The organism is Deltaproteobacteria bacterium (assembly GCA_029210625.1).
Taxonomy (GTDB): Bacteria; Myxococcota; Myxococcia; order SLRQ01; family SLRQ01; genus JARGFU01.
Window position 1 is genome coordinate 1 of the sequence record JARGFU010000027.1, and the last position, 57,671, is coordinate 57,671.

The following is a 57,671-nucleotide window of genomic DNA, read 5'->3' on the forward strand; positions in this document are numbered from 1 at the left end:
GGACGACGACGAGGACTCCGACGACGACGAGGACTCCGACGCCGACGAGGACTCCGACGACGACGAGGACTCCGACGACGACGAGGGCTCGGACGACGACGAGGGCTCGGACGACGACCGGGAGACCGCCGGCGAGGCCAGCGCCACCGAGGACGCTCGAGAGGGCTCCGCGGAAGAGGGTGAGGACCGTGCGGCCGCGTCCGCCGACTCGGAGCCCCGCCGGGGCCGCTCGCGGGGTCGACGGGGTCGTCGCTCCCGGGGCCGGGACCGGTCCCCGGAGTCCGGTGAGGGCGAGCCCGCCGAGGCGAAGGCCGAGGCCGGCAAGGACGGGGCCGGCGCCCGGGACAAGAAGAACGAGCGCGAGGACCGGGAGGAGGACGACGGCAACGACGACCGCGGTCGCCGGGGCCGGGGCCGCCGCCGGGGCCGCACCTCCGAGCGCCGCGCCCGCAGCGGCGAGGCTCGCCGGGACCGCCGGGACCGTCGCCGGGTGAAGCGAGCCAAGATCGAGGAGCTGATCAAGGAAGGCGACGAGCTCATCGTTCAGGTCTCCAAGGCCCCCATCGGCTCGAAGGGCGCCCGGATCACGACCCACGTCTCCCTCCCCGGACGCCACCTGGTCTTCATGCCCACGGTGGATCACGTCGGCATCTCGCGCCGCATCGCCTCCGACAAGGAGCGCCGCCGGCTGCGAGAGACCATCGAGGAGCTGCGTCCGCCCGGGACGGGCTTCATCGTGCGCACCGTCGCGGACGGTGTGGATCGGGACAAGGCGCGGACCGACGCCCGCTTCCTGCTCGACCTCTGGGCCGACATCAACAAGCGCAAGGAGCGGATCAGCGCCCCGGCGCTCCTCCACCCGGACCTCGACCTCATCCTGCGCTCGACGCGCGACCTCTTCAGCGGAGAGGTCGACAAGCTGATCATCGACGACCGGACGGCCTACGAGCGCGTGCGGTCCTTCGTCGAGAAGCACATCCCGGCGCTCCTCGATCGCCTCGAGTTCTACGAGGGCAAGGAGCCGATCTTCGATGCCTACGGGATCGAAGACGAGCTGAAGCGGGCTCAGCAGCGGAAGGTGTGGCTGAAGAGCGGCGGCTACCTGATCATCGATCAGGCCGAGGCGCTCACCGCCATCGACGTCAACTCGGGCCGCTACATCGGCAAGAAGGACCTCGAGGAGACGATCACCAAGATCAACATCGAGGCGGCGGACGAGGTCGTCTATCAGCTCCGCCTGCGCAACCTCGGTGGCATCATCATCATCGACTTCATCGACATGGAGAAGTCGTCCAACCGGGAGAAGGTCTACCGGGCCCTCGACAAGGCGCTGCGCTCCGACAAGGCGAAGACCAACATCCTGAAGATCTCCGATCTCGGCCTGGTCGAGATGACCCGCAAGCGGGTCCGCGAGTCCCTCACCCGGATGATGCACGAGGCCTGCCCCTACTGCGACGGCCGAGGCATGGTGCGGACCACCACGACGGTGGCCTACGAGGTCCTGCGCGACGTCATGCGTGAGGCCGCCCATCGCAAGGGCAACTCGGTCTTCGTGAACTGCAGCAAGGACGTCGCCGCGCTCCTCACCACCGTCGAGCGCGACGCGCTCGGTCACACGATGGAGCGCTGCGGCAAGAAGGTCATCATCCGGCCCCAGGAGGGCTACCACCGCGAGCAGTACGATCTGGTCTCGCGCAACACCGGCACCGGCGCCGCCGTGGTGAGCACCCCGGAGGAGCCCGTCGCGGCGCGCGCCTCCGGCACCTCCGAGGCCCGGGAGCGCAACAGCCGCCGTCGCCGCCGCCGCCGTGGGCGCGGGCAGAAGGGCGGGGGCGAGGCCCGGGAGAACGGGGCCGGCGGGGGCGAGGACCAGGGTGGCGAGGCCAAGTCTGGTGAGGGTGGCGGGAACAAAGCCTCGCCGCCGGCCTCGAGCGAGGCGTGAGCATGGACGAACAGGCCCGCGAGGAGCTCGAGGCGCTGCGCAAGGAGGTCCGCTTGCAGGTGAACCACGAGTTCGCCTCCATGGAAGCCTTCATCACCGAGTACGTCGCCGACCTCTCCCGCTCCGGGGTCTTCGTCCGCAGCGACGACCCCCTGCCGGTGGGGACCCGGGTCGCCCTCAAGTTCTCGGTCGTCGCCGACGAGATCGAGACCCTCGAGGGGATCGGCGAGGTCGTGCGCGTCGTCCTGCCCGGGGGGGATCGCCCCGCCGGGATGGGCGTCGTCTTCCGCGAGCTCTCCGACTACAGCCAGGATCTGATCGAGCGCCTGGTCACCGGAGGCTGATCGACGCTGGCCGGGGGTGAGGGCACCTTCCTTGGGGGGAGGCAGGCCTTCACCTACAATCGAGCGGTGAGCCGGTCTTCCCAACTCGCCTCCATCGTCGAGGTCCTGGCGGCGATCCGTCACTTCTTCGACGTCGATGTCTGGGAGCGGGACCACTCCCAGCACAAGGGGATGGTCTGGTTCCTCCTGCGGCAGCTGCAGGTGGTCCTCCTGGTCGTGAAGGGCCTGCGGGAGGACAAGATCTTCGTGCGGGCCAACGCGCTGGCCTTCGTGACCCTCCTCTCGATCGTCCCCTTCCTGGCGGTGATCTTCTCGATCTTCCAGGCCCTGGGTGGCCTCACCTCGCTGCGGGAGAGCGTGCAGAAGTTCATCTACGACAACCTCGCGGTCGGCTCCGACTCGCAGCTGGTGAGCTGGCTCGACGGCCTGATCGCGAAGTTCCACGGGGGGGCGGTGGGGGGCATCGGCGTCGCGCTGCTGCTCTACGGCTCCATCCGCCTGATGATCGCGACCGAGGCTGCCTTCGACGGCATCTGGGGGGTGCGCCGCAAGCGCTCCCTGCTCTACCGGGTGGTCGTCTACTGGAGCCTGATGACCCTCGGCCCGATCCTGCTGGCCCTGAGCCTCGCGACCACCGCGGCCCTGCGGGGCTGGCTGGGCAGCGGCACCTTCGCCGGGCTCGCCGGGCTCTTCGGGCTGGTGCCGGCGCTGCTCTCGGTGCTGGGCTTCGCGCTGCTCTACCTGATCGTCCCCAACACCCGGGTGAAGGTGAGGCACGCCCTGATCGGCGGGCTCATCGCCGGCGCGCTCTTCGAGGGCGCGAAGTGGGGCTACGCCTGGGTGGCCGCGCACCTCTTCTCCTACAACGCGCTCTACGGGTCGCTGGGGGCGATCCCGGTCTTCATCATCTGGGTGAACATCTGCTGGATCCTCCTGCTCTTCGGCTGCGAGCTGACCTTCGCGAACCAGAACGTGAACACCCTGCGCCTGGAGCAGCGCGCCCGGGACGCCTCCACCCGCACCCGAGAGATCCTGGCCGCTCGCCTCATGCTGGAGGTGGCCTCCGCCTTCCACGACGGCGGCGATCCCCCCCAGGCCGCCTCCTGCAGCGAGCGCCTCGGCGCGCCCGTCCGCCTGGTCCGGGAGGTCCTCGATCAGCTCCGGGACGCCGGGCTGGTGCGCGAGGCCCTGGCGGGGGCCACGGATTCCGGGTGGTTACCAGCCCGGGTGCTCGAGCAGATCAGCGTCGGAGACGTGGTCGGAGCGGTGCGGGGGAGCGAGCAGGACGTGTTCAAACTGACGGAAGGGCCCGGAAGTATTGAGCTAGAGGCCCTGCAGGTGCAGGCCGAGGCCCTCGCCGCGGAGAGCCTGGACAAGATCACCTATCAGGCACTGGCCAGGGACCTCCGGGAAGGCTGACCTCGGGGGCCCGGGCCGGTGGCGGGTCCCCGCTGGCCCCCGAAGAAGATTCGCTTGCAATTACATATGGTTCAAAGCTAACGTCTCTTCATTGACCCTGGCCTCCACGTGCGTATCGGGGGTCGTTTTTCGCAAGAGGGGAGCCCGAAATGCTCGGTCGGCAAGAGGAGTCGGGAGAGTAGGGCATGTTGAAGTCCGATCTCGTACACGTTCTCGTGGAAAAACGAGGGATTACCCAGAAGCAGGCCGAGCAGGCTGTCGAGGTGATCTTCGAGACCATGCGGGACGCCCTCTGTGGTGGCGAAAACATTGAAATCAGGGGCTTTGGTGCCTTCCACGTGAAGCACTACAAGGGCTACCAGGGGCGTAACCCCAAGACCGGTGAGGTGATTCCGGTCGCCCCCAAACGCGGCATCCTCTTCCGCACCGGCAAGGAGCTGCGCGAGCGGATCAACCTCCTCCTCGAGGAGGAGCTCCGGGCCGCGCGCGGTGAGCAGGCTCAGGCCGCAGGCGCCGGCGCGATGAGCGACGAGCCGGGCCACCCCGGCGACTGATCGATCCGGCCTCCCGGATCGAGCAAGGCCACACCCTCAAAGGGGTCGAGCTGCGCCCGGGATCCGGAGGGGAGCTCGAGGCGGCCGAGGGGTCGCAGGGGGAGCTCGGCCGGGAGCTCGCCGTAGGCGAGCACCTCGATCCGGGGTCCGCCCGCCGGGCGAGCCCGCAGGAGGCGCGAGAGGGCCGAGCGCAGCTCCTCCGGGGCGAGCAGGGCGACGGGGCGGGCGCCGGCGAGGCGCTCCACGCCCTCCCGGAGTGCGGTCTGCTCCTCGGGATCGAGGGCCAGGACCGGGGCGTCCTCCAGCCGGGCGAGGGCGCCCCGCAGCCGGGCGTCGGTGAGCGGATCGAGGAGGAGGCAGGGGAGCGCCCCCGCCTCGAGGAGGGGCTGCACCAGCTGTCGCCCCAGGGCTCGCCGGGCGACCTCGATGCCCTCGCCGAGCAGGCGCTCGGGCTCGACCAGGAGGAGCGCCTCGAGCAGGCGATCGAGGGGACGCAGGGGGACGCCCTCCTCGAGGAGGAGCTGCAGGACGCGGTGGAGGAGCGAGGGGCCCAGCCGCGCGCGCACCTCCTCGACGAGGGAGGGGGCCTCGCCCTCCAGGTGATCGATGAGGGCAGCGGTGTGCTGCAGGGTCAGCCACTCGCCGGCGCTGTCCGCGAGCGCGCTCTGGAGCGCGCTGACCAGGAGCCGATCGGGGGTGAGGGGGTGCAGGCCGCAGCGTCGCGCCAGCGCCTCGGCGCCGGCCTCGAGCTCGAGCGCAGCCTGGCCCCGGTGCTCGATCTCGCGTCCGTCGATGCCCAGCAGCCGGGCCTCGTCCCGCCGCAGCGGGAGGACCGCGCGCTCGGGGAGGACTCCCTCGGCGAGGAGCGCGCCGTGGAGCAGCAGCCGGTAGCGGCCCGCCGCTCCCTCGCGCAGCAGGAGGGGCGGGGGCGCCAGGCCGAGGCGGGCCTGGAGGGCGCGGCGCAGCTCTCCCGGGAGCGCCTCGTGGTCCCCGGCCGCGGTGTCCCCCAGCTCGAGCACCAGCGCCCGGGAGGCGGCCGCGCGTGGGCTCGCCGGGAGGACGGCGCCGGGAGGGGGCGCGGATCCCGGCGCGGCGGCGCGGGGCTCGGGTAGCTCGCCGTCCGGATCGAGCTCGCGGTCGCGGTCCTTGCGCCGGTAGGCGAAGCGCGCGGCGGCGCCGAGGGTGAGGGACGAGAGGAGGAAGGGGAGGAGCGGGAGCCCCGGGACGAGGCCCAGGACGACGAGGACGGTGGCGGCCAGGGCGAGGGCCCGCGGGTCGTCGACGAGCTGCCGCACGAGCTCACCGGCCGAGCCCCCCTCGCCCCCCTGGCGGGCCACGCGGGTGACGACGACGCCCGCCGCGACGGAAGCCAGGAGGGCCGGGAGCTGGGAGACCAGGCCGTCCCCGATGGAGAGGAGCGTGAAGTGCGCGGCCGCCTCACCGGGGGAGAGGCCGTGGATCCCCACGCCCACCGCGAGGCCGCCCACGACGTTGATGAGCGTGATCAGGAGCCCGGCGATCGCGTCGCCCTTCACGAACTTCATGGCGCCGTCCAGGGCACCGTAGAAGCGGCTCTCCTCCTCCAGCTGCGCCCGGCGGCGGGCACCCTCGGCCTGGCTGCAACCACCGCTGCGCAGGTCGGCGTCGATGGAGAGCTGCTTGCCGGGCAGCCCGTCGAGGGTGAAGCGCGCGCCCACCTCGGCGACCCGCTCGGCGCCGCGCGCCACCACCACCAGCTGCACCACCGTGAGGATGGCGAAGACCACCGCGCCGACGATGTGCGAGCCCCCGACGACGAAGGCCCCGAAGGCCTCGATGATCTGTCCGGCCTCGCCGCGGCCGAGGATCTGCCGGGTCGAGGAGACGTTCAGGGCGAGGCGGAAGAGGGTGGAGATCAACAGGAGCGTGGGGAAGGACGAGAGGCGGAGGGGATCATGGAGGAGGAGGGCGGTCGCGAGGAGGAGGAGCGCCAGGCCGAGGTTGAGGGTGAGCAGGAGATCGAGGAGCAGGAGCGGGAGCGGAATCAGGAGGCTGCCGACGACGAAGAGCACGCCCAGGGCAGCGAGGAGATCGAGGAGCGGCGAGGGGTTCTTCATCGAGGGGCTCCGGGAGGCGAGGGGGCGGGGGCTTTCCGTTCGCCGCCGCCAGGGGGCGGCGCGAGGCCGGCGCGGTAGACGCTGGAGAGGAGCGCGGCGACCGGGGCGAAGAGCTCGGCGGGGATCTCCTCCCCGGGATCGAGGCGCATGAGCGCGCGGGCGAGGTGCCGGTCGCGGAGCATCGGGACGCGGGCCCGGCGCGCCTCGGCCCGCACGCGGGCGGCGGCCAGGCCGGTGGCCCGGCGTCCGAGGTAGGGGAGGGCGTCCAGGTGATCGTGGTGGATCGCGACGGCGAGGTGGGTCGGGTTCAGGACGACGACCTTGGCCTCGCCCAGGGGCGGCGCGGGGGCGAGCGTCATCTGCCGGTGCCGGCCCCGGCGCTCCTGCCGGGCCCGGGGGTCGCCGGTGTCCTGGCGCGCCTCCTCGCGCAGCTCTCGATCGCTCATGCGCAGCGAGACCTGGTGGCGATGCCGGCGCCAGAGGGTGTCGCCGAGCGCCGAGAGGGCCGCGAGCCCGAGGCCCGTCCACAGGAGGGGCCGGGCGAGCCCGGGCAGGAGGCCGAGGGCCGGGACCTCGCCGCCGAGGCGCGGCAGGGCTGCGAGGGTGGGGAGCTGCGCGGCGAAGACGCGCCCGAAGAGGGGAAGGGCGAGGAGGACGAGGAGCAGCCCCCGCAGCGGCCCCGCCAGGCGATCGAGGCCGAAGAGGCGCCGCCAGCCGGCGGCCGGGGAGAGGCGCTCGAGGCGGGGGCGCAGGGCGTGGAGGCCGAGGTGGCCGCCGCTCTGAGCGAGCCCCGCGAGCCACCCACCGAGCCCGAGGAGCGCGAGCCAGGGGAGGAGCAGCGCGAGGAGGGTCGAGGCCGCCTGCGCCAGCGCCGCCGCGGGGTCGCACTCCTCGGAGAGGAGGAGGGGCCAGAGCGCGGCGATCCGGCGGCCGGCCGGCGCCAACCCCGGGCCGAGGATCATGAGGAGGGCGGCGACGCCGAGGAGGCCCGCGGGCTCGGGAGAGACGGGGACGCGGCCCTCCCGCCGGGCCTGGCGGAGGCGGCGCGCGCTGGGAGGGTGGCGGCGGGCCTCGCTCACCGGCCGCTCCCGAGGAGGAGGGGCTCGAGGCGCTCGAGCACCTCGGCGACGGCCGGGAGCAGCTCACCCACGCTCAGCGCCGCGACCAGGGCGACGCCCAGCGACTTGAGCGGCTGACCGAGGAAGAAGAGCGGGAGGGCGGGGAGGAAGCGGCCGACGAGGCCGAGGGCGAGATCGAGGAGGAGGCTGGCGAGGAGGAAGGGCAGGGCCAGGGCCACCAGCGCTCCGAAGAAGAGGAGGCCCAGCTGCTGGAGGTCCGCGAGATCCAGGATCGGGAGATGCCGCATCGATCCGCCGCTGGCGAGGAGCCGGGCCGCCACCCGCAGGACGCGGTGGTCCAGCCCGGCGCTGCCGGCGCCGACGAGCAGGGCGAGCTCCAGGGCCAGCGCCAGCGGCGGCGCCCGCTCCCCGCCGGTCGAGGTGCCCGACCACTGCGAGGGCGTGCCGCGGCTCTGGGCGGCCACGCCGCCCACGCCCCGCAGCAGCGCGAAGGGGAGGTGGAGGGTCAGCCCGGCGGTGAGCCCCGCGGCGAAGGCCAGGCCGAGCTCGAGCGGCGCGGGCGGCGGGAGGGCGGGGTCGGCCAGGAGCGCCAGCCCGAGGGCCAGCGCGAGCCTCGCCGGCGCCGGGAGGTGGCGGCCACCGAAGAGCGGGACGATCCAGAGGAGGGGCGCCCAGAAGAGGAGGTCGCGCAGGACGGCCGGGCTCATCGGAGGGTGGGCTCCGCGGCGAGGAGGAGGAGGTCGGTGGTCAGCCGGGCCAGCTCGTCGAAGGCCCAGGGGCCGGTGAGCCCGAGGGTGAGGCCGACCGCCAGCAGGCGCAGGGCGAGGGCGAGGGCCTGGTCCTGGATCTGGGTGATGGCCTGGGCGACGCCCACCAGCAGGCCCATGAGCGCGGCGGCCAGCACCGGCGGCGCGGCCAGCGCGAGGGCGGCGTGCAGGGCCTGGGCGAGGAGCTCGGCGGGCAACGCGCTCATGGCCCGAGCCCTCCGCCGGGGAGGTAGCCGCGCACGAGGGCCTCGGCCAGGAGCTGCCAGCCGTCCGTCGCCACGAAGAGGAGGAGCTTCAAGGGGAGGGAGACCGTGGTGGGCGAGAGCATGTGCATCCCGAGCGAGAGCGTCACCGCGCTGACCACGAGGTCGACCACGAGGAAGGGGAGGAAGAGGAGGAAGCCGATCCGGAAGGCCTCCCGCAGCTCGCCGAGGAGGAAGGCGGGGACGAGGATCCGCAGCGCGGGTGCCTCCCCGGGCGGGGTCGAGGTGCCCTCCGCGACGCCCTCGCCGCCGGCGGCGAGCTCGAGGAAGAGAAGTCGATCCTCGGGGCGGCTGTGGCGCAGGAGGAAGTCTCGCAGCGGTCCGGCCGCCGCATCGAGCCGCGCCTCGAAGGACGCGCCCGCGCGCGCGGCCTCGGCCTGGGCGGCGTGCGCTCGCTGGGCGACCGGGGCCATGACGAAGCAGGAGAGGAGCAAGGCCAGGGAGGTCAGGACCGTGGTCGGTGGGACCGTGGCGCTGCCGAGGGCCGAGCGCAGGATGCCCAGCACGACCGCCATCTTGGCGAAGGAGGTCACCATGACCGCCAGGAAGGGCAGGAGGGAGAGGAGGGCGAGGAGGATGACGGTCTGGGGGATGTCGGCGGCGAGGCCGAACTCCGCCAGCTGCGTGGGATCGGGGAGGGTCGGGGTCATGCCTCGCCTCCCGCTTCCCCGGAGGCTTCGGCCAGGCGGGTGAGGAGGCGAGGGGCCGGCTCACCCCAGCCGACGACCAGGTGCTCGCCCCGGAACTCCACCACGGCCAGCCCGACCCGGGGGGCGAGCTCGAGGCGCGCCCTGAGGGTGAGGTCGGGGCCCGCGGGGGCCTGGCGGCGGCGCTGCCAGTGGAGCAGGGCCGCCGCGGCGAGCACCAGGAGCCCGAGGGAGAGGAGCAGGCTCATCTCCGCCTCGCGGTGAGGCGCACGGCCAGCCGATCGTCGAGCTCGACGAGCTCGCCCCGGCCCAGGATCTCCTCGTCGACCACCAGCTCGACCTCGGGCGAGCGCAGGTCGAGGGGCAGGACGACGCCGGGGGCGAGCGCGGCGAGGGACTCGAGGTCGAGCGAGAGTCGACCGAGCCGCAGGTGCAGGTCGATGCGGAGGTCGTCGAGAGGGGTACCGGTCATGGAGGGGGTCTCCGGGTGCAGGTGGACAGGGGGGGCGAGGGCCTCGATCGCGAGGTGGTCCGGGCCGAGGCTCCCGCTCGCCGTCAGCCCGGGGGCGAGGCAGAGCTGGGCCGGACCGAGGAGCCGGCCCTCCACCCGACGGTGCTCGGCGTGGAGCAGGAGGTGGTCCCCGGGGCGCAGCCGGGCGAGCTCGGCGTAGGGCAGCGCGGTGCGGCCCAGCTCCAGGGCGACCCTGACCTGGCGAGGGCAGCCGGGGCGGGCGGCGAGCTCCACCGGCGGCGGGGGCAGCCCGCGGCAGAGCTCGAGCAGCGAGGGGTCGAGGCCCACCTCGACGGCGCCGGCGCGCTCGCCCCAGTGGAGGTCGAAGGAGAGGGTGTGGCGGGCGCACGCGGCGGGCCGGGCCGCGAGGGAGAGGTGGGGGCCCTCCTCCTCGGCCACGGCGGCGAGGAGGCCGAGGAGCCGGTGGAGGAAGAGCGCGCGCTCGAGCCGCCCCGGAGGGGAGCCGGGATCCGGGCGAGGCGTCCGGGCCACGCCCTCGTCCGCGCGCAGGAGGCCGGGCCCCACCACCAGGGAGGCGAGGGCGCCGGTCGCGCGGTGCTGGAGCGCCAGCTCCAGGCCGACGGTCCGGCCCGCCGGTCCGGGACGCGGCTCACGCAGGGCGAGGGGCTCGCCGAGCACCGCACCGGCCCGCGAGAGCTGCACCGCCAGCCACCCCGCCAGCCGGTTGGCGAGGAGCGCGTGCTCGAGGAGCAGCGAGTTCTCGTCCTCGACGCGGCGCAGCCGCAGGGGAGCGAGGCCGGGTTCGTGGCGAAGATCGCGGGTGATCGTGGCGTCCATCGGCGGAGCCTCTCTCCAAGGGGCGTGCCACCTGCAGGAAGGCGCCCTCGAGGGTCTCCCGGGCAGCTGGAGCCTCTCGTGGTGGTCCGATCGCCGGCCATGCGTCCGCGAACCGGACCGACCGGCGGCGCTCAGCGAGGGGCGGCGCGCAGGAGCAGGGCGAGGTGGGGCGGCCGCCAGAGCAGGACGCGCTGATCGCTCCGGGAGAGGACCACCTCCGATCCGGGGGCACCCGAGGCCGACCCCTCCTCCCGGGAGGCCCGGACCAGCTGCGCCAGGGCGGCCAGCCGGCTGGCGCGATCGGCGCCGCCGGCGGGCGCCCGGGTGGGCGCGGGCGCGGGGGGCAGGTGAGCCTCCAGCCGGACCCAGGTGTCCGGTGCCAGGGCGAGCCCGACCGTCTCGAGGTCGGTCCGCCAGCGGGGCCTCGCGGCCGCGTCAGGCATCGGGGCCGGGCCTGCCGGAGGGGAGGGTCACCACCACGACCTCGACGTGCTCGGGCTCGAGGCCGGCGACGGCGCCGGCGACCAGCGACCTCACCGCGCGGGTGTCCGCCTCGGTGGGGCTGGCGTCGGGGAGCACCCTCAGGAGGATCGATGCCTTCTCGATGGTGGGCTCCCGCTCGCGCCCCCCGCCGCCGAGGCCGGTCGCCGCGAGGTGGACCCGGGCGTCGATCACGCCGGGGAGGGTGAGCAGGGTCCGGGTGACCTCACCGGCGGCGCCGCGAACGAGGCGCACCTGCTCCTCGACCCGGGAGGGGACGAGCCCGCCGCCCTCGAGGGTGTCGTCCCAGCCCTCGGGCCGACGCCGGGGGAGCCCCGCGCGATCGAGGGCCGTCACTGCCTCCCGGAGCTTCGAGGCGGAGACCCGGATGTCGAAGCCCTCCCGGCTGCTCTCCTTCGTCGGCTCGAGGCCAGCGGCGTAGAGCACGGTCAGCGCGCGGTTGGCCTGCGCCTCGTCGGCGACCTGCAGCGCGCTGGCGTCGCAGCCGGTGAGCCCGAGGAGGACGAGGAGGGAGGCGGCGAGGTTCCGGGCGTGGCTCATAGCTGGGTCCCCAGGAGCTGACGTGCCCCGCTGGAGGTGGACTCGACGACCTTCGAGAAGGTCTCGAGGATCAGGGTGCTGCGGTAGATGCGGGCCTGGAGCCCGATGAGCTCCTGGCTGGTGAAGGTGCGGCCGGCCCGCGCCTCGGAGATCAGGGCGTCGAGCGCCCGGCTTCCCTCGCGGGCTCCCCGGTAGAGGCGGGAGACGCTCTCGGTGGCGCCCGCATCCCCGACGGCCGCGAGGGGCGCGGAGCCTCCCGGGGCCACCGGGCCTGGCTCGACGGGCGGAGCGGGGATCCCGCCGGCCCGCTCCAGGTGGACCCGGAAGCGCTCCCCCGGGGGACCGTCGGTGGCCGGAGCGGCGGGGAGCCGGGGGGCCGCCCCGGTGAGGGGTGCGGACGAGGAGACGGCGCTGGTGACGATGGGCACGCGCTCCCCCTAGCGGATGTTGGCGATGGCGTTCTGAGCGGCCTCGTGCCGGGCCCGCATGATGTTGGAGAGCGCGGTGTAGGCCCGGGCCTCTCTGGCCATGCTCTCCTGCAGGGCCAGGTAGCGCAGGTTGAGCCCGCGGGAGCCGGACAGGAGCGACTCGAGCCCCGGGCTCTCGGCGGCCAGGCCACCGGCGGCCCCGGCGGTCCCGGCGCCGCGCGCACCGAGGAGGCGGGACATGCCGCCGAGGGCGAGGGAGATCAGCCCCGCGCCGGGCACGAGGGCGCCGGCGGCGCCGGCGACCTGCGAGGCGACGTCGAGGCCCCGCGAGATCCGGCCCCGGAAGGTGCTGCCGGGGAGGGCCGCCGAGGGCGCGGCGGGGGAGGGCGAGGAGAGGGCGGTGGGGAAGTCGAGGGACATGTCCGGGCTCCGGGGTTCGGGGTCGCCGGCCGCCAGCTACAAGGCGCGTGCCACCCCTCCGGATCCGCTTCCAGTGCGGCTCTCGTGCCGGTGACGGGGTGCGCGCAGCGTGGCGCACGTCCGAAGGCGCGACCTCGGTCCGTCGCCCGGACCGGAGCCTCTACTTCCTCCGGGTGAGCGGGACCTCGGCGGCCCGGTTGCCGCCGGCGTCCTGGGCGATGGCGACTGCGTCGGTGGCCTCCCGGATCATCTGGGCGAAGGAGACGTCACCCTTCCCCCGGTAGACCGCGATGCCGATGCTGGCGGTGGTGCCGGCGCTGCCCTCGATGAGGGTGAGGCGGGTCTTGGCGACTCGCCGCCGGATGCGCTCGGCCGCGGAGCGGGCGCCCCGGTGGCCGGTGTGAGGCAGGACCGCCAGGATGTGTCCGGGCCCGAGATCGACGGCGATGTCCTGATCGCGGAGCGCCCGGGAGACCGCCAGCCGCAGGCCGCCCTCCAGGGTCTCGACCATCTCGGCACCGTGGGCCAGCTCCACCTCGGCCAGGGAGTCGAAGGCGACGCGCAGGAGGGTGAAGGGGATCCCGTAGCGTCGGGCGCGCTTGAGCTCGGCCGCCAGCAGCGGCTTGAAGTGCTCGAAGCGGTAGAGGTGGGTGCGCGGATCGACCGGCGCGGCGGCCTCCTCCAGGCTGGCGGCGGCCTTGCCGGCGGCCTGCCGCTCCCGGTGGGCCGCCACCATCTGCGCCAGCGCCCAGGCGGTCAGCCCGAGGGCGCGCAGGGGCACCGGCCGGGCGAGGGCCCCCTGGGCGCCGAGGCGCTCGGCCTCGCTCTCCATCTCGACCACGTCCGAGCCCTTCGGGAAGATCGTGAGGAGGGCCGGGCGGGGCTCGGGCAGGGTCTCGAGGGCGAGGGAGACCTGCTCGGCCTCGAAGCCCTCGGTGACGGAGAGGACCACGACCTCGATCGCGTCCTCGCCGTGCGCCTCGAGGAGGGCGACGGCCTCCTCGATCTCGGCGCAGCCCCTCGCCGTCAGCCCCGCCTCCTCGAGGGCCTCGATGCTCCGGCCCAGCGCCCCCCGGTTGGGCTCGACGATCAATGACACCGGTGCGGCGGCCGGCGGCTCCTTCTCCTGGCGGTCGTTGCTCATGCTCTAGTAGACGATCCTGTTCCCGCCCCGCTCGAGGGCGAAGCGCAGCGCCGCGCTCGAGGCCTTGATCAGGCCCGCGAAGCTCATGCGCTCGGAGGGACGGCTGGCGGAGAGCCCCACCGAGAGGGTGGGGGTGAAGGTGGTGCCGCCGGCCTGGATCCGGCTGCGCTTGATCACGGAGCGGATGCGCTTGCCCACGGCGACGGCTCCCTCGAGGGAGGTGTGGGGCATGAGGATCAGGATGTTCTGGCGGCCGTAGGAGACCGGGAGGTCGGTGTCTCGCAGGGAGCGCCGGACGGCGAGGGCGAGACCGCCGTAGAGCTCGTCGAGGATGGCGTCCTGATCCGGCGCCGCGGCCTTGATCTCCTCGAGGCGCGGCGGGTCGTAGCTCATCAGGAGCACGGCGAGGGGGTAGTCGTAGCGGCGCGCCCGCTTCACCTCCACGTAGAGCGCCTCCTTGAAGTAGGCGAAGGTGTAGAAGCCGGTGCGCGCCTCGCGGACGCTGCTCTCCTCCCGCAGCTCGGCGGGGGCGCGGCCCGGGCGGCCCGCGATGGCCGCCATCTCGCCCTTGAGCTGACGGATGAGCGCCATCGAGCGGACGCAGGTGAGGAGCTCTCGCCGCTTGAGCGGCCGGACGAGGTAGTTCTCGGCGCCCACCTTCCGGCAGTGGGTCACCGCCGCGCGATCCTCACGGGAGAAGAGCAGGACGCAGGGGATGGTCGGATCGAAGACCTCCTTGACGTGCTGCACCAGGCTGTACCCATCCCCGCCGGGCAGGCGGGCGCCGGTGAGGACGATGTCCGGCTCGAAGGTCTTCAGCTCCCGCCGGGCGGCGGCCAGCGAGCGGGCGAGCTGGACCCGGTAGCCGTCCCGGGCGAGCAGATCACGGGTGCTTTCCAGAAAGCGCGGGTTCCGGTCCGCCACTAGGATCTTCTCCCGCCTCCGCATCGCGCAGACCGAAGTCTACCCCCTGGGGCCCTGCCATCGCCAGATCGCTTCCAGGACGCCGGAACCGGCCCTCCGCGGGCTCCGACCCTGGCGCGTCGGTCGTCCAGTCGTTCAGGTTCTGGACGGCCCGGGACGGGCATTGACAAAGGCCACCCCTGGATCGTTTGCTACGAGCCCACCAGAAAAGGGGCTTTGCGGTCTCTACGGGCTCTCGGGCTCCTTCCTTCCGTTTTCGGATCCGGGCTTGCACGTACCTTCACCCTCGAATTCCCGGCGTCCGTCGAACGACTCCCGCGCCGGGCCCGCACCCGACAACCTCCCGGTTCACAGAGGTACCTCATGCGATCGACCACCCTGCTCACCACTCCGATCGTCCTCTTCGGGCTGGCGCTCTCCCTCTCGGTCTCGGCTTGCAGCTGTGACAACGGGGGCGGCGTCACCAGCACGAACGCGATTCCCACCGTCGACCAGGAGCACCTCGACTTCGGCGACGTAGAGGTCGGCGGAGCCCGGATCATCGAGCTCGAGCTCTCCAACACCGGGCAGGGCACCCTGAAGGTCGAGAACACCCTCATCACCGGCACGGGCAAGGACTGGTTCCAGGTCTCGCCCCGCAAGGTGACCCTCGCCACCGGCGGCATCGCCCGGATCGAGGTCACCTTCCAGCCCATCGACGTCGGGGTGGCGGACGCGACGATCACCTTCTTCAGCAACTCCCGGGACGTGCCCGAGAAGGTCGTGACCGTGACCGGGCGGGGCTTCATCCCGGCGGTCGCGGTGACGCCCCAGGCCCTCGACTTCGGGAACGTCATCGTCGAGACGCTCAAGACCCTGAGCATCACCGTCTCCAACACCGGCACCGACGCCGCCGGCGTGCGCCTGCGGCCCCTGACCGGGCAGTCCGCGGCGCAGTTCGAGATGACGGCGCCGGCGGGCACCTCGGGTGAGGTCTTCCTGCTGGAGGCCGGTAACGAGGCGACCATCGACGTCACCTACTCCCCCGCGCTCACCGGGAGGCACCTCGCGGCCTTCACCATCGAGCCCTGCGACGCCTGCCAGCCGGTGAACGTGAACCTCTCCGGCGTGGGCATCGAGTCGGGCCTGGTGGTCGAGCCCGCCTCCATCGACTTCGGCGCGGTGAACCCGGGCTCCACCCTGACCCGGCCCATCACCTTCCGGAACATCGGCAACCGCCAGGTGCAGATCACCGGCGTGGACCCGGTCAGCCTCACCCAGGGCTCGGCGCCGGACCCCGCCTTCTCGGTCGAGTCCCTCACCCTGCCGATCGTCCTGGACGAGGGCGACGTCGTGCCGGTGGGCATCACCTTCTCCCCGGGCGACCTCAACAGCCACACCGGCGCCATCGGCTGGTACTCCACCGACCCCAAGAACCCCGAGGGTCAGGTGGTCGTGGTGGGCCGCGGCGGCGGCCCGGACATCGAGCTGCTGCCTCCCTCGGTGGAGTTCGGGCCGGTCGCCATGGGCGCCCCCCTCACCCGCCGGGTGATCATCACCAACGTGGGCTTCGAGAACCTGGTCATCTCCGACATCGCGATCCGCGGCTCCACCGACTTCACCATCGTCTCCTCGCCCACCGACCTCGTCCTCCCGGTCGGTGACGTGCGCGAGGTGGTGGTGGCCTTCGATCCGACCACCGAGGCCTCGATCGAAGGTGAGCTGGTCGTGTCCTCCAACGACGCGGACGAGCTCGAGGCCATCGCCGAGCTCCACGGCACCGGCATCGACCTGCCGCCCTGCAGCCCGCTGGTGACGCCGCCGGCCCTCAACTTCGGCAACGTCGAGCGCAACAAGCGGCGCACCCTGGAGTTCGGGGTGACCAACCCGGCCGGCGCCTCCGACCAGTGCCTGGTCTCGGTGCTCGATCTCACCGGCGACTCGGATCCCGAGTTCAGCCTGCCCGCCGGCCCCCTCAACGGCATCCTCCTGGATCCGGGCCAGACCCAGCGGGTGGCGGTGGAGTTCATGGCCGCCGACAACGGCAGCTACCACGGGACGGTCCGCTTCTACGTCTCCGATCCGAGCAACCCCGAGATCGACGTGGCGCTCACCGCCACCGCCCGGGCCGCCGAGATCCTCATCGCGCCGGACGACCTCGACTTCGGCGTGATCAAGGTCGGCTGCTCGACCCGCGACCGGCAGTTCTGCGTCTACAACACCGGCTCCACCAACGTGACCCTGATGGACCTCACCCTGGTCGAGTCGAGCCCCAACACCGAGTTCTTCTTCATGAGCTTCCCGCCGGGGGTGGGGACGCCCAGCGGCCAGACCATCACGCCGGGAGGCCAGGCCTGCTTCACGATGAGCTACAAGCCCGTCGATCTGGGTGACGACAGCGCCGCCGTCTACCTCGACATCGCCCAGTTCCCGGATCCCTTCGTGATCACGGTGACCGGCACCGGCGCCACCGACGCCATCCAGACCGACACCTTCGTGCAGCTGGATCAGCCCGAGGCCGACATCCTCTTCGTCATCGACAACTCCTGCTCGATGTACGAGGAGCAGACCGCGCTCTCGACGAACTTCGACTCCTTCATCCGCTTCGCGACCCAGCAGGCCATCGACTACCACATCGCCGCGACCACCACCGACACCGGCTCGTCGGGCGAGCAGGGGGCCTTCGTCCCGACGGATGGCTCCCGGGCGCGGATCGTGACCCCGGATCTGACCGACCCCGAGGGCGTCTTCCGGGCCAACGTCCAGCTCGGCACCAGCGGCAGCGCGACCGAGAAGGGGCTCGAGGCGGGGTACATGGCCCTCTCGGATCCCAAGATCAACGACCCGACGGTGAACGGCGGCTTCCTGCGCCCCGACGCCCACCTGGCGGTGATCTTCATCTCCGACGAGCACGACCAGTCGGGCAACGTGGTCGACTTCTACATCAACTTCTTCCTGAACATCCGCGGCTTCCGCCGGGCCAACCTCTTCTCGGGCTCCGCCATCGTCGGCCCCTCGCCGGGGGGCTGCAGCGGAGCGGGCGGCAGCGCCTCCGCCGGTCCGGAGTACATCGACGTCGCCCGCCGCACCGGCGGCGTGGTGGAGTCGATCTGCACCTCCGACTGGTCCAAGGCCCTGGAGAACCTCTCCCTGGTGGCCTTCGGCTACAAGAGCCGCTTCTTCCTGAACAACATCCCCGTCCCGGGCACCGTCACGGTCGTCGTCCATCGCCCCGATGGCTCGAGCTACACCGCGACGGCCTGGGACCTCGACACGGCGACCAACTCGGTCGACTTCGATCCGCTGGCGATCCCCGAGCCGGGCGACACGGTCGAGGTCACCTACGAGGTGCAGTGCCTCTGACGCCCATCTGGGGCGACCAAGCGAAATAGAACGCCGCTCTCGAGCGGCGAGTGAGGGAGCGCCGGTGTCCCGATCACCCAGTAGAGGTGGGGGGCGCCGGCGCACCGTTCATGAGGACGAACACATGAAGCGCCTGCTGACGACTCTCGGCCTGCTCTCGACCCTGGTGATCCCCGCGCTGGCCACCGCCCAGCCGGACCTCACGGTGAGCAACATCACCTCGGATCCCATGATCTTCTCGGGCCGGGACACGACGGTCACCTTCACCATCACGAACCTCGGGACGGCGGTGAACCCCTCGACCTTCGAGTTCCGGGTCTACCTCTCGGACAACCGGGTGATCACCCTCAACGATCTCCAGCTCTACGCCGGCTCGCTGCCCAGCGCGGCGAACGTGCCGGGGACGCCGACGACGCTCACCGTCTCGATCCCCAGCGGGATCAACGAGGGGGGCTACTACCTGGGCGTGATCGTGGACGCCGGGAGCGTCATCGACGAGCCCAACGAGGTGAACAACGCCCGGAGGGGCGAGCTGATCCAGGTGCGTACGCCCGCCCCGGATCTCACCGCGGCCGAGGTCCGGATCCCTCCCCTGGGGGCCGCCGGCGAGGCCATCGCCGTGACCTTCACCATGGAGAACCGGGGCAACGAGCCGGCCACCTTCGAGTACGGGGTTTACCTCTCCCACAACTCGACGATCTCCCCGGAGGACCTGCTGCTCTTCCGCGGTCAGCGGAACCTCACCGCGGGCACCTTCCAGACCCGCTCCGACTACGTCCACCTGAGCCCCACGCTGCCCGAGGGCGAGTACTACCTGGGGCTCGTGCTGGATCCCGACGGGCTGGTGCACGAGCTCGATGAGACCAACAACGCCCAGGCCAGCCCGCTGCCGCTGCAGGTGCTGCGGCCCGAGCTCGCCGTCATCACCACCTTCGTCCCCGAGGCCGTCGTCAGCGTGCCCTTCGACTGGCGCTTCGCGGCCATCGGCGGCACCGGCAACTACTCCTTCGCGCTGACCAGCGGCAGCCTGCCGCCCGGCCTGGCCCTCGACGGCGCCACCGGTGACGTGACGGGGACCCCGACGGCGGCGGGGGAGTACCGCTTCGTCCTCGAGGTGACCTCCGGGGCCCAGTCGGCGGCCACCGGCTACACGATCCTGGTCTCGGAGCCCACCGTCTCCCTGAGCGTGCTGACCGGCGCCCTGCCGCCGGGCGTGCTCCAGCAGGCCTACTCCACCCGCCTGGCGGCCGTGGGCGGTGCGCCTCCCTACAGCTGGACGGAGCTCTCCGGGCGCCTCCCTGGCGGCCTGATCCTCTCCCAGGACGGCGTGCTCTCCGGCGCGCCCACCCTGGTGGGCAGCTTCTCCCTCGAGATCGAGGTCAGCGACGCCCGGGGCGAGATCGCCCGGGTCCTCCTGCCCCTGAAGATCGTGGATCAGGGGATCCTCACCATCACCACCGGCTTCCTGCCGGTGGGCCAGGTGGAGCAGGCCTACATCGCGGGCTTCGAGGTCGTCGGGGGTGAGCCGCCGATGACCTGGTCCCTCGTGGGCGGCGAGCTGCCCCCGGGGATCGCCCTCGAGCCCAACGTCGGCATCCTCTCCGGGGCCCCGCTGGGCGCCGGCCGCTATCGCTTCCAGGTGCAGGTCACCGACTCCGGCGGCCTCTTCGACACCAACAACTACGTCATCGAGTCGCTCGCCCAGCCCCTCGCCATCGTCACCGCCGAGCTCGATCCGGCCCAGGTTGGCGAGGAGTACGCCCAGAACCTCAACGTCCTCCCGAGCTCCGGCGAGGGCCCCTTCACCTGGCGGATCCGCTCCGGCGAGGTGCCCGAGGGCCTCGACTTCGACGGAAGCGCGGGCACCATCACCGGCACCCCGGCCGCGGGCTCGGCGGGGACCTATAACCTGCTGCTCGAGGCGACCGATGTCCGGGGCGCCTTCGGCCGCCGGGCCTTCGTGCTCGAGGTCCGCGACCCCGCGCTCCAGCAGCGGCTCGCCATGCAGCCCGAGGACAAGGGCTGCTCCAGCGCCTCGGGCGAGGGGCTCCTCGCGCTCGTCGGGATCCTCGCCCTGGGTCTCCTCCGGCGGCGGCGCCGCGCCGGCGGGCTCCTCCTGCTGGCGGCGGCCCTCGCGCTGCCGGGCGTCAGCCGCGCCCAGGGCAACTACTCGGTCTCCATCGTCCCCGAGACCTACGTGGCGGTGAGCGGCGGGACGCCGGTCTCCTTCAGCTCCTCGGACGAGGCCACCACGACCGTGGATCTGCCCTTCGTCTTCAGCTTCTGGGGCGTGAACTACACCCAGGTCACGATCAGCACCAACGGCTTCGTGGCCTTCGGGGGCAGCACCGGCTCGAACTACAGCAACGACCCGATCCCGGACGCCAGCACCCCCAACGGCTTCGTCGCGCTCTTCTGGGACGACCTCGCGGCCGGCTCGGGACAGGTGGTCACGGCCGTGCAGGGCAGCGCGCCGAACCGGGCCTTCGTCATCGAGTACGCGAACTGGAGCCGCTACGGGGGTGGGAACACCTTCTCGATGAAGCTGCGGCTCTACGAGACGACGAACGTCATCCGGGTGAGCTACGGCGGGATGAGCGGCACGAGCTCGATGAGCGCCTCGGCCGGCATCGAGAACCAGGCCGGCACGGCGGGGCTCGAGGGCCTGATGTGCACCCCGGCGTGCACCGCCAGCGCCTGGCCCACCAACATGTCCATCATCTACTCCCGGGATCCCGACATCGCGACCCTCTCGGCCACGGCGCCGACCACGGTCTTCGGCTCGGTGCCGGCCCAGATCGACGCCGAGATCGCCAACCTGGGCGGAAAGGCCGCCGGACCCTTCGTGGTCGGGGCGCTGCTCTCGAACGACACCACCCTCGACGCGGCCGACCGCATCCTGAGCGGCCAGGCCGACGTCAACGGGCTCGCGACCGGCGAGGTGAGGCACATCTCCTTCCTGGCCCAGCTGCCGGCCGATCTGCAGCCCAACGTCACCTACTACCTCTTCGTGGTCGCGAACCTCACCTCCACGGTCCAGGAGGGCGGGCTGACGAACAACACCTACGGCCCCCTCGAGATCCGCTCCGGGCCGCCGACCGCGAACCTGCGGGTTTCGCCGCCCACCGCGAGCCAGGGAACGGCGGCGCCGGGGACCGCCCTGCAGGTCACGCTTCGGATCGAGAACACCGGCAACCTCGACGCTGCCTCCGACTTCGCGGTCGTGCTCTCCGGCAACTCGGTGATCAGCACCGAGGACCTCGCCCTCGCCTCGGGGACCCTCTCGCTGGCGCCGCAGGAGGTCGATCAGCGGACGATCTCGGTGACCCTGCCCTCGACCCTCGCCCAGGGGGTCTACTACCTCGGCCTGATCGCCGACACCCAGAACACCCTCGACGAACCCGACGAGGCGGACAACGCCGCGGCGAGCCTGGCCACCCTGGGGGTGGTGAGCAACTCGATGATCGTGCTGACCCAGACCCTGCCCGAGGGCAGGGTGGGGCGGGCCTACGAGGTCTGGCTCGAGGCCGCCGGCGGCAACGGCACCATCACCTGGAGCCTGGCGGGCGGCAGCCTGCCCCCCGGCATCGCCCTCACCGGCGCCGGCCGGCTCACGGGCACCCCGACCACCGCCGGGGACTACGAGATCCGCTTCCTCGCCAAGAGCGGCGCCCAGGCCGCGCTGGTGACCCTCCACCTGATGGTGCAGGAGCAGTCCCTGCCCCTGACGGTGGTCACCCAGGCCCTCCCGGACGGCATCTTCGGCTCCGAGTACTCCGTGCGCCTCACCGCGGTCGGCGGGACGCCGCCCCTGACCTGGGCCCTCTCCTCCGGCACGCTGCCGCCGGGGATGGCCGTCCTGCCCGACGGGATCCTCGGCGGGCTCTCGGGGAGCGAGGGCGACTTCTCCTTCGGGGTGGCGGTGACCGACGGCGACGGCGCGTCGGCCAGCCGCGACCTCGACCTCCACGTCGCCCAGCCCGGCAACCTGGTGGTGGTCACCGCCGAGCTGCCCCGGGCCCGTCTGGCCGAGGCCTACGAGGCCTCCCTCCTGGCGGCCGGCGGTACGCCTCCCTACAAGTGGGCGCTCGACGGCCCCGGGCGGCTGCCGGAGGGGCTCACCCTCGACACCGACGGCCGCCTCTGGGGGACGCCCACCGAGGTCGGCGTCTTCGACATCACGGTGCAGGTGCGGGACGATCGCGCTCGCTTCGACACCAACACCCTCTCCCTGACCGTGGGCGCGGACCAGGGGATCACCATCCTCACCGGCCTGCTCCCCTCGGCGACCTACGAGATCGAGTACCAGGCCCACCTCACGGCCACCGGCGGGCAGACCCCCTACACCTGGTCGATCACCGGCGGCGAGCTGCCTGCCGGTCTCGATCTGGAGGAGGACGGCCGGATCGTGGGCACCCCCATCGGCGACGGCCAGGAGACCCTCTCGGCCTTCATCGTCGAGGCGGTGGACGCGGCCGGCCGCCGGGACCTGGCCGGGCTCTCCATCCGGGTCGCCAACGGCCCGGTGGTGCAGCCGCGAGGCGGATGCGATAGCGGGCGCGGCGGCTCCTCGTCGGCGCCCTTCCTGGCCTTCCTCCTGGTGGGGGTGGCCGCGCTCTTCGGGCGTGGGCGGTTCGGACGATGAGCACCAAGAGCGTGAGAGAGGATACGACGGTGACGAAGCTTCGGATGGTGGGCGCCCTGGGCGCCGTGATGGTGCTCTCGGTGGTGGTGTTCCTGGCCGCGCCCGGCTGCGGCGGCAAGAAGGGCTGCAAGGGCGTGCGCTGCCCGTCCGGCTCCTTCTGCGCCGAGACGGACGGGCTCTGTCACTGCGGAGGCCCCTCGGGGGCGATCTGCGGGGACGACGAGGCCTGCGATCCCCTCGCCGGGGTCTGCCGGGCGCCGAGCAGCGCCTGCGACGCGGTCTCCTGTGGCGCGGGCGAGGCCTGCGACGCCACCGACGGCCAGTGCAAGTGCGGCGGCTCCGGGGGCGCCACCTGCGGCACCGGGGAGGTCTGCGAATCGGCCAGCGGCACCTGCGTCGTGCCGGCGCGATGCACCAGCGTGGTCTGCGCGCCGGGCGAGCACTGCCACCCCGGCTCGGGGCTCTGTCACTGCGGCCCGGCCGAGTGCGGGATCGGCGAGCGCTGCGAGGACGGGGCCTGCACCCCGGACCTCTGCTTCGGCGTCGCCTGCTCCGGCGGAAACGTCTGCGATCCCACCGACGGCCGCTGCCGCTGCGGCGTGGCCGGCGGTCCGGTCTGCGGCGGCTCGGAGACCTGCGATCCGGACACCGCCAGCTGTGTCCCCGCGGCCAGCTGCCTCGGAGTCGAGTGCACACCGGGCACCGCCTGCGATCCGGCCGACGGCGTCTGCAAGTGCGGCGGCCTCGGGGGCGAGGCCTGCCTCTCCGACCAGAGCTGCGACCTCTCCGCCTTCCTCTGCGTCGGGGGCGATCCCTGCGTGAACGTCACCTGCTCCGCCGGGACCACCTGCGATCCCGAGGACGGGATGTGCCGCTGCGGCGGTCAGGGTGGACCCACCTGCACGGAGGGGGAGCGCTGCGTCTTCCTGGGGGGCATCGATCCCTTCTGCAGCGCCGCCTGTTCGCCGGCCTTCCCCGACTGCATCGACGAGACCGAGGCCTGCTACTACTCGGTCGGCCTGGACGAGACCTTCTGCCTCGCCGAGGGCGAGGGGCTGGTGGACGCCTTCTGCGCCGCCGCCGCGGACTGCGCCTCGGGTCTCCACTGCATGGTCGAGGGCACCGGCGCCGGCACCTGCCTCTACTACTGCGATCCCGGCGCTTCCTATCCGCAGCCGGGCTCCTGTGGGGTCGGGTACTACTGCGACTCGGTCTTCACCCAGCAGCCCTCGCTGGGGGTCTGCCGGAACGCCAGCGGCTGATCCCGCGAGGGCGGCCCCGCGCCGATCGGGGCTTTACAGAGGCCGCCCTTTGCGGTTGATTGACTTGCCAATCAATAATTGACCGGCGGGAAGCAGCCCGCCGGGGGAGGCAAGATCATGGGCCGCGAGGTGATGTTCACCGAGGAGCACCAGCTCTTCCGCAAGACCGTCCGCACCTTCTGCGAGAAGGAGCTCGCCCCCCACACCGACGAGTGGGACAAGGCCGGGCTCTTCCCCCGGGAGGTCTTCCAGCGGGCCGGGGAGCTGGGCCTGCTGGGCATCAACAAGGGGGAGGACGTCGGCGGCGCGGGCCTCGACTACTGGTACACCGTCGCCTACGCCGAGTCCCTGGCCTACTCCCGCAACGCGGGCGTCAACATGGCGCTGATGGTCCAGAGCGACATGGCCACCCCGATCATCGACGAGATCGGCTCGGACGAGGTGAAGCAGGAGTTCCTCGCCCCGGCGATCGCCGGCGAGAAGATCGCCGCCCTCGGCGTGACCGAGCCGGGGGTGGGCTCGGACGTGGCCAACCTCGCCACCACCGCCAGGAAGGACGGCGACGACTACGTCATCAACGGCCAGAAGACCTTCATCACCAACGGCACCCGGGCGGACTTCATCACCCTGGCCGTCCGCACGGGAGAGGAGGGCTTCGGCGGCATCTCCTTCGTGGTCGTGCCCACCGACGTGAAGGGCTACTCGGTCTCCCGCAAGCTGGAGAAGATGGGCAACCTCGCCTCGGACACCGCCGAGATCTTCTTCGACGACGTGCGCATCCCCCAGCGCTATCGCCTCGGTGACGAGAACGCGGGCTTCTACCACATCATGACCAACTTCCAGGGGGAGCGGCTCATCGCCGCCATCACCGCGGTGTCGGGGATGGAGCTGATGATCCGCGACGCCATCGCCTACGGCTTCGAGCGCAAGGCCTTCGGCCGCCCGATCGTGAAGTTCCAGGTCTGGCGCCACCGCTTCGCCGAGCTGCTCACCCAGGTCGAGGCCGCCCGCCAGCTGACCTACTACGCCTGCGACAAGTTCGACCGGGGCGAGATGGCGACCAAGGAGATCAGCATGGCCAAGCTCTACGCTGGCGATCTGATCCAGAAGGTCGCCTACGAGTGCCAGCAGTTCCACGGGGGCTACGGCTACGTGATGGACTACGACATCGCCCGGGCCTTCCGCGACGTCCGCCTGATCACCATCGGCGGCGGCACCAGCGAGGTCATGAAGGAGATCCTCTCGAAGCTGGAGGGGATGTGAGCCTGGTACCGGGCGACGAGGCCCGGGTGGTCCTGGTCACGGCGCCGACGCCCGAGGTGGCCGCGGCGCTGGCCCGGGGGCTGGTGGAGGAGGGGCTCATCGCCTGCGCCAACCTCGTGCCCGGGCTGCGCTCGATCTACCGCTGGCAGGGGGAGGTCTGCGACGACCCCGAGGTCCTGCTCGTCCTGAAGACCGAGGCCGGGCGGCTCGAGGCGGTGGAGGCGGCGGTGCGCGAGCGGCACCCCTACGACACGCCGGAGCTCCTCGCGCTGCCGGTGAGCGAGGGCTCCGACCGCTACCTCGGCTGGCTCTCGGCGAGCCTCGCTGGCGCCGCCTCAGGCGAGGACGGCGCGCAGGAGGAGTGAGGCGACCGCCGCCGGCAGCTGACCCAGCGCGCCCTTCACCGCCAGCAGCTCGTTGAGCACCTGGTAGCGCACCGGCCCGAGCCGGATCACCGGCTGGATGATCACCTTCAGGCCGACCTCGACTCCGAGCCCCGCGTCGAGGGCCTCGGTGGCGGCGGAGAGCATCTGGGCGCGCTCCCGGTCGTCGAAGTTGGTCAGGTAGAACTGCCGGACCACCCGCAGCGCGTGCGCGACCTCCGAGCTCATCCGGTGGCCTCCGACCTCGACCACGTGGGCCTCGAGATCGATCCGCTTCTGGGGGGAGGGTGAGCGGCGGGGCGCCGGGGGAGGCCGGGGCGCCGGGGACTGGCGCTTCTGCGCGGGGGGCGGACGAGGGGCCGGGGCCCGGGCGGCCGGGCGGGGCGCGGGCACCTCGGCCGGCCGCAGGGAGTCCGCCCAGACGGCCCCGCTCTCTTCCAGCGGAGTGCCGAGGAGGGCGCCGGACACGCTCTCGGAGAGGATCTCCGGCGCCAGCTCGATCGAGCCGGGGTCGAAGTCCTTCGGGTTCGCCACGTGCCGGGGGGGCTCGATGGCCCGCTCGTGAGCCGCGATCAGCTCCGGACGCTGCTGGTGGGGCGGGAGGGAGGCCTCGGCGAGGGACACCGGACCGCGGCCCCCCAGGCCCAGGGGATCGGGCGTGCGCTCCCGCGCCGGATCCGGCGCCTCCCCGACGTCGAGGAGGTGCAGCTTTCCGGTGCGGGGATCGAGGATCGCCGCGTGCACCCGAACGTCGTCCGGGATCACCGCCGCGGAGCGCAGCTCGCCGGCCGCCCGGGGCAGCCAGCCCTGGGGGTCGTCGAGCAGGCCCAGGTAGCCGCGGAGGTCGGCGGAGGGGATCGCGTCCCGATCGACGCCGCGGCTGCGGAAGGCCTCGACCAGCGCCGCCGAGTCCTGCGGGCTCATGGCCGAGGGGAGGGCGAGGAGGAGCACCTCCCGGCAGCCGTGGCGGAAGCAGGCCGCGGCCACCGCCCGCACGACGCCCGGATCGAGGCTGCCCCCGGCGTCCCGCTGGGGGCCGCCGGGGAGCGTGATCATCACCGCGTCGCCGGGTGTCAGGCCCAGGGCCGCGTCGAGCCAGCCCACCAGCCAGGGGTGGGCCGGCGCCACGATGCAGAGCTCGAGATCCGTCTCGTCGTCGACGAGGCCGCCCAGGGGGGAGGCCGCCTTCATCGCGCCCCGAAGGCGCTGCAGGGTGTCTCGCGCCACGAGGGCCTAGCCCTTCTTCGTCTCGACGGTGGTCTCCGAGGCGCGGCCCTCGGCGTCCTGCTGGGCGTTCCCACCCAGGCCGGGCACCCGGGCCACCAGGTCCTGCAGGCGGACCCCCGAGAGCTCCTCGAGGACCGGCGGCACCTGGGCCATCACCGCGGCGATGTCCCGGGTGAGGCGGGAGGCGCCTCCGCCCTCACCGCCGGCGTCGACGATGACGATCTTCTCGGTCTTCGCCAGGGGGGCGGAGACGGCCGCGGCCATCTTCGGCAGCATCTCCACGAACATCTGGGTGACCGCCGCGGAGTTGTACTTCTCCCAGGAGGCGGCCTTCTTCTCCATGGCCTCTGCCTCGGAGAGGCCCTTGGCCTTGATGACCTCGGCGTCGGCCAGGCCCTTCTGGCGGGAGGCGGTCGCCTCCGCCTCACCGGTGGCCTTGATGACCGCGGCCTCGGCGAAGCCCTGCGCCTGCTGGGCCTGGGCGCGGCCCTCCGCCTCGGCGGTGAGCTTGTACTTCTCGGCGTCGGCCTCGGTCTGGACGGCGTAGCGCTTGGCGTCGGCCGGCTTCTGCACGGTCGCCTCGAGCTCGCGCTGGCGCCGCTGGATCTCCTTCTCCTGAACGGCGATCTGCTGCTCCTTCTCGACGAGCTCGACCTTCACCTCCTCCTCCTTCACGGCCTGGCCGGTCTTGAAGCGCTGGAGGTCGTAGGCTAGGTCGGCGGCCGCCTTCTTCTCATTCACGGCGGCCTGGTACTCGGCCCGCTTGGACTCGTAGTCCCGGTTCGCCTCGGCGATCTGGGTCTCGGCGATGTAGCGGGCGCTCTCCCCCTCCTGCTTGGCCTTGGCGGCGCGGATCTGCGCGTCCCGGTCGGCCTCGGCCTGGGCGATGATCGCGTCCCGCTTCACCTGGGCGAGGCGGGGCTGGCCGAGGGCGTCGAGGTAGCCGTGGCTGTCCTTGATGTCCCGCAGGGTGAAGGAGACGATGCGCAGACCCATGTGGGCCAGGTCGGGGACCGCCGCCTCCTGCACGCGCTGGGAGAAGCCCTCGCGGTTCTTGTAGATCTCCTCGACGATCATCGTGCCGAGGATGGCGCGGAGGTGACCCTCGAGGGTCTGGCGGGCGACCGCCTGGATGTCGCGCAGCCCGCGGCCGAGGAACTGCTCGGCGGCGGTGCGGATGCCCACGTCGGTGGACTGCACCTTCACCTGGGCGATGCCGTCGACCTGCACCGGCACGCCCTGCTCGGTGTAGACCTCGGGGGTCGAGACGTCGATGGTGATCACCTCGAGGGAGAGGCGATCGAACTTCTGGAACATCGGGATCACCACGGCGCCGCCACCCACCCGGAGGCGCACCTTTCCGGTGCCGGAGATGACCAGGGCCTCGTTGGGCCCGGCCTTCTTCCAGAGGGTGGCGATGGTGAAGGCGATGCCGAAGACGACCCCGACGGCTGCAGCCGCGTACGGTGCTACGGAGATGATGACATCCATGTGGTCACTTCCTTTCTTGATTGGCTTCTAGGACGAGGGGTTCCTGTCGGAGTCGTTGGTGGAGCCTAGCCGTTCGAGTCGCCGCCCAACGGGCTCGCGCACGATCGCGGTGCTTCCTTCCAGCCGCTCGATGAGAACCGTGGTGCCTACTGGAAGAGAGCCGCCCGTGAGGCTGCGAGCGGCCATGTTCTGGAGGGAGCCGGCTGCGATGAGGCTCACCTCACCAACCTTTCCTTCCGGAATGCTGACCGAGACCTGAGCCTCGGCACCAAGGAGATGGCGTCGACGGACCTCGCTCGACTGGCTCCAGGTGGTCCGGAGCTTGTGGAAGAAGATGCCCACCGCGCCACCCATTCCCAGACCGGTGGTCAGTGCGATGGGAAGGTGAAGAAGGACCCCGAGGCCCAGTTCGAGGCTGGCGTAGCCGGCGAGGCCGAAGCCCGCGAGGAAGGCCGAGATCACGTAGGGCGAGAGAAATGGGAAGCCGGGTTGGGCCTCGCCCATTCCATACCCCGCGTCGATGCTGTCGATGCCCGTATGGGCGAGGTCGAGGGCGTGTCCGCCGGCGTCGGTTCCATGGAATCCACCGTCGACGTTCGCGTCCAGCCCACCGTCGAGGCCCTCGACGCCGCCGTCGAGCCCGCCGTCGAAGCCACCGTCGAGGCCGTCGACGCCCCCATCGATGGAGCCGTCGAAGCCGTCCACCGAGGAGGAGTCGCCTCCTCCGATCCCGGCCATGACACCCGAGAGGAGGACCCAGAGGGCACCGGTGAGTCCGGTGAAGGCGTAGATCCACGACCAGGTCATCACGTTGCGTCCTCGACGGCGGATTGCAGCAGGTCTGACAGGGTCGCTCGCCAGGTCACGACGAGCGCGTGCAGCTCACCCACCGCCCCGGCGACGGCCAGCTCTCCGAGGGTGCGGGCGGTCTCGAGCCGGGTGGTGAAGGGCAGGCGGGGGTCCTGGATCGGATCGAAGTAGGTCACCAGGATCCGGGCGTCCTCGAGGAGGGCCTCGTGGTCGGCGGGGGCGTCCGGCCGGCGCTGCATCGCCTCGAAGAGGAGGCTCTCCAGCTCGCGGGCGGCGGCCGTGAGGCGCTCGCGGCTCGCGTGGCTCGCGCGCCCCGAGGGGCCCGGGTCGAGCTCGGCGAGGGTGAGGGTCTCCTTCGCGCAGGCCTCGAGGTGGGCCAGGGTCGGATCGAGGGCGTCGGGGGGCGCGGTCAGGGTGCGGCGCCCGTGGCGGCGCAGGGTGGCGCGCAGGCTGCGGGGGAGGCGCCAGCGGGAGCGGGCCAGGGGGAGGGGCAGGGGAGGCGGGACGCGGCCGATGTGCTCGAGTCCGCCGAGGACCTCCTCGAAGCGCAGCAGGAGGGCGGCGTCGTGGAGGATCCCCTCGGGGCCCAGCAGCAGGCCCCGGACGGTGTCCCGCCGGTCGGCCTTCAGGCGGGGGGCGTCCGCCGCCTGGCCGAGCGCGCGCAGGAGCGCCTCGGCCGCGGTGGGCGCCAGGAAGCCCCGGGCCGCGGCCTCGACGGTGATGCCATGCCGTGCGCGGAACGCTCCGGGCACCGACTCCCTCCTCCCTTTGGTGGCGGTGGCCGGCCCGCTGGCTGACCCCCGCGTCCTCCCCCATGGGCCGGCGCGGCCGCCGGGCGCTACTCGTTCTTCTCGGCGAGCCGCTTCTTGAGGGCGTCGAGCTCGTCCTCCACCGCGCTCGAGGCCTTGAGCTGCTTGAGCTTCTGCTCGATCTCGAGCTCGGCCCGGATGTCCGGGTCGGCGCCGGTGCTCACCGAGGAGAGCTCCTCCATCGCCTCCACCTTGCCCTCGATCTGGAGGATCTTCTCCTCCATCCGGGCGAAGGCCGCGAAGGCCGTGTCGTCCTGCAGGGCCTGGTGGGTGCCCTGGGCGACCTCGCGGGCGGCGATCATGTCCTCCTTCACCTTGGCGGCCCGGAGCCGGGAGACGAGCTGGGTCTTCTTGCTCTTGGCCTCCTCGATCTTGCTCTCGAGGGCGGTCAGCGAGGCTCGCAGGGTGTCGACGTAGTCCTTCTGCACGACGACCTGCTCCTCGAGGGCGCTGGCGCGGGACTGGGAGGCGCTCTTGCGGCGCAGGGCCTCACGGGCGAGGTCGTCGTCGCCGCCCTCGACGGCCGTGATGGCCTTGCGCTCCCAGGCCGAGACCTCCTCGTTGGCCGTCTGGAGCTTCTTCTCGAGCACCTTCTGCTGGGCGAGGGTGTCGATGACCTCCTTCTTGGCCTCCTTGACGTTGTCCTGCATGTCCACGATGGACTGCTCCAGGATCTTCTCCGGATCCTCCGCCTTGGAGATGAGGTCGTTGAGGTTGCTCTTGATCAGGGTGCTGATGCGAGAAAGGACGCCCATGCCGTCTCCTTACGGGTGTGAGCCTCACCAGGATCTTCCGGTCGGGCGACCGATCCCCGGCGGTGTGAAAAAGTGCAGTCAATGTAACAGTTTCGGCGGTCTGGAGAAGGGGTCGGTTTCTGGCCTCGGGGTCTGACGGGCGATACCCTCGCCGGATGGAGGAAGGTGCCAAGCCATGAGCACCCTGCGCTCGGTCTACACCAACCTGCGGGCCGCCCGGACAACCATCCGGGATGTCAGGCGATTCCAGCAGATCGCCCGGGTCCTCATGCGCCATGGCTTCGGCTTCCTCTTCTCCCGCTTCTCCCGGGCCGACCCCGAGCTCAAGCGGGCGCTGGAAGAGGCCCTGGAGGGGGTCGAGGAGGGCGTGGAGAGCGCCCCCAGCGCCGCGACCATCGATCTGGCCCGGCGGGCGAGGGCCTCGATCGAGGAGCTGGGCCCGGTCTTCGTGAAGTTCGGGCAGATCCTCTCGACCCGCCCGGACCTGGTCCCGCCGGTCTTCTGCCGGGAGCTGCAGGGGCTGCAGGACGACGTCGGGCCGATGAGCTCCGAGCAGGCCGGCGAGGTGATCCGCGAGTCCCTGGGGGTCCCGGCCTCCGAGCTCTTCGCCGAGATCGACCCGGTGCCCATCGCCGCGGCCTCGGTGGCCCAGGTGCACGAGGCCCGCCTCGAGAGCGGGGAGCGGGTGGCGGTGAAGGTCCAGCGCCCGCGGATCGCGGACACCCTCGACGCCGACCTGGACATCCTCTACTTCCTCGCCCGCCAGGTGGTCGAGGTGGCCCCCGAGGCCCGCTTCTTCGATCCGGTGGGCATCGTCCGCGAGTTCGAGAAGGCCGTGCGCCGCGAGCTCGACTTCGCCCAGGAGGCGCGCAACCTCATCCGCTTCGCCCGGAACTTCGAGGGCGTGGAGGGCATCCACATCCCGCGGGTCTACCGGGAGTACTCCTCGACGCGGGTGCTGACGATGGAGTTCGTCGATGGCCGCAAGGTGCAGGAGGCCATCGAGGAGGGCTACATCGAGGCCGAGGTCTGCGCCCGGGAGCTGCTCAACGCGCTCTTCAAGCAGCTCTTCCAGGACGGCTTCTTCCACGGTGACCTGCACCCGGGGAACATCTTCGTCCTCGACGACGGGCGGATCTGCTTCCTCGACTTCGGTCTCTGCGCCCGGCTGACCCCGGAGCGGAAGGACCGGGTGGTGGACGTGCTCTTCGCCATCGGCCGCGAGGACTACGACGGCCTGGCCCGGGCCTTCTTCGAGCTGGGCATCCGCGAGGCCCCGGTCGACTACGACGCCTTCGTCGCCGACGTCTACGACGTCGCCGAGCGCAACCTGATGGACACGCCCCTCTCCGAGGTGGACGTGGGTCACCTCTTCCGCGAGCTGGTGGAGGGCTGTCAGCGCCACCGGATGCGGATGCCCGCCGACTACACCCTGGTCTTCAAGGCGCTGATGACCATCGAGGGCCTCGGCAAGCAGATCGCGCCGGACATGGACGTGATCGCCGAGGCGCAGCCCTTCATCCAGGAGCTGCTGCGCGACCGCTACAGCCCCGAGCGGCTGGTGCGGCGAGCGATGGAGGGGGTCCACGTCGCGGGCAAGCTGATGCGGCAGGTGCCGCCGGCGCTGACCCGGGTGCTGGAGGACATCGACTCCGGCAGGATGTCCCTGAAGGTCGAGCTGCCGGCGGTCGAGACCCTGGTGGAGGACCGCCGCCGCTCGGACACCCTCTGGGGCCTGGGCGCCACCTTCGGCATCCTCACCCTCTCGGCCACCCTCGCCCTCGGCTACGAGGGCTACCTCATCTGGGGCTTCCCGGCGGTGAGCTTCGTCGGCTACCTGCTGGCGCTGCCCTCGGCGGTGCTCTTCCTGCGGGCCTGGTGGCGGCGCTGAAGCATCCCGGGCTGATCTATGATGAAGGTCCACCCCAACCGGAAGGCAGACCCCTGAAGGACCCCGAGTACACGCTCCTCTTCGTCGACGACGAGGCGGACGTCGTGGAGATCCTCACCGACACCTTCGAGGTAGAGTACCGGGTCTTCTCGGCGACGAACGGCGAGGAGGCCCTGGCGATCCTCGAGCGGGAGTCGGTGGACCTGCTGGTCACCGACCAGCGGATGCCCCGGATGACGGGCATCCAGCTCATCGAGCGGGCGCACGAGCTCGATCCCGAGCTCATCTGCATCATCCTGACCGGCTACACCGACCCGCCGGACCTCATCGACGCGATCAACCGGGGGCAGGTCTACCGCTACCTCACCAAGCCCTGGGAGCTGCAGGACCTGACGCTGACCGTGCAGGCCGCCCTGGAGAGCGTCGCGCTGCGCCGGCAGAACGCCAGCCTCCTGATCGAGGCCCAGAGCCGCCTCTCGGCCCTCGAGGTCCTCTACGAGGTCAGCCGGGCGGCGGGCGGCGGCGCCACCTACCGGGAGATCGTCGATCACGTCACGGCCTTCCTGCCGCGGGTGGTGGAGCACGTGGTCTGCGGCACCCTCCTGCGGGTGCGGCCGGGTGAGCAGGGCGTCCTGACCCTGCGCTGCCAGGCCCCCGTCGGCGAGGCCGTGCTGCGGCGGCTGAAGGACGAGCTGATCCAGCGCTACGAGGAGACGACCACCGAGCACCTCGAGGAGGCCGACCTCCTGGTCCGGATCACGGGGCGCCGGACCACCGGCGCCGAAGCGCCGGGGGAGGACGAGCTCCCGGGCCGCATCTTCCTGCCCCTGCGCTCGGAGGGGCGCCCGGTGGGCGTGCTGGGGATCGCCGCCCAGAACCCCGACGCCTTCGGGGCCGGCACCGAGCGGGTCCTGGACATCCTCGCCAACCAGATCGCCGAGTCCATCGAGACCCTGCGGCAGCGGCACGACGCCGAGCGGCAGCGCCTCAAGCGGACCATCGACGGGATGGCCGACGGCCTGATCATGACCGACGCCCGGGGCGAGGTGCAGGTGGCGAACGCCGCCGCGCGCAAGCTCCTCGGCGTGCCGCTCACCACCACCATCGACACCACCTTCCTGCGCGAGAACCTCGGCTTCTACCCCTTCGAGCTGGTCCGCGGCTGGGAGCGGCGGGGCGAGCGCGACGTGAGCGAGGATCTCGTCGTCGAGGATCGGGTGCTCCACTCGGTGGTCTCGCCCCTCCTCGACGCGAACGGCGCCCTCGGCGGCGTGGTCGTTGCCCTGCGCGACGTCACCGGGGCCCGGGCCCTGGACCGGCGCAAGCAGGAGTTCGTCTCGATCATCAGCCACGAGCTGCGCACGCCGCTGACCGCCATCACCGGCGCCATCGACCTGCTCCTCAACGGGCTGGTCGGGGAGATCACCGAGAAGCAGCACCGCTACCTGAGCCTGGCCAAGGGCTCCTCCGAGCGCCTCAACCGCATCGTGGACGATCTGCTCGACCTCTCTCGCTTCGCCGCCGGCAAGGTGCAGCTGGAGCTGGAGGTCGTGGATCTGGTGCAGGTGGTGCGGGAGGCCGTCGAGCGCTATGAGGGGGCGGTGCAGCGCGCCAAGCAGGAGCTGCACTTCCGCCACCCCGAGGGGGCGGTGAAGGTCCTCGTGGACCGGGACCGGGTGGATCAGGTGCTCAACAACCTGCTGACCAACGCGGTGAAGTTCACCCCGGAGGAGGGCGGCCGGATCGAGGTGGAGGTCTTCACCGAGCAGGACGTGGCGTCCACCGCGGGCTTCTCGATCTGGAACTCCGGCGAGGCCATCCCCGGCGAAGATCTCGAGCGGATCTTCGAGCAGTTCGAGCGCTCCAAGGGGGCCCGCCGCATCCGCGGCACGGGCCTCGGGCTGCCGATCTGCCGTCAGCTGGTCGAGGCCCACGGCGGCAGCGTCTGGGCCGAGTCGCAGGAGGGGCAGGGGGCGCGCTTCGTCGTGACCCTGCCGCTGGGCTCCCTGGAGGCCGCCGAGGAGAAGGGCGAGCGCGAGGAGGTCACCCTCACCGGAGAGGGCCGGGTGCTGGTCGTCGACGACGACCGCGGCGCGGCCTACGCCATGAAGGGCATCCTCCTGGGGGCGGGCTACGAGGTCGAGGTCGCGCACCACGCCGAGGAGGCCCTGGGGCTGGCCCGCAAGCGCCGGCCGGCCCTGATGATCGTCGACGTCTGCATGCCCGAGGTGGACGGCACCCGCCTCATCGAGATCCTCCGCCACGATCCGGAGACCCGGGGCGTGCCGGTGCTCGCCGTCTCGGGGAAGGAGAGTGGCGAGCGGGTCGCCAAGGTCGGAGCCGCCGGCTTCCTCACCAAGCCGCTCCAGCCCGAGCGCTTCCTCGGCGTCGTGGCCTCGCTGATCTCCGGGATCCGGGAGGGGATGCGGGTGCTGGTCGTCGACGACGATTCACCGATCCGCCAGCTCTGCCGGGAGGCCCTCGAGTCGACCGGCTATCTGGTGGCCGAGGCCGAGGGGGCGCGGGCCGCGCAGGCGCAGATCTCCTCCTTCCGGCCGGATCTGGTGCTCCTCGACGTGATGCTCCCCGACGGCGACGGCTTCCAGTTCCTGGAGGCGCTGAAGGCCGACCGGGCCACCAAGCTCACCTCGGTGATCTTCATCTCCGCCCGGGGCGACACCAGCGACAAGGTGCGGGCCCTGCGCCTGGGCGGGGACGACTACATCGTGAAGCCCTTCGACGCCCAGGAGCTCGTCGCCCGGGTCGACACCGTCCTGCGCCGCCGCGAGCAGGAGCTCTCGGCCAGCCCGACGACCCGCCTGCCCGGCGGCATGGCGATCGAGCGGGAGGTGCAGCAGCGCATCGAGGCGAGGGAGCCCTACGCCCTCTGCTACCTCGACATCGACAACCTCAAGGCCTTCAACGACTACTACGGCTACGCCAAGGCCGACGGGGTGATCCTCCAGACCGGCGACCTGCTGGTGGAGGCGGTCGAGCACTACGGCAGCCCGGACGACTTCGTGGGCCACATCGCCGGTGACGACTTCGTCCTGGTGACCTCCCCCGAGCGGGCGGACGGCATCGGCCGCGCGGCCCTCGAGGCCTTCGACCGGATCATCCCCCTCTATTACAGCGGGAAGGACCGGCAGCGCGGCTTCATCGAGACCCAGGACCGCTACGGCACCGAGCGGCGCTTCCCGGTGATGACCCTCTCGGTCGTCTCGGTGATCGACCCCGGGGGGCGCTTCGTCGATCACGCCGAGGTGGCCAGCCGCGCGGCGGTCCTGAAGAAGCAGGCCAAGACGATGGACGGCAGCGTCTACATCCGGGACGACGACACGGCCGCAGAGACGGGATGAGCCTCTACCAGAAGCTGATCGTCTTCATGCTGGCGGCGACGGTCGTCCCCATGGCCGTGGTCGGCTTCGCCCTGGTCCGGCAGTCGGAGGACGCCCTGCGCGAGCGCATCCGCGCCGCCCAGGAGGAGGCGGCCGTGGCCGAGGCGCGGGCAGCGGCCACGCTGATCACCGAGCAGGTCGACGACCTGCGCCGGGCGGCCCACGCCTTCGATCTCCGGGGCGCCGACGAGGCCGCGCTGCAGGGCGCGCTGCGGATGATCTACCAGGCCGCCCCGGACGTCGCGATCACCCTGGTGGTCGACGACCGCGGCGCGCTGCAGGCCCCGCCGGTCTTCCTGGAGGATCCCGCGGCGATCCCGGAGCTCGCCGAGCACCCGGTGCGGGAGGCGGCGGCGGTCAGCCGCCTGCAGACCTTCGTCCCCCTGGAGCGGGCGGTGGAGGAGGGGGTGGGCGCGGTGGTCCTCTCCCCGCCCTACCTGGTCGCCGAGGCGCGAGAGGTCGCCTTCGCCCTCGCCTTGCCCGTGGCGCGGCAGCCGCAAGGGAACCTGGTCTTCGCCGCCGAGGTCTCCCTCGGGGCGCTCGTGGAGCAGGTGCAGTCGGTCTCGGCCCTCGGCGAGGTGATCATCGTCGACCGCGAGGGGAGGGTGGTCGTCCACCCGCAGCCCTCCCGCCTGCGCGAGCCGCTCGCCCTCGGGGGGCTGGTGGAGCACCTGCCCCTCACCGCCCGCGCCTCGCTCGATCTGTGGGAGGGGCAGGAGCGCCTCCTCGCCGCCGGCGCCCCGGTGCCCGTCCCCGGCCTGGACTGGACGGTGGTGATCGTGATGCCCCAGGCCCGGGCCTTCGCGAGCGTCGCGCGCCTGCGCTGGACCGTGCTGGGAGCCTCCGGGGCCACGGTGCTCCTCCTGCTCGTCCTCGGCGGCCTCTTCACCCGCCGCATCGGCCGCGCCCTGGGGAAGGTGCGCGCGGGCGCCGAGGCCTTCGGGCGAGGGGATCTGCTGCACCGGATCGACCCGCCCTCGGAGGAGGAGCTCCACGCCCTGGCGCTCTCCTTCAACGCCATGGGCGAGGAGATCCACGCGGCCCGCCAGAAGCTCGAGAGCTGGAACGACGAGCTGCAGGCCGAGGTGGAGGCGCGGACCGCCGAGCTGCGCGCCGCCCAGGCCCGGCTGCTCCAGGCCCAGAAGCTGGCCGCGGTGGGCCAGCTCGGCGCGGGGGTGGCGCACGAGATCAACAACCCCCTGGCCGGCATCCTGGGCAACGTGCAGCTGCTCCTGCTCAAGCGCCGCAAGGCCGGCGCCGAGGAGAAGGAGCTCTCGACCCTGGAGAAGATGGAGGAGGCGGCGCGGCGCTGCCGGGCCATCACCCAGACCCTCCTCGAGTTCTCCCAGCAGGCCGACGGTCATCCGCAGCCGGTGGACGTGGGGGAGCTGCTCGCGGCCGCGGCCGCCGCCAGCGCGAGCCAGCGCGAGGAGCCGGGCGTGGAGGTCGAGCTCGAGGTGGCGGAGGACCTGCCCCGGCTGCAGGCGGATCGCGGCCAGCTCCAGCAGGCGCTGATGCACCTGCTCTCCAACGCGCAGATCGCGGTCGGGGAGGGCGCCGGCGGCCGGGTGCGGGCCGGGGCGCGGCGCGAGGGGGACGAGCTCGTGCTCTGGGTCGCGGACGACGGGGTTGGCATCCCGGCCGCGGACCGCGAGCGGATCTTCGAGCCCTTCTTTACCACCAAGCGGCACTGGACCAGCCTCGGCCTGGGGCTGGCGGTCACCTACCGGATCGTCGAGGCCCACGGAGGCCGGATCGAGGTGAAGAGCGAGGTGGGCGAGGGGACGGAGGTTTCCCTGCGCCTGCCCATCGATCCATAGTCGAGAGCGTCCGTGGCGAAGCGCAAGAACCTCATCTTCGGTCTGGCGGTGCTGGCGCTGCTCCTGGTGGTGCCGCTGGCGTGGTGGATGCTCCTGGAGCGGCCGCCGCTGCCGCCCCCGCCCGCCGCGACGCCGCCGCCCGAGCTCGAGGTGCCGCCGCCGCCTCCCGCCGAGGCCCGGGTGGTGGTCCCCGAGGCCGTCGACGTGGTGGCGGTGAGCGGCGAGGTGCTGGTGCAGCGGGGAGAGAGCGGGAGCTGGCAGCCCCTGGGGGCGGGGGAGCAGCTCTCGACCACCGATCGGATCCGCACGGGGAAGGCGTCGGAGGTGCGGCTGCGCGCCGCCGACCACACCGTCACGCTGGTGCCCCACACCGAGCTGAAGGTGGGGGAGCTCACCGCCGAGCTCTCCGCCTTCCTCCTGCGCCGGGGCATGGTGCGGGCCTCCGCCGAGGGTCCCCGGGCGCTGCGCTTCGGCGCCGCCGAGAGTGACGTGCAGGTCGAGGCCCGGCAGGGCCGCTTCGACCTGGCCACCGACGGGAAGGGGACCGTCGCGGTGGCGAGCACGGCGGGAGAGGTGGAGGTGTCGGCGCGCGGCGAGGCCGTGGTCCTCCAGCCCGGCTTCGAGACCCTCGTGCGCAAGGGGCAGGCCCCCACCGCGCCGGCGCCGATCCCCGCGGAGCTGCTCCTGCGGGTGAAGTGGCCGACGGCCCGCCGGACGAACAAGCGCGCGATCACCGTGGAGGGGCGGACCCGGCCGGCCGCCCTCGTCTTCCTCGACGGAGCGCTGGTGGAGGTGGCGGAGGACGGGAGCTTCAGCCAGCGGCTGCCCCTGAAGGAGGGCCGCAACCAGGTCCAGCTCGAGGGCATGAGCGTCGGCGGTCAGGCGGGCACGCAGCGCAGCCCGGTGATCGTGGTCGATACCAAGGGGGCGAAGGCGGACTTCGACACCAAGGAGCTGTGGGAGTAGGTGCTCACGTTGAGCACACCGGGCGCCGGGCTCCCACAATGTCGGAAAATGCGTACATTGACGGGGGTTTAGCCGACTCCTACGATCCACGTAGGAGGCACATGGGCAGACTCGCGACCACCACAGCCGCTCTCCTCTTTGCTCTGGCGGTGGGCAAGCCGGCGACGGCGCAGGTGACCATCGACGGCGCCGCGGTGCAGGTCACCACCCGCGTCACCAGCCAGCTCGATCCGAGCATCGACGGTGATCTGGTCGTCTACTCCGACCTCTCCAGTGGCGACGCGGACGTCTACTACACCGACCTCTCCACCGGAGTGGAGTCGCAGGTGACCACCGCGCCGGGCTTCCAGCAGCTGCAGGACGTCGGCGGTGGCGTGATCGTGTACTCCGAGCTCTCGCCCGCGACCGGCGCGTCGGTGATCCAGACCCACGACGTCTCGACCGGGCTCACCGCGCCGGTCGTCTCGGCGACGGCCAACGACTCGAACCCGACCATCTCGGGGGGCGTCGTCGCCTTCCAGGGGCTCGGCGCCAGCTTCGACATCTACGCCTACGATCTCTCGGTCGGCGCGACGATGGCGATCACGGCGACCGCCGCGCACGAGACCGAGCCCCGGGTCGATGGCTCGCGGATCGTCTACCAGCGCCTCTCGGGCACCCGCTGGGACGTGCTCCTCTTCGATCTCTCCACCAACAGCGAGCAGCTCCTCGCCGCGGGCCTCGCCACTCCGCCCACGCCGGATCTCTCCGGCGACACCGTGGTCTGGGTCGGCGGCGTGGCGGGCGACTCCGACATCATGGTCCTCGATCTCGCCACCGGGAGCGCACAGACCCTCGCCGCGCCGGGCGATCAGAACCGCCCGCGGGTCTCCGGCGCGATGCTCGCCTACGACGATCTGGGGGGAACGGATCTCGACGTGGTGGTCCGCCACCTGCCGAGCGGCGCCGAGCGCCGGATCGGCGGGGCCGTCGGCAGCGTGGAGTTCCTCAACGACCTCACCGAGGGGCGGGTCGCCTACACCAGCGACGTCTCCGGCAACTTCGACATCTGGGTCTACGAGTTCACCCTGAGCGAGCCGCCTCCCCCGGGTGATCTCTGCGAGGGTGGGGCGACCCCCGACGAGAGCTACGTCTTCGACGAGGACGCGAGCGCGACGATCGCTGGCTCGGGTAGCGGCCAGCTGGTCGTCCGCGCCGAGGGCGACTGCGAGGACACGATCGTCTCCCTCGATGGCGCGACCCTCCTCGGCGAGGAGGACTTCGCCAGCGGCGCGGCCTGCTGGTCCCTGGCGGTGAGCGTTGCCGGGGGCGAGATCGTGAGCGTCGCCCTCGACGACGACCACGACGACGACGGCGAGACCGGCGACGAGGACGACCACGCCGGCTGCACCCACGAGAACCAGCGCGGCCAGGGCCACACCGAGCACGGCAACGGCAACGGCTACGGGCACTACAAGGACCGCGGCGAGAGCTGCTCGGTCAGCGTGGAGCTCTACCTGGACGCCCCGGAGTCCGAGCCCCTGGCCAGCTGCGCGACCGGGACGGGCGGCGCCGGCCTCTGGCTCCTCCTGCTGGTCCTGGGGGGGCTCGCCCTCTCCCGCCGCCAGGAGCGGGCGCCGATCCGCGTGCGCCACTCTGACCGCCGCTTCAGGTAGCATTCCCCCCTGATGGGAGGGGTGAAACACGCCATCGTGTGGGCGGTGCTCCTGCGCCTCGCGGCGCCCGCTCTGGCCCTGGCCGGGGAGGGGACCGGAGGGCTGGAGCTCTGGCTCACCGCGCCCGACGCCACCGTCACCCGGCCCCTCGACTTCGCCCTCGTCCGCCGGGACGCCGAGGGCCGGGTGGTTTCGCCGGGGGAGGTCGAGGTCGAGGCCCGGCCGGGTCGGGTCGCCCCGCTGGACTGCCCCGATCCCCGCCTGCGCTGCTTCCAGCTGATCCCGCCCCCCGCCCACCGCGGAGAGCTCCTCCTCGTGGCGAGCGCCGGGGAGGCGCGCGTCTCCCGCCGGCTCGTCCTCGGACCCCCCGAGTCCGCGCGGATCGAGCTCTCGGTCGAGCCGGCCGTGCTGGTGAAGCGGCCGGGGGCCACGGCGACGGTGCGGGTGAAGGTCACCGGGAGCAGCGGCGGCGTGATCCCGATCTTGAGCACGAACCTCGGTGAGGTGGGGCCCCTCGAGCCCGAGGGGGAGGGGGCCTTCCGGGCCACCTACCGCCCGAGCGAGAAGCGCTACCCCGAGGTGGCGATCCTCTCGGCCTTCCTCCCCTTCCCGGACGCGAGCTCGCCGGCCTTCGCTTTGGCGCAGGTGCAGCTGCCCCTCCCGGCCGCCATCGATCTGCCCGGCAAGACCCGGCCGCGGGTGCAGATGTCGGTGGAGATCGCGGGGGAGACCTTCGGCCCGGTGCCCTCGGACGAGCGAGGGCACTTCCAGGTGCCGGTGGTCGTCCCCCCGGGGCACGGCGAGGCGCGCGGGGTCTCCATCGACAAGCTGGGCAACCGGCGCCGCACGCCCATCGATCTCCGCCTGCCGCCCACCAACCGCCTGGCGGCCACCGCCCACCCGCGCACGCTGGTGGCGGACGGTCACTCGATGGCGCAGGTGGTGGTCACGGTGATCGACGCCTTCGGCAGGCCCGCGGAGGGCAGCGCGCCGGTGCTGGCGGTCGAGCGCGGCCGGCTCTCGGCGCCCGAGCCCGCAGGGGTGGGCAGCTACCGTGCCTGGTACACCGCGCCGGTCGGCGTGGGGGAGGGGCTGGATCGGCTCACGGTCACCCTGCCGCGGGATCGCAAGTCGAAGGCGACGCTCGAGCTTCGCCTCCTCCCGGGGCCTCCCGTCACGGCGTCGGTCGAGGTCGAGCCCGGGGTCGTCGCCGCGCCCTCGGACGAGCAGGTCCGGATCCAGCTCTCGGTGCAGGACGCCTGGGGCAGCCCGGTGGCGGCGCCCAGGGTGAGCGTCGAGGCGGCGCGGGGGAGGGTGCGGGCCGACGCCCCCCTGGCCCTGCGCTACCTGCCGCCCTCCACGCCCGAGGGGTGGGAGGACCCGCTCACGATCCGGATCTCCCCGGCCCGCGAGCCCCGGGCGGTCGCCGCGGCCATCGATGTCGAGGCCGGCGCGCTGGTGCTCCTCGGCGTCGGCGGGCGGCCGGTCCCGGGCACGGAGCTGACGATCGGAGAGGCGGAGAGCACGCGCACCGACGCGCAGGGCGAGGTGCCGCTGCCCGAGGGAGAGACGATCTCCCTGCGCTGGGCCGGCCGCGGCGAGGACTTCCTCCTGCACCGGGCCCTCGACCTCGAGGGACGCCCGGTGGTCTTCCCCGGCCACCGCCGGGAGCTGGTCCTCACCTCGAGGGTGATCCTGATGGAGCCCGAGCCGGTGCGGGTGAGGGTGGCGATCGAGGCCGTCGGCGGCGCGCCGGCCCTCGTGCGGTGGAGCGTGAACCCCGACGCCGGGGAGCGGCGGGTGCGCCTGCAGGTCGGTGAGCGCGAGCCCATCGAGCAGCGGGGCCTCTCCGGCGAGTGGCGGGGCGAGGCGGCGGCCGGCGAGCTGGTCACCGTCACCGATCTGGAGACCGGGGTCATCGGGGTGGTGGAGATGAGGGCCCCGTGAGGCGGGCGCTCACGCTCGCCGGCCTCGCCGCCGCGCTCCTGGGTGGGCCCCGCTTGGCGGCCGCGCAGCTCGCGGCGAGCGAGCCCGCCACCACGGTGCTCGGCGAGGTCTGCGAGGACCTCGGGGCCGACGGCCGCTGCGACCCTGCCGATCCGCCCCTCGGCGGGGTGGTGATCCGCACGACCCGGGGGGCCGTCGTCCGCACCGATGCCCGGGGCCGCTTCCGGCTCCCGGTCATCGGCGCCCGCAGCCTGGCCCGGGACGAGGTCGGCCGCCTGCGACCGCGCCTGGAGCAGCTCTACCTCTTCGTGGACTCCCGCTTCCTCGGCGGCCGGCGGTCCCCCCCCGCCGGGCAGTGGGTCGATCTGATCCCCGGCGGCACGGTGGGGGTGACCTTCGCCCTCGCGCTCGAGCGGGCCGGAGAGCCCGAGCGCTCCCGCGCCGGCGTCGAGACGGGGGTGCTCCCGGCGGCCGCACAGGAGGCGGCGGGCTTCACCCTGCAGGTGCCCTACGAGCTGCGGCCGGGGCACCTGCTGGAGGTGGAGGGCGTGCCCGTCGCGGCCGGCGAGGACGGCGTGGCCCGGCTGCCGGTGCCCCTCGAGGGCCGGGAGGGCGTCACGACCTTCGTCGATCGCGCGCCGGACGGGCTGGCCCAGGTGCTGGAGGTGCGGGCCCTGCGCGTGCCCTGGGAGAACGGCGCTCAGCTCCTCGTCCACCGGGAGGTGGAGCGCCTGGCGGTGCTGGAGCTGCCTTCGGGGCCGGTGGCCCCGGGGAGGCTGCGCGTGGCGGTGCGGGCGCCGCCGGGCACCACCCTCCGCCTCGGCGACGCCGAGGCCCTGACGATCGACGAGAGCGGGCGGGGCGAGCGGTGGATCGAGGTGGCGGGTGAGCCCCTCGAGATCGAGCTGCTGCGCCCCGACGGCCGGCGGCGGTCGCTGCGCCTCGAAGTGCCGGTGGATCCCCGCCTGCTGCGCACCCTCCACGTCGCCGCGGATCTGCGCGCCGGCCACGGGGACGGTGTCTTCGGCGAGGGGCGGGTGGAGCTCCTCGGCGAGCTGCCGCTCCTCGGCGGGACCCTCGGGGGCGGGCTGCTCCTCTCCGACGCCCGGATCGTCGAGTGGGGGCGCGGCGGCCGGCTGCTCACCGCCGCGAACGGGCCGGTCTACGGGCGGGTCCCCGATCCCGAGGTGGTCGGCCACACCTTCGCCGACGAGAGCGTCTTCGTCGACGAGAACCCGGCGGCGCTCACCCTCTGGGGCGGCTGGCGGGGCGAGGCCGGCGAGGTCGGCTTCGGCGGCGGGCGCACGCCGCTGGTGGGCGGCGAGGTCGGGCGCTTCGACCGGGCGACCCTCGGACCGTCCGTGGATCTCGCCGCGGAGCTGGGCTCCACGCGCGTGCGCTTCGCTGGCGCCGCCGACGCCTGGGGAGTGCCCCTGATGGACGACCCGGGGGTGCTGCCGGCCCACGCCCTGCTCGAGGCCACCGGCGGCGCCTTCTACCTCCTGCCCCACCGGCGGATCGCCGAGGGCTCGGAGCGGCTCTGGATCGAGCACCTCGATCCTTCCTCCGGGCTGCCCCTCGACCGTCGGCTGCTGCGGCGGGGCCGGGACTACGAGCTGGACCTCGAGAGCGGGCGGGTGCTGCTCGCGGCGCCGCTGGGCCTCTCGGGGATCGCGCCGGGCGGCCGGCTGGGCGAGCGGTCGCTCGGAGGCCCCGCGCGGCTGGTGGCCGACTACCACTACCGCCCGGACGGAGCCGGGCGGGGCTACGCCGCTGGTGGGGCGCGGGTGTCGGTGGAGCAGGGCTGGCTGCGGGCCGGGGTGCAGGCCGCGGGGGTGAACGCCGGGCGCTACGGGCTGCTGGCGGGGGACGTCGCCCTCGAGCCGCTGGAGGGCCTCTCTCTCTCGGCGAGCGTGGCCCGCTCGGCGGGCAACCCCTTCTTCCCGGAGCCAGTCTCCTCGTTCGTGTGGCCCGGCGTCTTCCTCTCGGACGCGGCCACCAGCCTGGACGGGGGCGAGCGCTACCTCCAGGAGCAGGTGGGAGGGCTCGACGAGCAGCGAGGCCTGGCCCTGGCCGCCCGCCTCCGCTACGACGCCGGGGGGCTCTTCGGGCTGGAGGCGATGGGCCAGCAGCGGGATCGTGGCTTCGCCGACGGGACCGGTCTGGGCGGCGCACGGGCCCTCGGAGCCCGGCTGTGGGTGGGCGACGAGGACCTGGGGCTCTTCGCCGACCTGGGACTGGGGGAGGGGCCGTCGACGGGTTGGGGGCAGTACCACGAACGGCAGGGGGGCTCGCTGCGGGGGCAGGCCCGACTGGGAGACTTCGGGCTGTCGCTGGAGGGCGGCTACCGGTCGTACACGACCGTCGTCACGGAAGGGGTCGCGGGCGGTCGCTACGAGGGTCACCACCTCTTCACCGGCCTCGAGCTCTCCTGGCGGGCCAGCGAGTCCCTCGAGCTGCTCGTCGGTCACCTCCAGGGCTTCGCCCGCGGCGGCACCGGACCGATGGCCGAGGATCCGACCTTCACCTCGGTGGGGGTGCGGACGAGCCTGCCCTCGCTGGGGCGGCTGGAGGCGCGGGGCGGCGTGCACCTCGACGGCCGCCCGGGCTTGCGCCTCTCCTGGCTGGCCGAGCAGCGAGGCGAGACGCGCTACGCGAACTTCGCCACCGAGACCGACCGCGCCTGGGACGGCCAGGGGCAGGCCTCGGTGGTCGGCGGCCGGCAGGTGGTGGGCATGAGCACCGACCTCTTCGCCGAGTCGCGGGTGACCCGCGACCTCGCCGGGGCCGCCGAGGCAGGCACGGCGGTCGGCGGCCGCTGGGGCGAAGGGCCGCTCTCGCTCACCGCCACCTACGAGCGCGCCGCCCGGCCCACCGAGAGCCTCGGGCGCCTGCGCGACGGACTCTTCCTGCGGGCCGGCTGGAGCGGGAGGAGGCTCTCGATCTCGGCCTTCGGCGAGAACACCCGGGCCTACGCGAGCGTGTTCGAACGCGCGTTCACCCGTCGCTCGGTGGGGGGCTTGAGCCTGCACCTCGCGCCCGCCGACGGCCTCGCCCTCGGCCTGCGCGCGCTGACCTCGATCGTCGAGCGCGAGGGGGGCCTCGACGACACCGCCGGCGTGGAGGCCAGCTCGGACCTGGTCTACCGGCCCGCGCGGGGGCTCCTCTCCCTCGCCTACCTCCACTACGGCCTGCGCTCCGATCCACGGGTGGACGCCGCCGGCCTCTGGCACCGCCGCCACGACGCCCGGGCGGGCCTCGGCCTCGGCCGCTCCACCGGGCCGACCCTCCTGCTCGCCGGGGTGCTGGCGGTGGACGAGGCGCGCCGCCCCTCCACCGGCGAGGCGCCGGCGGCGCGCGCCCTGGTCGGCACCCTCCGGGGCAGCTGGCCCCTCTTCGGGCGGGTCGAGCCGGTGCTGGAGCTGGGCCTGCGCCGCCTCTGGGGCGCGGGCGAGGATCTGCCGGTGGCGACCCTGCGGGCGGAGGTGCTGGCGGTGCTCGGCCCGCTGCGCCTGGGCCTGGGTGGCGCGCTCACCGGCTTCACCGGGGAGGGCACCGAGGCCGTCTCGGGCGAGCCCGCGGCGCCCCGGATCTACCTCGTGCTGCGGGGGGCGCTGTGAGCGGAGGCGCTAGAATGAGGGGCATGATGCCCGGGCGCCGCCTCGTCCTGGCGCTCCTGGTGGGGAGCGTCCTCGCCTGGCCCGCGCCGGGCCGCGGGGCAGGGGAGTGGCACTCGGCCCCGCTCCCCGAGGGCAGCGTCGCGCCGGTGGGGCAGGGCGAGGCCTGGGACGTGGTCTTCCTCGATCCGCCGGCCGCCGTCGGGCTCGAGGGCTTCATCGTCACCCGCACCGCCACCCCCGCCGTCTCGGTGGTGCCCTTCGTCCTGCCGGACGCCGGGCCCCCGAGCTGGGATCCCGCGGCGGCGAGCGCGCAGGGCTGGACCGGCGACGCCCCCCGGATCGCGGCCTCGGGACGGCGCGTGATCCTCACCCACCAGGCGCTCAACGCGGGGCACTTCGACGGCACGGCCTGGAGCGACTTCCCGGCCACCGCGCAGCTGCAGAGCGGGGTCGCCTTCGACGTCCAGGGGAACGATCGCGCCATCGTCGGGACGACGGCGGCCTTCACGGGCTTCCGGATCGTCCAGGGCGGCACCTGGCCGGTCACCAGCACCGGCTTCAGCCAGGGCGAGGTCTTCGCCTGGTCGGGGCAGCGGGTCCTCGCCTTCGGCACCTTCGGGAGCCTCGCCAGCACGGACGGCGCGGCCACCTTCCTGCCGACCGCCCTCACCGTCTTCCCCCAGGACATCGTGGCCCCGCCCGGCGCCACCGGGGGCTTCTGGGCCGTCTCCCAGGCCGGGACCTACCGGGTGATCGACGATCCGGCCGGCACCTTCGTCGAGACCGCCCACGACACCGGCGGCGCCGAGGACCTCGTCGCCATCGGGCGCAACGGCGGCGAGGCCTGGGTGCTGCAGTCCGAGGGCACCCTGCACTGGCACGCGAGCGGTGAGAGCCCCGACTGGCTCGATCTGGGCGGCACCTACCTGCAGTGGAGCACGGGGCTGCCGGTCGCCCGGGGCCTCGCGGTGGCGGGCGACCACCAGGCCGTGGCGGTGGGCGCCGACGGCGCGGGCCTGCCGATGATCGCCTGGCGCAACCGGCCGCCCGGCGCGCCCTCCCTCCTGGACGCCGCGGTGGAGGAGGGGAGCGGCGCCGACAAGAGCATCACCGCCGACGGCGGCGATCCCGAGGGGGCCGGCGTGGTCCTCGCCTGGGACTGCAGCGACGGCAGCACCGGCAGCGGCGCCACCCCGGGGGTGCCCTTCGATCTGCTGGTGCCGGACCAGCCCGCCTGCGAGGGCGAGAGCTACGTGATCACCTGCGCGATCACGGCCACCGAGACCGGCGCGGGGGTCGAGGGGCTCTCCTCACCCCCCGAGACCCTGGACGTGCAGGTCGCCGGGGTCGACGACGCGCCGCCGACGGTGCAGGCGCTGGAGCTCCGGGAGGCCGGCGCCCCCCTCGCCGATCCGGTGGAGGTGGCCGTCGCCGCCTCCCTCACCGCCGAGGCCCTGGCCACGGACCTCTGTGACCCCGGCCCCCTCGGCGTGAGCTGGCGGCTGCTGGATGCGGCGGGCAACCCCCTCTCCGTGGGGCCGAGCGCCGCGACCTGGACCTTCCCGGCGCCGGATCCCGGGGCGAGCGCCCAGACCTTCCGGGTGGAGGCCACGGTCCGTGACGCCGCCGGCAACGCCACCGTGGCGACCCGGGACTTCACGGTCCATCCGCCCACGCTCTTCACCCTCACCTGTCCGGCCTCGATCGTGGCGGGCGAGACCGACACCGTGACGGCCACCGTCCAGAGCGGCGCCGCCAGCGTCGCCTGGAGCCACGTGGACGCGTCCTCCTTCGTCTCGACCCTCCAGCCCGCCGGGCTCTCGGCCAGCCTGACCCCGGACGCCTGCGGATTCCTCGCCCCCGGCGAGGGCGTCACGGTCACCGCCACCCCCGATGGCCCCGGCGGCGGCAGCCCCGAGAGCTGCCTCGTCCCGATCCTGCCGGGCGCCACGCGGCCCTCTCTCGACCTGCTGCCGGGCGGCGATCCCATCGTCTGGGAGCTCCCGGTCGCGGGAGGTAGCCTCACCCTCGAGCCCCTCCCCGGCTTCGCCTGCGGTGACGAGCAGGTGAGGCTGCGCTGGGACCTGAGAGGCCTGCCCGGGGAGCTGCACCCCGCCGGGGCGGCCGGAGGGCTGGTCGATCAGGCGCAGGCCCTGCCCCTGACGCTGGAGGCCACGGCCGACGAGGTCGCGGCCGTGCTCGGCGCGGCGGGCAGCTTCGAGGGGCCGCTGGTGCTCGAGGGCCGCTACCTGCCGGGCACCTGGCACGAGGACGATCCGGCGGCCTACCCTCCGGTGGTCCTGGAGCGCACCCTGCGGATCGTGCCCGCCCCCGCGACCGAGACCACGGTGGCGCTGCTCGCCTCCGGCGCCGTCGGCCCCGGCGAGATCGTCCCGGCCCGGATCACCTTCCGCTCCGACGTCCCGGTCTCCGAGGTCCGCCTGGGCCTCGCCGCCCGGGGCCTCTCCCTGGTGCCCGGCTCCCGGGTGGAGGTGGCGAGCGGCTGCGCCACCACGAGCGCCGCCGCCGCAGCGGCACCGGGCGGCCTCGTCCTCGCCCTCGACGCCGTGCCGGCGGCCTGCACCGTCGAGCTCACCGCGCTGCTGCGGGTGGAGTGGGGGGCCTCCTCCCTGGCCTTCGAGGCCTGCACCTGGCGGGAGGGGCCCCTCGCCTGCGAGGGCCGCGCCGTCCTGGGCCGGGCGGGGATGTTCGGCTGCGATCAGGGCCGCGGGGCCGGCGGCGGCGCGCTGGCCCTCGGGCTGCTGCTCCTGGGCCTCTGGTGGCGGCCCCGGCGCTGATCCTCGCGGGCCGTACAGCCGCGCCGGTCGATGTGGTACGAGCACGATCCTGATGCGGGTCGACTCCATCCTGGGCCACGATCGCCCCAAGACGATCCTCTCGGCGGCGCTGGCCGGCGGGCGGCTCCACCACGCCTGGCTCTTCTCCGGGCCCGCCGGGGTGGGCAAGGAGCTGCTGGCCATGATCTTCGCCCGGGCCCTCCTCTGCGAGGGCGGCGATGCGGGCCGCCCCTGCGAGGCGTGTGAGAGCTGCGAGCGCTCGGCGCGGGGCGTGAACCCCGACCTGGTGATCGTCCGGCCCGAGGCCGAGCGTGTGGCTCGCAACGAGATCGACCGGGACGCGCTCGAGGGCAGCCCCTCCCGCGAGATCCGCATCGCGGAGGTCCGGGCCCTCGAGCGGCGCCTGCGCCTGCCCTCCCACCGGGGCGGCCGCACGGTGGCCCTGATCAGCCCCGCCGAAGCCATGAACGGCTCGGCCCAGAACGCCCTCCTCAAGACCCTCGAGGAGCCGCCCAACGGAAGCGTCCTCTTGCTGGTGACCGACGCCGAGGGCGCCTTGCTGCCCACGGTCCGCTCGCGCTGCCTGCGGCTGCCCTTCGGGCCCCTGCCCACCGCGCTGCTGGAGCGCGAGCTGCGCGCCCGCCTCGAGTGCGACGAGGCGGTGGCCCGCTCGGTGGCGGCCCTCTCGGGCGGCTCCCTGGGCCGCGCCCTGCAGCTGGGCACCGAGAGCGCCGAGCGCCGCTACCAGGTCCTCGATCTGCTCGAGGTGCTCACCACCAGCCGCGGCCCGGATCCCATCGAGATCCAGCGGGCGGCGGCCGAGTGGTCCGGCGACCGGGACGACACCACCTGGCTGCTGGAGATCACCGAGGGCTACCTGCGGGATCTGCTCGCCGCCGCCGCCGGCGCCGGGGCCGAGGCCCTCCACAACCACGATCGCGTGGATCCGATCCTCGCCACTGCGGCGCGGGTGGCGCCCTTCCGGATCCACGCCGCCCTCGAGAGCCTCGAGGAGGCGCGGGCGGGGCTCGCCCGCAACGCCAACCTGCGCCTGACCCTCGAGCGCACCCTCGGCCGGGTCGCGGAGGCCCTGTGAGCGACGACGCCCGGATCCTGCTGCTGGTCGGCGACGAGTTCCTGGTGCGGGAGCGCGCCCGCCAGCTGGCCGACGCGCGCGTGCCCGAGAGCATGCAGAGCCTCAACCTGGTGGTGCTCGACGGCCCGGGCACCGACGCCCGGCAGATCGCCCAGCACCTGGCACAGGTGCCGATGTTCCGGGGCGCGAAGGTGGTGCTGGTCCACGACACCACCCTCCTGGCGGGACAGAAGGACCTCGCGGACCTGCTGGAGAAGGCCCGCAAGCAGGTCGAGGACGGCAAGCTCGGCCCCGCCACCCGGCGGGTGCTGGGGGTGCTGGCGAGCGCCGGCTGGTCGATCGCGGACCTCACCGAGGCGAACAAGGCCCGCTTCAAGAAGGAGCTGGGCGTCGACCGCGACGTCTTCGGCAAGCCCTTCTTCCAGCGCATCCGCGAGCACGCCGAGGAGCAGGAGTGGCGGGTCCCCGAGTCGGAGACCGAGGCCCTCGAGCGGCTGATCGCGGATCCCCCGGGAGAGAACGGCCTGATCCTCACCGCCGAGGCCGCCGACAAGAAGCACCCCCTCTACCGGAAGATCGAGGAGGTCGGCGCCGTCGAGGTCCACCGGGCCCAGCAGCGCGGCCGGGACATCGAGACCCTCGACATCTCCGCGGTGCGCGACGGCATCCTGAAGGAGCACGGCAAGCGGCTGACCCCGGGGGCCGAGCGCCTCCTCAAGCGGGCCATCGGCAGCGAGCTGCGGCTGCTCGCCACCGAGCTCGAGAAGCTCTGCCTCTTCGCGGGTGAGCGCCCGCAGGTGACGGAGGAGGACATCCGCGAGCTCGGCATCTCCCAGGTGCGGGAGGAGGCCTTCTGGGAGCTCGGCTCCGCCGTCACCGCCGGCGACGCGGCCCGGGCGCTCTACTTCCTCGGCGACGCCCTCGATCACCGGCACGCGCCCCTCCAGATCCTCGGCGGGATCGCCTCGGCGGTGCGCAACGCGCTCCAGGTCCGGGCGCTGGGGGAGCGGGCCGGCCTCTCCGGGCGCCTGCGGGAGATGCCCCCCGAGCTGGTGGCCGAGGTCGGCGCCCTGCGCGGCCGCAAGCCGCACCCCTTCGCCCTGCTCAAGGAGTGGGAGCGCGCCAGCAGCTGGCCGGACCTCGCGGCCCTCCAGCTCGCCCTCGAGGCCTGCGCCCGCACCGATCTGGAGCTGAAGGGCGACGGCGGCTCGCCGCGGCTGGCCCTGGAGGCCCTGGTCTTCCGGATCGCCGGCCTCGCCCGCCCGCCCCGGCGGCGCGCCGCGCCCGCGGCTCGCCGGTAGCGCGACCGGCCCAGGTCACATAAGTATCCGGGCGCCATGAGCATCCGTGACGAATCCGACGCCCCGATCCTGGTGACCTCTGCGCTGCCCTACGCCAACGGCAGCATCCACCTGGGCCACCTGGTCGAATACATCCAGACCGACATCTACGTGCGCTTCCTGAAGTCCATCGGGGCGGACGTCACCTACGTCTGCGCCGACGACACCCACGGCGCCGCCATCGAGATCTCGGCCGCCCGGGAGAAGGTCTCCCCCGAGGACTTCATCGCCCGGGTGAAGGTCGAGCACGAGCGGGACCTCGCGGCCTTCGGGGTCGCCTTCGACGCCTTCCACAGCACCCACTCCGAGGAGAACCGCCGCTGGGCGACCCGGATCTACGAGGCGCTGCGGGACGGCGGGCACGTCACCGAGCGCTCGAGCGAGCAGCTCTACTGCGTCACCGACGAGCGCTTCCTCCCCGACCGCTTCGTGAAGGGCACCTGCCCGAAGTGCGGCGCCGCCGACCAGTACGGCGACAACTGCGAGCAGTGCGGCGCCACCTACGAACCCACCGATCTGAAGGGCGCGGCCTGCGCCATCTGCGGGCACGAGCCCGAGGTGCGCTCCTCGACCCACCTCTACGTGCAGCTCGAGCACTTCGCCGACTTCCTCAAGGGCTGGACCGGCAGCGGCAGCCTCCAGCCCGAGATCCGCAACTTCGTCGAGGGCTGGCTGGAGGAGGGCCTGCAGGACTGGTGCGTCACCCGCGACGGCCCCTACTTCGGCTTCGAGGTGCCCGACCGCCCCGGCAAGTACTTCTACGTCTGGCTCGACGCGCCGGTGGGCTACATCGCCTCCACCGAGTTCTGGGCCGGCGGCGCCGGCAAGGACGTGAAGGACTACTGGGAGCGCCCGGGCGCCCGGATCCTCCACTTCATCGGCAAGGACATCGTCTACTTCCACACCCTCTTCTGGCCGGCGATGCTCGAGGGGGCGCAGCTCGCCCTGCCCGAGCGGGTCATCGTCCACGGGATGCTCACCGTGAACGGCGTGAAGATGTCCAAGAGCCGGGGCACCTTCATCAACGCCCGGACCTACCTCGAGGCCGGCCTCGATCCCGAGTGGCTGCGCTACTACTACGCCGGCAACCTCGGGGCCCGGCCCGACGACCTCGACCTCAACCTCGAGGAGTTCGGTCAGCGGATCAACGCCGAGCTGGTCAACAACGTGGCCAACCTCTGCCACCGCGCGGTCTCCTTCGGCTGCTCGAAGCTCGAGGGCCGCATCGGGGCCCCCTCGCAGGGGGAGCTGAAGACCGAGGCCCTGAAGCTCATGGACGAGATCCGGGACCACTACGAGGCCCTCGACTTCCGCAAGGCGCTCAAGGCGATCAACCAGCTCGCCGACCTGGGCAACCGCCACTTCCAGGACTCGGCGCCCTGGACCCAGATCAAGACCGACCCCGAGGCGGCGCGTCAGACCGTCACCGACGCGGTGAACGTCTCGGCGCTGCTGGCCATCGCCCTCGCGCCGGTGGTGCCCGGCCTCTCCGGCCGGATGGCCGAGGCCCTGGGCCTCGAGGAGCTCGGCTGGGGGCGGGCGACCTTCTCCGAGGCCGACCGCGCGATCGGCCCGGCGGTGCCCCTGGCCAGCCGGGTGGAGCCCGAGAGGGTGCAGGCCATGGTGAAGCCGCAGGAAGAGCTCCCGCCGCCGCCGCCGCGCAAGGCGGAGGAGGGGCAGGGCGCCGAGGTCGGCCTGATCGGCTTCGACGACTTCCAGAAGGTCGAGCTGCGGGTGGGCCTGGTCGTCGAGGCCGAGAAGGTGGAGAAGGCGGACAAGCTCCTGAAGCTCGCGGTGGACCTGGGCGAGGACCGGCACCGCACCATCCTGGCGGGGATCGCGCAGGCCTACGAGCCGGAGACCCTCGTCGGCAAGCGGGTGGTGGCGGTGACCAACCTGGCCCCCCGCAAGCTCCGGGGAATCCTCTCCGAGGGGATGCTCCTGGCCGCCGGACCTGGCGGCGCCGAGCTGACCCTGGCCGAGATCCCCGGAGAGGTCGCGCCGGGAACGAGGGTGAAATGAGCCTGCTCTTCCCCCAGCTCCCCGATGGCCCGGTGGCCGACTTCGATCCCGAGCTGCTGGAGGCCACCGTCGAGGAGCTGATCGCCGTCCTGGAGGAGCAGGATGGCGGCCGGCGCCTCGCGGCCGCCGCGCTCCTCGCCGCCCACGGCAACGACGCCGGCCGGGAGATCCTGCGCGAGGGTGTAGAGGAGGACGCCAGCACCTACGTCGCCCTCGAGGCGCTGCGCTGGCTGGAGGACGATCACTGCCTGCCCTGGGCCCGGGACGTGCTGGGCCGGCGGCTCCTCTCGCCCTTCGTCCAGGCCCAGGCCGCCGCGCTGCTGATCGCCGTGGGGGAGGGCGCCGATCGCGAGCGCGGCACCGCCCACCTCCTCGAGCGCGCTCGCAACCGCACGCGGGACGACGATCGCGGCCTGGTGGTGGAGCTCCTCGGAGAGGTCGGCGTCGAGGCCGCCCTGGAGGAGCTCGAGAAGACCGCCGCGGCCGTCGCGGATCCCTTCTGCGGCGCCGCCCTCAAGGCGCTGGCCCGCCTGGATCCCGAGGGCGTGCGCGAGCGTCTCTCCGCGCTCGCCCGGGACGGCGCGGCCGACACCGATCTGCGCTGCGATGCGGTGGAGGCCCTCTCGATCCTCGACGACGAGGCCGCCCGGGCGGTGCTCCTCGAGGTCGCCGGGGGCGACGACATCGTCGCCGACCTGGCGCAGGGGCTCGTCGAGGACTGATGTTCATCGACGCGCACGCGCACCTCGACGCGGAGAGCTTCACGCTCCCGCCCGAGGAGATCCTCCGCCGCGCCTTCGAGGCCGGGGTCGATCAGCTGATCGTGGTCGGCTGCGGCGTCGAGCGCTCCCGGAACGCGCTGGCGCTGGCGCAGCGCCACCCGGGCCGGCTCTTCGCGGTGGTGGGCGTCCACCCCCACGACGTGGCCGGGATGCGGGACGCCGACCTCGAGGCCATCGCCGCCCTGGCTCGCGAGCCGGAGGTCGTGGGGGTGGGGGAGACCGGCCTCGACTACCACTACGATCACTCGCCCCGCGACGTGCAGCAGGAGGTCTTCGCCCGTCACCTCGAGCTGGCCCGGGAGGTCGGCAAGCCGGTGGTCATCCACACCCGCGAGGCTGAGGAGGACACGCTCTCGGTCCTCGAGCGGGTGGGGCGCCTCCCCGCCGGCGGTCAGCTCCACTGCTTCACCTCCTCCCGCGAGCTCGCCCTGCGGGGCGTCGAGGAGCACGGCTTCCACGTCAGCTTCTCCGGCGTGCTGACCTTCGCCAACGCCGACCCGCTGCGGGCGATCTGTGCCGAGCTGCCCGAGGAGAGGCTGCTGATCGAGACCGACTGCCCCTACCTCACCCCCGCGCCCTTCCGGGGCATCAAGAACGAGCCAGCCCTGGTCAGCGTGGTCGCCGGCAAGATGGCCGAGCTGCGGGGGCTCGAGGTCGCCGAGCTGGCCCGCCGGACGAGCGCCCACTGCCGGGCCCTCTTCGGACTCCCCCCGCCGCCGCCGAGCGACCTGCTCGCCTTCGCCTCCGGCCGCTGCCTCCACCTCCGGGTGGATCACCCCGAGGCCACCGCCGCGCAGCTCCTCGAGGCCGCCGGGCGCTGGCCGGAGAAGAAGCTGCGCGAGGTCGAGCTCCTCACCCTCGGAGGGGAGGAGCGCGCGGTGCTGGCCGAGGCGGCGCGGGGCTGGGCCGCGGCCCGCGGACTCAGTCTTCGCCCAGGGGAAGCGTGAAGCGCTTCATCTCCTCGGCCATCAGCTCGGCGTCCTGCAGGAGCTCCTGCATCAGCCGGTGAATCCGGGCGGCGTTCTCGCTGTTCTGCTCGGGCAGCTCGGCGATCCGCTGGAGGGAGGCCAGGATCTGACGGGCGCCCTGCTCCTGCTCCTTCAGGGCCCGGGAGAGGGTGTGGGTGCGGTCGGCGATGGTCTCCACGGAGGAGGAGATGTGGCGGCTGCCGGTGGCCTGCTCCTCGGTGGCGAGGTTCACGCTGTGCGCGCCGATCCGCATCCGCTCCGCGGCCTGCATGATGAGGTCCATCCCGGTGGACTGCTCGGAGGTGGAGTTGGCGATCTGCTTCGCCATGTTGCGCAGGAGCTCCATGGAGTCGGCGACGCTCTTGGTCGCGGCGGCCTGCTCCGCCGTGCGCCGCTCGATCGACGCCGCCATCTGGGTGGAGCGCCGGGAGCTGGCCAGGATCTCCTCGAGGGCCGAGCTGGCGGCCCGGGTCAGGCCGATGCCCTCCTCCACCGAGAAGAGGCCGCCGGCCATCGCCTCGATGGCCTCGCTGACCTCGCGGCGGACGGCCGAGATGAGCTGGGTGATCTCCTTGGTGGAGCGGGCCGTCTGCTCGGCCAGATCCTTGATCTCCTCGGCGACCACCGCGAAGCCCTTGCCGTGCTCTCCCGCCTGGGCGGCCAGGATGGCGGCGTTGAGGGCCAGGAGGTTGGTCCGGTCGGTGACCGACTCGATGACGGTGAGGATGGAGCCGATCTCGGTGGAGCGATCACCGAGGCGCTGGACCGTCCCGGCGGCGCGCTCCACGCTGGCCTTGATGGCCTCCATCCCGGTCTTGGTCTTCTCCACCGAGACCACGCCGAGCGAGGCCGCGTCCCCGCTGGCCTTTTCCGAGAGGCGGGCGGACTCCCGGGCGCTCTGCTCGACGTCCCGGATGGTGCTGGAGATCTGGGCGACGGCGGAGAGGGTGTCCTCGGCGACGGTCGCCAGGCCCTCGGCGTTGCGGGCGATCTCCCCGGTGGTGGTGGCGAGCTGGAAGATCGACGAGGAGGCCTCGTCGATGCCGCCGGTGAGGGCCTGGGCGCTGTGGGTGACGGAGCCGATGGTGGCGGCCATCTCCTGGATCGAGCTGGAGGAGGTCTCCACCGAGGCGGCCAGGTCGGCGGTGACCCCGGAGATCTCCTCGATGGCCGCCTTCAGCTCGCCGATCGAGGAGGAGATCTCGGTGACCGCCTCCGCCTCGGTGCGGGCGCCCACGGAGACGCGCTCGGCGTCCCGCAGGATGATCTCCGCCGAGCCGGAGACGCGCTCGGCGACCCGGTGGATGTGCTGCAGCATCCTCCCCAGGGAGACCATCGAGCTGCGGATGGACTGATCCAGGCGGCCGATCTCGTCCCGGGAGTCGATCTTGGTCTGGAAGCTCAGGTCCCCGGTCGCGAGGCGCGCCGCCTCGGTCTCCAGCATGGTCACCGGCTCGATCACCTCCTTGCGCAAGAAGCGGCGGATCAGGAGGAGCACCAGCACGGTCAGGAGGAGGGCTCCGCCGAGCATGGTCAGCAGGAACTTCTGGACGATGTCCCGCTCGGCCTGGAGGGAGGTGGAGATCTTCACCGCGCCGAGCACCTTGCCCTCGGAGGTGTGGCAGGCGTGGCAGGCCTTGGTGTTGGGGAAGGGGTCGTAGATCGTGAGGCGGCCGCCTTCTTCGAAGACCAGCCGCTCGCCGCTGGAGGAGATGCGGGTGAGGGCCTCGCTCTCGCTCACCCGGGCCTTCGGCTGGAAGGCGGGGCGCCCCTCGTGGTTGAAGACCTCGACCGTCTCGAGGCCCTCGATGGAGCGCAGCCGCCGCACCAGGCTCTCGGTCACCTCGTTCTCCCCGGAGAGCATCGTCTCCTCGATGCTGCTGCGGACCACCAGCGCGGTGTCGTCCAGGCGCTGGCGGGCCGCCGTGAAGACGTCGGAGCGGGTCAGGTAGACGATCACCAGGCAGGTGGCGAACATGCTCATGGCCACGACGGCCATGATGAAGATCAGGATCCGGTGTTCGAGTCGTTCTCTCATGCTCGCCCGAGCGGGCTCCCGGCCTGGCGGTGGGAGGGGCCTCTCGACCTCCCGATTTATCACGGCAGGGGAGGGGATCCTATCGGCCGGTGGCAGGAGCCCCCGGCCATGCTATCCGGGATCTCGCTGTCCCCTCCCGGGCCGCCCGCCCCCGAACCTCGAAGGAGGAAGCCATGACGCCGAAGAGGACCCTCGCCCTGCTCCTCGTCCTCACCCCCCTCCTCGCCGCGAGCGCGGCGCGGGCCGAGCGCCGGGAGGAGGGCACCCTCGTCTTCGACGGCGTCCCCGAGGCCCCGGCCGAGCTCGGCGAGCGGCTGCGGCAGTACGAGAACGTCCGGGCTGCCGCCCTCGATGGCTGGGATCCCGTCCGGGGCGGCCTCCTCGTCACGACCCGCTTCGCCGAGACGGCGCAGCTGCACCACGTCGCCCGCCCGGGCGCCTACCGCCAGCAGCTGACCTTCTTCGCCGAGCCGATCCGGGAGGCCGCCATGCGGCCGGCGGTGAAGGGCCAGAAGGCCCACGGCCTCGTCCTCCTGAAGGACGTGGGGGGCGACGAGAACTACCAGCTCCACTACCTCGATCTGGCGACCGGGAAGGCTCACCTCCTCACCGACGGGAAGGCCCGGCACGGCGAGGCCCGCTGGAGCCACGCCGGGGATCGCGTCGCCTACTTCGGCACCGGCCGCAACGGGAAGGACTGGGACATCTACGTCACCACCCCCGAGGCGAAGGGGGCCGGGGAGGCCCGGCGAGTGTACGAGGGGGAGGGGAGCTGGGTGCCCTACGCCTGGAGCCCCGACGACCGGAGGCTGCTCGTGGGCAAGTACGTCTCGATCAACGAGAGCAGCCTGCACGTCCTCGACCTCGCCACCGGCGCGTTGACCCAGGTCAACCCCTCGGAGAAGAGGATCGCCTACGGTGAGTCGGCGGTCTTCTCCGGAGACGGCAAGGGTGTCTTCTACACCT

General features: G+C 72.9%; 42 protein-coding genes (1 of these 42 running past the window's edge). 23 read left to right on the forward strand and 19 right to left on the reverse strand.

The window, feature by feature from the left end:
• The 4 genes from P1V51_20755 to P1V51_20770 all read left to right on the forward strand — a co-directional run.
• A partial coding sequence (locus tag P1V51_20755; protein MDF1565480.1) for an Rne/Rng family ribonuclease occupies nucleotides 1-1,942 on the forward strand: 1,942 nt, incomplete at its 5' end.
• A 2-nt stretch (nucleotides 1,943-1,944) separates the two neighbouring features.
• Nucleotides 1,945-2,286 carry a PilZ domain-containing protein gene (locus P1V51_20760; protein MDF1565481.1) on the forward strand — a complete coding sequence of 114 codons (342 nt, stop codon included), beginning with the start codon at nucleotides 1,945-1,947 and terminating at the stop codon, nucleotides 2,284-2,286.
• Between the two features lie 66 nt (nucleotides 2,287-2,352).
• Complete coding sequence (locus P1V51_20765) at nucleotides 2,353-3,705, forward strand: YhjD/YihY/BrkB family envelope integrity protein (GenBank protein MDF1565482.1); 1,353 nt, start codon at nucleotides 2,353-2,355, stop codon at nucleotides 3,703-3,705.
• 185 nt (nucleotides 3,706-3,890) lie between these two features.
• Complete coding sequence (locus P1V51_20770; GenBank protein ID MDF1565483.1) at nucleotides 3,891-4,259, forward strand: integration host factor subunit beta; 369 nt, start codon at nucleotides 3,891-3,893, stop codon at nucleotides 4,257-4,259.
• On the opposite strand, the gene P1V51_20775 is transcribed toward P1V51_20770, so the two are convergent.
• The 13 genes from P1V51_20775 to P1V51_20835 all read right to left on the reverse strand — a co-directional run bounded on the left by P1V51_20775 (nucleotide 4,205) and on the right by P1V51_20835 (nucleotide 14,377).
• Nucleotides 4,205-6,355: a flagellar biosynthesis protein FlhA gene (locus P1V51_20775; protein ID MDF1565484.1), complete on the reverse strand. Its 2,151-nt coding sequence runs from the start codon at nucleotides 6,353-6,355 to the stop codon at nucleotides 4,205-4,207. The genes P1V51_20770 and P1V51_20775 overlap by 55 nt on opposite strands.
• Entirely contained in the window at nucleotides 6,352-7,434 is a 1,083-nt protein-coding gene (locus P1V51_20780; GenBank protein MDF1565485.1) for an EscU/YscU/HrcU family type III secretion system export apparatus switch protein, read from the reverse strand. The genes P1V51_20775 and P1V51_20780 overlap by 4 nt, the downstream gene beginning before the upstream one ends.
• Entirely contained in the window at nucleotides 7,431-8,141 is a 711-nt protein-coding gene (locus tag P1V51_20785; protein MDF1565486.1) for a flagellar biosynthetic protein FliR, read from the reverse strand. Before P1V51_20785 ends, P1V51_20780 begins: the two co-directional genes overlap by 4 nt.
• The gene (locus P1V51_20790) at nucleotides 8,138-8,407 is read right to left on the reverse strand and encodes a flagellar biosynthetic protein FliQ (protein ID MDF1565487.1); all 270 of its coding nucleotides are present in this window, start codon (nucleotides 8,405-8,407) and stop codon (nucleotides 8,138-8,140) included. The genes P1V51_20785 and P1V51_20790 overlap by 4 nt, the downstream gene beginning before the upstream one ends.
• Nucleotides 8,404-9,114, reverse strand: coding sequence for a flagellar type III secretion system pore protein FliP (locus tag P1V51_20795; GenBank protein ID MDF1565488.1), 711 nt, complete (start codon nucleotides 9,112-9,114; stop codon nucleotides 8,404-8,406). The genes P1V51_20790 and P1V51_20795 overlap by 4 nt, the downstream gene beginning before the upstream one ends.
• Nucleotides 9,111-9,359, reverse strand: coding sequence for a hypothetical protein (locus tag P1V51_20800; protein ID MDF1565489.1), 249 nt, complete (start codon nucleotides 9,357-9,359; stop codon nucleotides 9,111-9,113). Before P1V51_20800 ends, P1V51_20795 begins: the two co-directional genes overlap by 4 nt.
• Nucleotides 9,356-10,420 carry a FliM/FliN family flagellar motor switch protein gene (locus P1V51_20805; protein ID MDF1565490.1) on the reverse strand — a complete coding sequence of 355 codons (1,065 nt, stop codon included), beginning with the start codon at nucleotides 10,418-10,420 and terminating at the stop codon, nucleotides 9,356-9,358. Before P1V51_20805 ends, P1V51_20800 begins: the two co-directional genes overlap by 4 nt.
• Nucleotides 10,421-10,551: 131 nt before the next feature.
• Nucleotides 10,552-10,863, reverse strand: coding sequence for a hypothetical protein (locus P1V51_20810; GenBank protein ID MDF1565491.1), 312 nt, complete (start codon nucleotides 10,861-10,863; stop codon nucleotides 10,552-10,554).
• Complete coding sequence (locus tag P1V51_20815; protein MDF1565492.1) at nucleotides 10,856-11,461, reverse strand: hypothetical protein; 606 nt, start codon at nucleotides 11,459-11,461, stop codon at nucleotides 10,856-10,858. Before P1V51_20815 ends, P1V51_20810 begins: the two co-directional genes overlap by 8 nt.
• The gene (locus P1V51_20820; GenBank protein MDF1565493.1) at nucleotides 11,458-11,889 is read right to left on the reverse strand and encodes a hypothetical protein; all 432 of its coding nucleotides are present in this window, start codon (nucleotides 11,887-11,889) and stop codon (nucleotides 11,458-11,460) included. Before P1V51_20820 ends, P1V51_20815 begins: the two co-directional genes overlap by 4 nt.
• A 9-nt stretch (nucleotides 11,890-11,898) precedes the next feature.
• A complete protein-coding gene (locus tag P1V51_20825) occupies nucleotides 11,899-12,309 on the reverse strand; it encodes a hypothetical protein (GenBank protein MDF1565494.1) in 411 nt (136 codons plus the stop codon).
• Nucleotides 12,310-12,469: 160 nt separating this feature from the next.
• The gene (locus tag P1V51_20830) at nucleotides 12,470-13,453 is read right to left on the reverse strand and encodes a GGDEF domain-containing protein (GenBank protein ID MDF1565495.1); all 984 of its coding nucleotides are present in this window, start codon (nucleotides 13,451-13,453) and stop codon (nucleotides 12,470-12,472) included.
• Nucleotides 13,454-13,456: 3 nt separating this feature from the next.
• Nucleotides 13,457-14,377, reverse strand: a complete 921-nt coding sequence (locus P1V51_20835; protein ID MDF1565496.1) for a response regulator — start codon at nucleotides 14,375-14,377, stop codon at nucleotides 13,457-13,459.
• Nucleotides 14,378-14,740: 363 nt separating this feature from the next.
• Here P1V51_20835 and P1V51_20840 point away from each other — a divergent pair, with 363 nt between their 5' ends.
• The 5 genes from P1V51_20840 (at nucleotide 14,741) to P1V51_20860 (ending at nucleotide 25,254) form a co-directional block, all read left to right on the forward strand.
• Nucleotides 14,741-17,719, forward strand: coding sequence for a choice-of-anchor D domain-containing protein (locus P1V51_20840; protein ID MDF1565497.1), 2,979 nt, complete (start codon nucleotides 14,741-14,743; stop codon nucleotides 17,717-17,719).
• Between the two features lie 124 nt (nucleotides 17,720-17,843).
• The gene (locus P1V51_20845) at nucleotides 17,844-22,364 is read left to right on the forward strand and encodes a putative Ig domain-containing protein (protein ID MDF1565498.1); all 4,521 of its coding nucleotides are present in this window, start codon (nucleotides 17,844-17,846) and stop codon (nucleotides 22,362-22,364) included.
• Nucleotides 22,365-22,393: 29 nt separating this feature from the next.
• Nucleotides 22,394-23,626 (forward strand): hypothetical protein, encoded by a 1,233-nt coding sequence (locus P1V51_20850; protein ID MDF1565499.1) that lies wholly within the window; start codon nucleotides 22,394-22,396, stop codon nucleotides 23,624-23,626.
• Nucleotides 23,627-23,758: 132 nt separating this feature from the next.
• The gene (locus P1V51_20855) at nucleotides 23,759-24,889 is read left to right on the forward strand and encodes an acyl-CoA dehydrogenase family protein (protein ID MDF1565500.1); all 1,131 of its coding nucleotides are present in this window, start codon (nucleotides 23,759-23,761) and stop codon (nucleotides 24,887-24,889) included.
• Nucleotides 24,886-25,254 carry a divalent-cation tolerance protein CutA gene (locus P1V51_20860; GenBank protein MDF1565501.1) on the forward strand — a complete coding sequence of 123 codons (369 nt, stop codon included), beginning with the start codon at nucleotides 24,886-24,888 and terminating at the stop codon, nucleotides 25,252-25,254. The genes P1V51_20855 and P1V51_20860 overlap by 4 nt, the downstream gene beginning before the upstream one ends.
• Here the strand turns inward: P1V51_20860 and P1V51_20865 are convergent.
• The 5 genes from P1V51_20865 to P1V51_20885 form a co-directional block, all read right to left on the reverse strand.
• Nucleotides 25,225-26,499 (reverse strand): hypothetical protein, encoded by a 1,275-nt coding sequence (locus tag P1V51_20865; protein MDF1565502.1) that lies wholly within the window; start codon nucleotides 26,497-26,499, stop codon nucleotides 25,225-25,227. The two genes, P1V51_20860 and P1V51_20865, sit on opposite strands and share 30 nt — an antisense overlap.
• A 6-nt stretch (nucleotides 26,500-26,505) precedes the next feature.
• Complete coding sequence (locus P1V51_20870) at nucleotides 26,506-27,990, reverse strand: SPFH domain-containing protein (GenBank protein MDF1565503.1); 1,485 nt, start codon at nucleotides 27,988-27,990, stop codon at nucleotides 26,506-26,508.
• A 27-nt stretch (nucleotides 27,991-28,017) separates the two neighbouring features.
• Nucleotides 28,018-28,797 carry a hypothetical protein gene (locus P1V51_20875; protein ID MDF1565504.1) on the reverse strand — a complete coding sequence of 260 codons (780 nt, stop codon included), beginning with the start codon at nucleotides 28,795-28,797 and terminating at the stop codon, nucleotides 28,018-28,020.
• Complete coding sequence (locus tag P1V51_20880; GenBank protein ID MDF1565505.1) at nucleotides 28,797-29,552, reverse strand: hypothetical protein; 756 nt, start codon at nucleotides 29,550-29,552, stop codon at nucleotides 28,797-28,799. Before P1V51_20880 ends, P1V51_20875 begins: the two co-directional genes overlap by 1 nt.
• Before the next feature lie 86 nt (nucleotides 29,553-29,638).
• Complete coding sequence (locus P1V51_20885) at nucleotides 29,639-30,364, reverse strand: PspA/IM30 family protein (GenBank protein ID MDF1565506.1); 726 nt, start codon at nucleotides 30,362-30,364, stop codon at nucleotides 29,639-29,641.
• 175 nt (nucleotides 30,365-30,539) lie between these two features.
• On the opposite strand from P1V51_20885, the gene P1V51_20890 reads away from it, so the two are divergent.
• The 13 genes from P1V51_20890 to P1V51_20950 all read left to right on the forward strand — a co-directional run bounded on the left by P1V51_20890 (nucleotide 30,540) and on the right by P1V51_20950 (nucleotide 54,646).
• Nucleotides 30,540-32,255, forward strand: a complete 1,716-nt coding sequence (locus tag P1V51_20890; GenBank protein MDF1565507.1) for an AarF/ABC1/UbiB kinase family protein — start codon at nucleotides 30,540-30,542, stop codon at nucleotides 32,253-32,255.
• A gap of 53 nt (nucleotides 32,256-32,308) precedes the next feature.
• The gene (locus P1V51_20895) at nucleotides 32,309-35,614 is read left to right on the forward strand and encodes a response regulator (protein ID MDF1565508.1); all 3,306 of its coding nucleotides are present in this window, start codon (nucleotides 32,309-32,311) and stop codon (nucleotides 35,612-35,614) included.
• Nucleotides 35,611-37,473, forward strand: a complete 1,863-nt coding sequence (locus tag P1V51_20900) for an ATP-binding protein (GenBank protein MDF1565509.1) — start codon at nucleotides 35,611-35,613, stop codon at nucleotides 37,471-37,473. Before P1V51_20895 ends, P1V51_20900 begins: the two co-directional genes overlap by 4 nt.
• Before the next feature lie 12 nt (nucleotides 37,474-37,485).
• Complete coding sequence (locus P1V51_20905) at nucleotides 37,486-38,439, forward strand: FecR domain-containing protein (GenBank protein MDF1565510.1); 954 nt, start codon at nucleotides 37,486-37,488, stop codon at nucleotides 38,437-38,439.
• Nucleotides 38,440-38,540: 101 nt separating this feature from the next.
• Nucleotides 38,541-40,094 carry a hypothetical protein gene (locus P1V51_20910; protein MDF1565511.1) on the forward strand — a complete coding sequence of 518 codons (1,554 nt, stop codon included), beginning with the start codon at nucleotides 38,541-38,543 and terminating at the stop codon, nucleotides 40,092-40,094.
• A gap of 12 nt (nucleotides 40,095-40,106) precedes the next feature.
• Nucleotides 40,107-42,041, forward strand: a complete 1,935-nt coding sequence (locus P1V51_20915) for an Ig-like domain-containing protein (protein ID MDF1565512.1) — start codon at nucleotides 40,107-40,109, stop codon at nucleotides 42,039-42,041.
• Nucleotides 42,038-45,661 (forward strand): hypothetical protein, encoded by a 3,624-nt coding sequence (locus P1V51_20920; GenBank protein MDF1565513.1) that lies wholly within the window; start codon nucleotides 42,038-42,040, stop codon nucleotides 45,659-45,661. The genes P1V51_20915 and P1V51_20920 overlap by 4 nt, the downstream gene beginning before the upstream one ends.
• Before the next feature lie 23 nt (nucleotides 45,662-45,684).
• The gene (locus tag P1V51_20925; GenBank protein MDF1565514.1) at nucleotides 45,685-48,459 is read left to right on the forward strand and encodes a hypothetical protein; all 2,775 of its coding nucleotides are present in this window, start codon (nucleotides 45,685-45,687) and stop codon (nucleotides 48,457-48,459) included.
• Between the two features lie 52 nt (nucleotides 48,460-48,511).
• On the forward strand, nucleotides 48,512-49,555 hold the full coding sequence (gene holB / locus P1V51_20930) for a DNA polymerase III subunit delta' (GenBank protein ID MDF1565515.1): 1,044 nt from the start codon (nucleotides 48,512-48,514) through the stop codon (nucleotides 49,553-49,555).
• Nucleotides 49,552-50,856 carry a hypothetical protein gene (locus tag P1V51_20935; GenBank protein ID MDF1565516.1) on the forward strand — a complete coding sequence of 435 codons (1,305 nt, stop codon included), beginning with the start codon at nucleotides 49,552-49,554 and terminating at the stop codon, nucleotides 50,854-50,856. Before holB ends, P1V51_20935 begins: the two co-directional genes overlap by 4 nt.
• A 36-nt stretch (nucleotides 50,857-50,892) precedes the next feature.
• Nucleotides 50,893-52,917 carry a methionine--tRNA ligase gene (gene metG, locus P1V51_20940; protein MDF1565517.1) on the forward strand — a complete coding sequence of 675 codons (2,025 nt, stop codon included), beginning with the start codon at nucleotides 50,893-50,895 and terminating at the stop codon, nucleotides 52,915-52,917.
• Nucleotides 52,914-53,639, forward strand: a complete 726-nt coding sequence (locus tag P1V51_20945) for a hypothetical protein (GenBank protein ID MDF1565518.1) — start codon at nucleotides 52,914-52,916, stop codon at nucleotides 53,637-53,639. Before metG ends, P1V51_20945 begins: the two co-directional genes overlap by 4 nt.
• A complete protein-coding gene (locus P1V51_20950; GenBank protein MDF1565519.1) occupies nucleotides 53,639-54,646 on the forward strand; it encodes a TatD family hydrolase in 1,008 nt (335 codons plus the stop codon). The genes P1V51_20945 and P1V51_20950 overlap by 1 nt, the downstream gene beginning before the upstream one ends.
• On the opposite strand, the gene P1V51_20955 is transcribed toward P1V51_20950, so the two are convergent.
• Nucleotides 54,621-56,705, reverse strand: coding sequence for a methyl-accepting chemotaxis protein (locus P1V51_20955; GenBank protein ID MDF1565520.1), 2,085 nt, complete (start codon nucleotides 56,703-56,705; stop codon nucleotides 54,621-54,623). The two genes, P1V51_20950 and P1V51_20955, sit on opposite strands and share 26 nt — an antisense overlap.
• Before the next feature lie 173 nt (nucleotides 56,706-56,878).
• Here P1V51_20955 and P1V51_20960 point away from each other — a divergent pair, with 173 nt between their 5' ends.
• Nucleotides 56,879-57,671, forward strand: the beginning of a protein-coding gene (locus P1V51_20960; GenBank protein ID MDF1565521.1) for a S9 family peptidase. Its footprint extends 1,181 nt past the window's final position; the window shows 793 of its 1,974 coding nt (coding positions 1-793); its start codon is at nucleotides 56,879-56,881; its stop codon lies off the right edge, out of view.

Coding starts and splice junctions, on each gene's coding strand:
- P1V51_20830 (MDF1565495.1), bottom strand. CDS start 13,453: ATGAGCAACGACCGCCAGGAGAAGGAGCCGCCGGCCGCCGCACCGGTG.
- P1V51_20785 (MDF1565486.1), bottom strand. CDS start 8,141: ATGAGCCCGGCCGTCCTGCGCGACCTCCTCTTCTGGGCGCCCCTCCTC.
- P1V51_20790 (MDF1565487.1), bottom strand. CDS start 8,407: ATGAGCGCGTTGCCCGCCGAGCTCCTCGCCCAGGCCCTGCACGCCGCC.
- P1V51_20900 (MDF1565509.1), top strand. CDS start 35,611: ATGAGCCTCTACCAGAAGCTGATCGTCTTCATGCTGGCGGCGACGGTC.
- P1V51_20805 (MDF1565490.1), bottom strand. CDS start 10,420: ATGGACGCCACGATCACCCGCGATCTTCGCCACGAACCCGGCCTCGCT.
- P1V51_20760 (MDF1565481.1), top strand. CDS start 1,945: ATGGACGAACAGGCCCGCGAGGAGCTCGAGGCGCTGCGCAAGGAGGTC.
- P1V51_20915 (MDF1565512.1), top strand. CDS start 40,107: ATGGGAGGGGTGAAACACGCCATCGTGTGGGCGGTGCTCCTGCGCCTC.
- P1V51_20855 (MDF1565500.1), top strand. CDS start 23,759: ATGTTCACCGAGGAGCACCAGCTCTTCCGCAAGACCGTCCGCACCTTC.
- P1V51_20945 (MDF1565518.1), top strand. CDS start 52,914: ATGAGCCTGCTCTTCCCCCAGCTCCCCGATGGCCCGGTGGCCGACTTC.
- holB (MDF1565515.1), top strand. CDS start 48,512: ATGCGGGTCGACTCCATCCTGGGCCACGATCGCCCCAAGACGATCCTC.
- P1V51_20840 (MDF1565497.1), top strand. CDS start 14,741: ATGCGATCGACCACCCTGCTCACCACTCCGATCGTCCTCTTCGGGCTG.
- P1V51_20815 (MDF1565492.1), bottom strand. CDS start 11,461: ATGAGCCACGCCCGGAACCTCGCCGCCTCCCTCCTCGTCCTCCTCGGG.
- P1V51_20775 (MDF1565484.1), bottom strand. CDS start 6,355: ATGAAGAACCCCTCGCCGCTCCTCGATCTCCTCGCTGCCCTGGGCGTG.
- P1V51_20810 (MDF1565491.1), bottom strand. CDS start 10,863: ATGCCTGACGCGGCCGCGAGGCCCCGCTGGCGGACCGACCTCGAGACG.
- P1V51_20800 (MDF1565489.1), bottom strand. CDS start 9,359: ATGAGCCTGCTCCTCTCCCTCGGGCTCCTGGTGCTCGCCGCGGCGGCC.
- P1V51_20955 (MDF1565520.1), bottom strand. CDS start 56,705: ATGAGAGAACGACTCGAACACCGGATCCTGATCTTCATCATGGCCGTC.
- P1V51_20795 (MDF1565488.1), bottom strand. CDS start 9,114: ATGACCCCGACCCTCCCCGATCCCACGCAGCTGGCGGAGTTCGGCCTC.
- P1V51_20925 (MDF1565514.1), top strand. CDS start 45,685: ATGATGCCCGGGCGCCGCCTCGTCCTGGCGCTCCTGGTGGGGAGCGTC.
- P1V51_20825 (MDF1565494.1), bottom strand. CDS start 12,309: ATGTCCCTCGACTTCCCCACCGCCCTCTCCTCGCCCTCCCCCGCCGCG.
- P1V51_20845 (MDF1565498.1), top strand. CDS start 17,844: ATGAAGCGCCTGCTGACGACTCTCGGCCTGCTCTCGACCCTGGTGATC.
- P1V51_20875 (MDF1565504.1), bottom strand. CDS start 28,797: ATGACCTGGTCGTGGATCTACGCCTTCACCGGACTCACCGGTGCCCTC.
- P1V51_20910 (MDF1565511.1), top strand. CDS start 38,541: ATGGGCAGACTCGCGACCACCACAGCCGCTCTCCTCTTTGCTCTGGCG.
- P1V51_20950 (MDF1565519.1), top strand. CDS start 53,639: ATGTTCATCGACGCGCACGCGCACCTCGACGCGGAGAGCTTCACGCTC.
- P1V51_20770 (MDF1565483.1), top strand. CDS start 3,891: ATGTTGAAGTCCGATCTCGTACACGTTCTCGTGGAAAAACGAGGGATT.
- P1V51_20890 (MDF1565507.1), top strand. CDS start 30,540: ATGAGCACCCTGCGCTCGGTCTACACCAACCTGCGGGCCGCCCGGACA.
- metG (MDF1565517.1), top strand. CDS start 50,893: ATGAGCATCCGTGACGAATCCGACGCCCCGATCCTGGTGACCTCTGCG.
- P1V51_20870 (MDF1565503.1), bottom strand. CDS start 27,990: ATGGATGTCATCATCTCCGTAGCACCGTACGCGGCTGCAGCCGTCGGG.
- P1V51_20885 (MDF1565506.1), bottom strand. CDS start 30,364: ATGGGCGTCCTTTCTCGCATCAGCACCCTGATCAAGAGCAACCTCAAC.